This window comes from Nocardioides cavernae (assembly GCF_016907475.1).
GTDB classification, from domain to species: Bacteria; Actinomycetota; Actinomycetes; order Propionibacteriales; family Nocardioidaceae; genus Nocardioides; species Nocardioides cavernae.
This window is the reverse complement of sequence record NZ_JAFBCA010000001.1, coordinates 4541433-4598835: the sequence shown is the minus strand read 5'-3', so window position 1 is coordinate 4598835 and position 57403 is coordinate 4541433. Positions and strand designations below refer to the sequence as shown.

Here is a 57403-nt window from a genome sequence, read left to right as displayed (position 1 = left end):
GTCGGCGACCGCGTCGTGACCACCGTGCTGGACCTGCTGCTCGCCCAGTACGGCGTCGAGCGGGCGGGCCTGCCCGGCACCTGGCCGCGCGCGAGCGAGTCCGACGCTCGCGGCTACGACGACCCGGCCGTGCCGGCGACGCCCGCGTGGCAGGAGCAGCACACCGGGGTGCCCGCCGCCCAGGTCGTCCGGCTGGCGCGGGAGTGGGCGCAGAACGCGATCGACACCGAGGGCCGCGGCATGATCCTGCTCGGGGCGGGCGTCAACCACTGGTTCCACTCCGACCAGATCTACCGCGCCATCCTGCTGCTCACGACGATCACCGGCACGCAGGGCCGCAACGGTGGGGGCTGGGCTCACTACGTCGGGCAGGAGAAGATCCGCCCGATCATGGGCTTCCAGCACATGGCCTTCGCGCTGGACTGGCACCGCCCGCCGCGCCACATGAACCAGACCGCCTACTGGTACGTGAACACCTCGCAGTACCGCTACGACACCTTCAGCGCCGACGACCTCGACTCCGGCACCGGCGTCTTCACCGGGAGGACGGTGATGGACCTGCTGGCGCAGTCGGTGCGGCTCGGGTGGTCACCGTCGTACCCGACCTTCGACCGCAGCAGCCTGCAGCTGGCCGACGACGCGGAGGCGGCCGGCCAGGAGGCGCCGGCGTACGTCGCCGCGGAGCTGAAGGCGGGCCGGCTGCGGTTCGCCGTCGAGGATCCGGAGCACGAGGACAACCACCCGAGGGTGCTGTCGCTGTGGCGATCGAACCTGCTCGGCTCGTCGGCGAAGGGCAACGAGTACTTCCTGCGCCACCTGCTCGGCACCGACTCGGCCGCCACGGCCGTGGAGGCGCCGCCGGACAAGCGGCCACGCGACGTCGTGTGGGCGGAGAAGGCGGCCGAGGGCCGGCTCGACCTGCTGATGACGATCGACTTCCGGATGACGTCGTCGACGATCTTCAGCGACGTCGTGCTGCCCGCCGCGACCTGGTACGAGAAGCACGACCTCTCGACCACCGACATGCACCCGTTCGTCCACTCCTTCAACCCGGCGATCGCGCCGCCGTGGCAGACCAAGTCCGACTGGGACGCCTGGAAGGTGATCGCGAAGAGGTTCAGCGAGCTCGCGGTCGACCACCTCGGCACCCGCAAGGACGTCATCGCCAAGCCGTTGTGGCACGACACCCCGGAGGCGATGGCGACCGAGCACGGGGTGGTCAAGGACTGGAAGCTCGGCGAGGTCGACCCGGTGCCCGGCAGGACGATGCCGGTCATCGCGGTCGCCGAGCGCGACTACACCGCGGTCTTCGAGAAGATGACCTCGATCGGCCCGCTCCTGGAGAAGGTCGGGATGCTCACCAAGGGCGTCGCGTACGACGTCAAGCGTGAGGTCGACATCCTCCGCACGCGCAACGGCGTGGTCCACGGGGGTGCGGGGGACGGCCAGCCCAAGGTCGAGACCGACGTGCAGATGGCCGACGCGATCCTCCACCTCGCCGGAGTCTCCAACGGCCACCTGGCCACGCAGGGCTTCCGCTTCCTCGAGAAGCGCACCGGCACCGAGCTCGCCGACCTCGCCGCCGAGCACGAGGGTAAGCAGATCACCTTCGCCGACACCCAGGTGGCGCCGGTGCCGGTGATCACCTCGCCGGAGTGGTCGGGCTCGGAGTCTGGCGGGCGGCGCTACAGCCCGTTCACCATCAACATCGAGCGCAAGAAGCCGTTCCACACCCTGACCGGTCGCCAGCAGTTCTACGTCGACCACGACTGGTTCCTGGGGATGGGCGAGATGCTGCCCGTCTACCGACCGCCGCTCAACATGACCGAGCTCTTCGGGGAGGCGCCGATCGGGGAGCAGAACGAGCTCGGCGTCTCGGTCCGCTACCTCACCCCGCACAACAAGTGGTCGATCCACTCGGAGTACCAGGACAACCTGTTCATGCTCTCGCTGTCCCGCGGTGGGCAGTCCGTCTGGATGTCCGACCGCGACGCGGTGAAGGTCGGGATCAAGGACAACGACTGGATCGAGATGGTCAACCGCAACGGCGTCGTCGCGGCCCGGGCCATCGTGAGCCACCGGATGCCCGAGGGCACGGTCTACATGCACCACGCGCAGGACCGGCTCATCGACGTACCCCTCACCGAGCGGGACCGCAAGCGGGGCGGCATCCACAACAGCCTGACCCGCATCCTGCTCAAGCCGAACCACATCGTCGGCGGCTACGCGCAGCTGGCGTACTTCTTCAACTACATCGGACCGATCGGCAACAACCGTGACGAAGTGACGATGATCCGCAAGCGGACCGCACCGGTCGAGTACTGAGCCGGAAGAGGAGACACTGACATGCGCGTGATGGCTCAGATGGCCATGGTGATGAACCTCGACAAGTGCATCGGGTGCCACACCTGCTCGGTGACCTGCAAGCAGGCCTGGACCAACCGGACCGGCACGGAGTACGTCTGGTTCAACAACGTCGAGACCCGGCCGGGCCTTGGCTATCCCCGGACGTACGAGGACCAGGACGAGTGGCAGGGCGGCTGGGTCCGCAAGCCCAACGGGCGCCTGGCGCTGCGGGCCGGTGGGCGGGTCAAGAAGCTGCTCAGCATCTTCTCGAACCCCAAGCTGCCGTCGATCGACGACTACTACGAGCCGTGGACCTACGACTACGAGACGCTGACGAGCTCGCCGCAGACCGACACCTTCCCGGTCGCCCGGCCCAAGAGCCTGATCTCGGGCAAGGACATGAACGTCGAGTGGTCGGCCAACTGGGACGACGACCTCGGCGGGTCCCAGGAGCACGCCGCCCGCGACGTGATGCTCAAGGGCATCGAGGACAAGGTGAGGCTCGAGTTCGAGCAGACCTTCATGTTCTACCTGCCCCGCATCTGCGAGCACTGCCTGAACCCGTCGTGCGCCGCGTCGTGCCCCAGCGGCGCGATCTACAAGCGCGAGGAGGACGGCATCGTCCTGGTCGACCAGGACCGCTGCCGCGGCTGGCGGATGTGCGTCTCGGGATGCCCCTACAAGAAGGTCTACTTCAACCACAAGACCGGCAAGGCCGAGAAGTGCACGTTCTGCTACCCCCGCGTCGAGGTCGGCATCCCGACCGTCTGCTCGGAGACGTGCGTGGGTCGGCTGCGCTACATCGGCCTCGTGCTCTACGACGCCGACAAGGTGCTCGAGGCGGCGAGCATCGAGGACGAGCACGCGTTGTACGACGCCCAGCGCGCCTGCTTCCTCGACCCCCACGACCCCGATGTGCAGCGGGCCGCGGAGCAGGCCGGGATCCCCGGCGACTGGATCGAGGCGGCCAGGAAGTCCCCGGTGTGGGCGCTGATCAACACCTACGAGGTGGCCCTGCCGCTGCACCCGGAGTACCGCACGATGCCGATGGTCTGGTACATCCCGCCGCTGTCGCCGGTGGTCGACGTGGTCCGCGACACCGGCGAGGACGCCGAGGACCGGGGCAACCTGTTCGCTGCCATCGACACGCTGCGGATCCCGGTGGAGTACCTCGCCAACCTCTTCACGGCCGGTGACACCGCACCTGTCGACCGCGTCCTGAGGAAGCTCGCCGCGATGCGGTCCTACATGCGTGACATCAACCTCGGCCGCGACCCCGACGAGTCGATCCCCGCAGCGGTCGGGATGACGGGGGAGCAGATGTACGACATGTTCCGGCTGCTCGCGATCGCGAAGTACGCCGAGCGCTACGTCATCCCGGCGGCCCACGCCGAGCAGGCCCACGCGCTGGAGGAGCTCGCCACGGACTGCCCGGTGAGCGACTACGGGGGTGGGCAGCAGGACCTGTTCGGCGAGGGCTCGGGCTACCCGACGCCGGTCGCAGTGGAGAACTTCCGGATGCTGCAGGACCGCCAGACCTCCGACTCGCTGGCCGCTCCGGACGACAAGGCCTCGCGGGTCAACCTCCTCAACTGGGACGGCAAGGGGACGCCCGACGGGCTCTTCCCGCCGCGCGACGACGGAGCGGGCTCGTGAGGCTCCGCCGCCGACCGGCCCGGCCCGACACCGAGGCCGTGCGCACGTGGGCGGTCTGCTCGGCGCTCCTCGACTACCCCACCGAGCAGCTGCTCGCCTCCCTCGGCGACCTCGCGGCCCTGGTGCCCGGCCACCCGCACCTGACGCCGCTCCTCGACCACGTGCGGCGCACGCCGCTGGCGCAGCTCCAGCAGGACTACGTCGCCACCTTCGACCACACCAGGAAGTGCGCGCTCTACCTGACCTACTTCGCCTACGGCGACACCCGCCGGCGAGGAGCCGCGCTCGTGCACTTCAAGGACGCCTACCGGCGGGGCGGGGTCGAGTGGGACGACGACCTCGGCGAGCTTCCTGACCACCTCTGCGCGGTGCTGCAGTTCGGCGCGACGGTCGACCCCGACATCGCCCGGTCGCTGCTCCTCGAGCACCGCGCCGGTGTGGAGATGCTGCGCCTCGCGCTCACCGGCTGGCGCAACGACGACGGCACCACCGGGTCGCCGTGGGCCGCCGCGCTGGTGGCCCTGTGCGACACGCTCCCCGAGCTCGCCGGGACCGAGGCCGACGCCGTACGTCGTCTCGTCGAGCAGGGGCCGCCGGCCGAGCAGGTCGGCCTCGCGGGCTACGCCGCCGACCCCGCCCTCGCGTCCGGTCCCGCCCTCATCTCGTCCGCCACCATCCCCGTAGGAGCTCCACGGTGAACGTCTTCCTCTGGGTCATCGTCCCCTACCTGTGCCTCGCGGTGTTCGTCGTCGGGCACGTGTGGCGCTACCGCTACGACAAGTTCGGCTGGACCACGCGGTCGTCGCAGCTCTACGAGGACCGGCTGCTGCGGCTCGGCTCGCCGCTGTTCCACTTCGGCATGCTCGGCGTGGTCGGCGGGCACGTGATCGGGTTGCTCGTCCCGCGCTCGTGGACCGAGGCGGTCGGGATCGACGACCACCTCTACCACTACGTCGCCGTCATCGGCGGCCTGATCGCGGGCGTGATGGCGCTGGTGGGCATGGCGATCCTCGTCTACCGCCGGCGCACGGTGGGCCCCGTCTTCTCGGCCACCACGCCGATGGACAAGGTGATGTACGTCTTCCTCGGCGCTGCGATCGTGCTGGGCATGTGGAACACCATCGCCGGCTCCATCCTCAGCGTCGGCGGGGAGTACAACTACCGGGAGGGCGTCTCGGTCTGGTACCGCTCGTTCCTGGCCTTCCAGCCCGACGCCGACCTGATGGCCGAGGCCCCGATGGGCTTCAAGCTGCACGCGCTGGTCGCCTTCGGCCTCTTCGCGCTGTGGCCCTTCACCCGGCTGGTCCACGTCTTCTCAGCGCCGATCGGCTACCTCACGCGGCCCTACATCGTCTACCGCTCCCGTGACGACCGGCCGCTGGGCAACGCGGCCCCGCGGCGCGGCTGGGACCGGGTGGGCTGAGACGTGCGCCCGAGCCGACCACCGACGACCGGAGGAACCATGCAGAAGACATCCCTCACCGACCTGGCCCGCGAGCAGCTCGAGGCGGCACGCGCGGCGAGCAGCGGCCGCGCCTCGGTCACCGTCTTCGGCGGCCACGAGCACGACCTGCGCCAGACCCTCATCGCCCTGGCCGGCGGGCGGTCGCTGGGCGAGCACGAGTCGCCCGGCGACGCGAGCCTCCAGGTCCTCGTCGGCACGGTCCGACTGACGGCAGGCGACGAGGTGTGGGAGGGGCGCGAGGGCGACTACCTCGTGATCCCGCCGCACCGCCACGACCTGCACGCCGACACCGACGCGGTCGTGCTGCTCACGGTCGCGACCCGCTCCTGAGTGCCCCTACGGTTGGGGCATGACCGTCGGACTGCTGCTCGCCGCCGGCGAGGGACGACGGTTCGGCGGGCCCAAGGCGCTGGCGCGCGACGACGACGGCACGTCGTGGCTGCTGCGCGCGGTGCAGGCGTTGCGGCCGTGTGAGGAGATCGTCGTCGTGCTGGGGGCCGAAGCCCGGCGGGCGTCCGCGCTGCTGCCGATGTCGGTCTCGCGGATCCGCGCCGACGACTGGGCCGAGGGGATGGGTGCCTCCCTGCGCGCGGGCCTCGAGGCGCTCGCCCGCACCGACCACGACTCCGTGCTCGTCTCGCTGGTCGACCTGCCCGACGTCGACGCCGCCGTCGTGGGCCGCGTGCTCGACGCCTCGCGAGGACGCGGCGACCTCGCGCGGGCGGCGTACGACGGCGTGCCGGGGCACCCCGTGCTCCTCGGCCGCGACCACTGGGCGGGCGTCGTGGCCTCCGCGACGGGTGACCGCGGGGCGCGGGACTACCTCGCGACGCACGACGTCGACCTGGTCGAGTGCGGCGACCTGGCGACCGGCGTCGACGTCGACCACCGCTGACCCAACGTCCCACCAACGTGGGGGTCGTAGCCTGACCGCATGCTGCACGGGATGGACTCCGCCGCCGACGTCGCCGCCCGGCTGGGCGCGACCGGCTACCTCTCCGACGACGAGCTGGCGACCGTCGTGTTCCTCGCCGCGCGGATGCAGCGTCCGCTGCTGCTCGAGGGGGAGCCCGGCACCGGCAAGACGGCCCTGGCCGAGGCGCTCGCCCAGAGCCTGGAGGTGCCGCTCGTCCGGCTGCAGTGCTACGAGGGCATCGACGCCAGCCAGGCCCTCTACGACTGGGACTTCCCGCGCCAGATCCTGCACCTGCGGGCGCTGGAGGCCGGCGGCGAGGTCGACCCCGACGAGGCCGAGAAGAGCCTGTACGACGAGCGCTTCCTGCTCGCGCGACCCGTCCTCGCCGCGCTGCGGCAGGCGCCGGCCGTGCTGCTCGTCGACGAGGTCGACCGCGCCGACGACGAGTTCGAGGCGTTCCTGCTGGAGGTCCTGTCGACCTGGCAGGTGACCATCCCCGAGTTCGGCACGGTCACCGCCCCGGAGCCGCCGCTGGTGGTGCTGACGTCCAACCGCACCCGTGAGCTGCACGACGCCCTCAAGCGGCGGTGCCTCTACCACTGGATCGACCACCCGGGCCTCGAGCGGGAGGTGGAGATCGTCCGCTCCCGGGCGCCGGAGGTCAGCGACGCGCTGGCCCGCCAGGTCGTCGAGGTCGTGCAGCAGCTCCGGCAGCGCGACGACCTGCTCAAGCCGCCCGGCGTCGCCGAGACCCTCGACTGGGCCCGCGCCCTCACCTACCTCGGCACCGCCGACCTCGACCTGGCGTCGGCGGCCATGACCCTCGGCGCCCTGCTGAAGTACCGCGAGGACGCCGACCGGGTGCGAGCCGCGCTCGACCGGATGCTCTCGCGATGACCACCACCCTCCATGACGCCGACGAGGTGTTCCTCGGCTTCACCCGCGCGCTCCGGGCCGCCGGCGTGCCGGTCACCCAGGACCGGGCCCACGGCTTCCTGGCGGCGGTGGCGACCGTCGGGGCCGACGACCGGCAGGCGACCTACTGGGCCGGCCGGGCCACGCTCTGCGGGTCGCCCGACGACCTCGCCCGCCACGACCAGGTCTTCGCGGCGTGGTTCGACCCCCGCGACGGGTTGCCGCGTGCCCAGCAGCGCGAGGCCTCGCGCGCCTCGACCGCGCACCTGCTCCCCGAGGCCGAGGGGACCGGCGGAGCGGGCGAGACCGAGGAGGAGGACGTGGTCCGCGCGATGGCGTCGGAGGCGGAGGTCCTCCAGCACCGCGACGTCGCCACGCTCGACGCGGCGGAGAAGCGGCGACTCGCGGGGATGTTCCTTCGGCTGTCGCTGCACCCGCCGGTTCGTCGTACGGCGCGGCACCGCCGCTGGCACCGCGGCGAGCTCGACGCGTCGCGCACCCTGCGCAACTCGCTGCGCCACCTCGGCGAGCCCGGCGAGATCGCCTGGCGGCGTCGCGGCACCCGCCCGCGCCGCGTGGTGCTGCTGGTCGACGTCAGCGGCTCCATGACGCCGTACGCCGACGCACTGCTGCGCCTGGCCCACCGCCTGACCCGGTCCGCCCGGGCGTCGGGCGGCACCGTCGAGACCTTCACCGTCGGCACCCGGCTTACCCACGTGACCCGGGCCTTCGGGACCCCGGACGCCGACCGCGCCATCGTCGCCGCCGGCGAGGTGGTGCCGGACTGGTCCGGTGGCACCCGGCTCGGCGAGACGCTCCGGGTGTTCCTCGACCGGTGGGGCCAGCGCGGGATGGCCCGCGGTGCCGTGGTCGTGGTCTTCAGCGACGGCTGGGAGCGTGGGGACGCGGGGCTCCTCGGGGAGCAGATGGCGCGGCTGCAGCGGGTCGCCCACCGGGTCGTGTGGGTGAACCCGCACCGCGGCAAGGCGGGCTACGAGCCGCTGCAGGGCGGAGTCGTGGCGGCCTTGCCCCACTGCGACGACTTCCTCGCCGGGCACTCCCTGGCGACCTTCGCCGACCTCACGGAGGTGATCGCGCGTGCGTGACGTGCTGCCCGAGCTGATGCAGTGGTGGGAGGCCGGCGAGACGATCGGCGTCGGCACGGTCGTGGCGACCTTCCGCTCCGCCCCGCGCCCCGCCGGCGCGTCCATGCTGGTCGGCCCCGACGAGTCGGCGGTGGGCTCGGTGTCGGGAGGCTGCGTCGAGGGCGCCGTCTACGACCTCGCGCAGACCGTGGTCGCGTCGGGCGAGCCGGTGCTGGAGCGCTACGGGGTCTCGGACGACGACGCCTTCGCGGTCGGGCTCACCTGCGGCGGCATCCTCGACGTCTTCGTCGAGCAGGTGTCGCGCGAGACGTTCCCGCAGCTGGGGGAGGTGGCCGCCGACATCGAGGCCGGTCGGCCGGTGGCCCTGGCGACGGTGATCGAGCACCCGGACCCCTCGTGGGTCGGGCGCCGCCTGGTGGTGCGGCCGCACGTTGCCGCGGACGGGAGCCTCGGCTCCCCGCGGGCCGACGCCGCGGTGCACGACGACGCCCTCGGCCTGCTCGCGGCGGGCACCAACGCCACCCTGACCTACGGCCCGGACGGCGAGCGGCGCGGCGAGGGCATGCGTGTCTTCGTGTGGGGCTTCGCCCCCAAGCCGCGGATGCTGGTCTTCGGGGCCATCGACTTCGCGGCAGCCGTCGCCAAGGTCGGCTCCTTCCTCGGCTACCACGTCACGGTGTGCGACGCCCGTCCCGTCTTCGCCACGACCTCACGCTTCCCGGGAGCCGACGAGGTGGTCGTCGACTGGCCGCACCGCTACCTGCAGGCCGAGCTCGCCGCCGGTCGCATCGACCGGCGGACGGTCCTGGCGGTCCTGACCCACGACCCGAAGTTCGACGTGCCGCTCCTCGAGGTCGCGCTGCGCCTCGACGAGGACGTGCGCCCCGGCTACATCGGCGCCATGGGCTCGCGTCGTACGCACGACGAGCGGCTGGCCCGGCTCGTCGAAGCAGGGCTGGGTGAGGCCGAGCTGTCCCTCCTCTCCTCACCGATCGGGCTCGACCTCGGCGCGCGCACCCCGGAGGAGACCGCCGTCTCGATCGCGGCGGAGATCGTGGCCCGCCAGTGGGGCGGTTCGGGGGAGCGGCTGGCCGCGACGCAGGGCCGCATCCACCACGACGACTGACCCGCGGGCGGCGCTCTACCACGACGACGAATTGGCCCGTCGCATGGGCCTCACTTATGGTCTCCGGGATGTTTTTGCTCCCCGTGCCGCCCCGTGTCCTCGCCCGCCCGACCGCCGCCCTCGTCGCGGTGCTCCTGCTGTTCACCGGCCTGGCGGTCGCCGGCTCGCCGGCACAGGCGCGCCAGCAGGAGCGGACACCGGCGGCGTTCGCCTCCGGTGCGAAGTTCGGCGTCGCGACGCTCAACCTCAAGAAGGGGATGCGGGTCGCCGGCATGCGTCACGACATCGCGCAGGTGCTGGACGGCGACGCCTCGGTCATCGGGTTCCAGGAGCGGCTCTTCAGCCGCCCGGCGCTGCGCGCCGCCCTGCCTAAGTCGTGGACCCTGCTGATGCCGAAGGGCCCGACCGGCACCGACGACAACCCGATCGCCTTCGACAAGAAGGTCTGGGAGGTCGAGAAGACCTGGGCGCCCCTCCTGACCGGCACGACCTGGCGGCGCTACTCCGGTCGGATCGCCCACGACCAGTACGGCGTGGCGGCGGTGCTCCGGCACCGGAAGACCGGCCACACGATCCGCGCCGTGAGCTTCCACCTGCCCAACCACCTCCACAACCGCCGCTCGGGTGGCCCCAACTACGCCAACCGTCGCGGCGTGGAGGCCATGTGGCGGATGGCCAGCAGGATCCGCTCGATCAAGGAGGACACGCCCGACGCGCACCAGTTCGTCGCGATGTGCGACTGCAACGTCACGGCGAACCGGGACACGGGCGACCACCTCGTGAAGGGACGGATCACCAAGCCTCTCCGGCTGGAGACCAACTACTCCGCCGACAAGCACCGTCGGGGCTCGGGGATCGACTACGTGATGGGTGAGCGCGACTCCGACTTCCGGATCCACTCCTTCCACTCCTACCGGCACCTGGTCACCGACCACCCCGGCGTCGTCGCCACCTTCGAGCGCGTGCGCTGATCCCTCGGGCGATCCCTCGACCGACCTCCGGGCAGATTCCCTGTTGCGTCCATCACACTCGGGCTAGGTTTGCGGCGACCACCGGGAGCCACCATGACCAGCGAGGACCTGCACGCCCGACGCGTGGACGCCGTCCGCGCCTGGACGCGCTTCGTCGAGGCCGGTGACGCCGACGCGGTCCGGCCGGAGATCCTGCGCAGCTGGGAGCTCTCGGGCGTCGTGTCGCCCGGGGTGACCCACGCGCCGCTCGACGACGAGGGCGACACGGCCGACTTCTGGAAGGCCTCGCCCCTGCAGACCGCGGTGTCCCGGGTGCAGGACGAGCTCCGGCGCACGGCCGAGGACGGCGACCTCGTCGTCGCGGTCACCGACGAGCAGACGCGGATCCTCTGGACCTACGGCGGGCGCGTGATGCGACGCAAGGCCGAGACGGTGAACTTCGTCCCCGGCGGCCGGTGGGACGAGCGCAGCGTCGGCACCAACGCGCTGGCCATCGCCGGCCGCACCGGCGCCCCGTCGATGGTCTTCAGCGCCGAGCACTACGCCGAGGTGGTGCACAACTGGGTCTGCTGGGCGGCCCCGGTCTTCGACCCGGTGACCGGGCGCTCGCTCGGCGTGATCGACCTGTCGACCACCTGGGACCGCTCCCACCCCATCGGCCTCGCCACGGCGCGCGTGATGGCGCGGCTGATCGAGGGCGCCCTCCCCACCGACCGTCGTACGACGCTGGCGGGCGACGTCGCGCCGTCCGAGCCCGGCCTCACGCTGACCCTCCTCGGCACGGCGCAGGTGTGGCTCGACGGCCAGCGGCTGCTCCTCAACCGGCGGCAGACCGAGATCCTCGCCCTGCTCGCGCTCCATCCCTCGGGGCTCTCGGTCGAGCACCTCCACGCGCTGCTCTACGGCGACGCGTCGGTGACCACCTCGACGCTCAAGGCCGAGGTCTCGCACCTGCGGGCGGCCCTGTCCGGGCAGCTCTCGTCGCGTCCCTACCGCCTCACCATGCCCGTGGTCACCGACGTCGAGGAGGTGCAGCGGCTGCTGCGCCGCGGTGACGTGCGCGCCGCCGTGCGCGCCTACGGCGGCGACCTGCTCCCCGGCACCGACTCGCCCGCCCTGGTGCAGATGGGCGACTACCTCGCCGTCAGCGTGCGGGAGGCCCTGCTGGCGCAGCCCGACCCCGACGCCGTGCTGCGCTACAGCGAGCTGGCCCCCTACGACACCGCCGTGGTCGAGGCGTGCCTGGCCGCGCTGCCGGTGCACCACCCGGTCGTGCCACTACTGAAGGGCAGGCTCGCCAGCCTCCGGTGACCCCTCCCATTTCGGGTAGATCGACAAAATGTAGTGGACCGCTCGGGTTGCGGTGCACGATCCTGCGTCGAGGCGCCGCACGGGGGTGCGGCCACGTACGAGGGAGAAAGCATGGCCGCAACACGACGAGCGATGGCGGCAGGAGCCGTCGTCCTGCTCACGGGGAGCCTCCTGGGCAGCCCCACCGCAACTGCCTCCACGGCACCCGAACCGACGACGGTGGCGAAGAAGCTCGTCTCGCCGCTCAGCATGGTCGTCGCCGGAGACGGCACCGCCTACGTCGCCCAGAACTTCGCCGGTCTGCTGACCGCGGTCGCGCCCGGCGCCGAGCCGGAGGTGGTCTTCGCTGCGAAGAAGGGCACCGAGGTCGGTGCGGTCTCCGAGAACGGCGGGGCCGTCCAGTTCGCGACGACGAAGGGCGCCAAGACCGCGCTCTGGTCGATGCGCCCGGGCGCCAAGCCGACGAAGGTGGCCGACCTGTCGGCGTACGAGGCCGACCACAACCCCGACGCCGACGTCTCGTACGGCATCGTGGGCGGGCTCGACGCCGCCTGCGCAGCGCAGATGCCCCCCGAGGTGCCCGCGTCCTACACGGGCATCGTGGAGTCGCACCCCTACGGCTCGACCGTGCACAAGGGCACGACGTACGTCGCCGACGCCGCCGGCAACACGATCCTGTCGGTCAAGCCCAACGGCAAGGTCAAGACTCTCGCGGTCCTGCCCCCGGTGCCCGTGGTGATCACTGCGGAGGCGGCTGCGGCCAACAAGCTCCCGGCCTGCACCGTCGGCAAGACCTTCAACTTCGAGCCGGTCCCGACCGACGTCGAGGTGGGCAAGGGCGGCTGGCTCTACGTCACGCTGCTCCCCGGGGGTCCCGAGGACGGCAGCACCGGTGCGCAGGGTCGCCTGGTCAAGGTGAAGGTCAAGACCGGCAAGGTCCGCGAGGTCGCCTCCGGCTTCGCCGGCGCGACGGGCGTCGCGGTGGCGGACAACGGTGACATCTACGTCGCCCAGCTCTTCGGCGGCCAGGTCTCGCGCATCAAGGCCGGCCGCACGACCGCCAAGCCCTACGCCGAGGTGATGATGCCCGCCGCGGTCGAGTGGGCCGACGGCGACCTCTTCGTCAGCGCGCAGGTGTTGTCGGAGAAGCCGAAGGGCGTCGTGCTGCGCTACTGAGCAACGACCTCCGTGCGTGTGGGGTGCCGCGGTCCGGTGTGGACCGACCAACCGGGTGCCAACCCGGCCGGGCCTAGCGTCGGCCGCGAGTGATCCACCTCACACGCACGGAGGCGTCGCATGACCAAGATCCAACTCACCGTCGACGGAGCGTCGGTCTCCGACGACGTCGAGCCCCGGATGCTGCTGGTGCAGTACCTGCGGGAGAAGCTCGGCAAGACCGGAACCGTGATCGGGTGCGACACCTCCAACTGCGGAGCGTGCACCGTCCACCTCGACGGCACGAGCGTGAAGTCGTGCAACGTGCTCGCGGTGCAGGCCAACGGCCGCACCGTCACCACCATCGAGGGCCTCGCCGACACCGCCGAGGGTGAGCTGCACCCGGTGCAGGCGTCCTTCCGCGAGTGCCACGGCCTCCAGTGCGGCTTCTGCACCCCCGGCATGATCATGCAGGCCGTCGACCTCCTGGGCGAGAACCCCAACCCCACCGAGGAGGAGGTGCGGCTGGGCATGGAGGGCAACCTCTGCCGCTGCACCGGCTACCACAACATCGTCAAGAGCGTGCTCCACGCGGCCGAAGGAGCGAAGGCATGACCGCCACCCAGGACCGGCCCGCGACCGAGATCGGCAAGGACCGCCGCCGCAAGGAGGACCAGCGGCTGATCACGGGTCGCACCCGCTGGACCGACAACATCACCCTCCCCGGGATGCTGCACATGGCGATGGTGCGCAGTCCCTTCGCCCACGCCACGATCACCTCGATCGACACAGAGGCGGCCAAGGCCTCGACCAACGTCGTCGCGGTGCTCAGCGGCAAGGACTTCGGCGACGAGCTGGGTGTCTGCATCAACGCCTGGCCCATCACCCCGGACCAGAAGACCCCCGGGCACTCGCCGATGCCCGCCGACCGCGTCGCCTTTGCCGGCGAGATCGTCGCCGTGGTGGTGGCGCGCACCGCCGCCGAGGCCCGCGACGCCGCGGAGCTCGTGGACGTCGAGTACGACGAGCTGCCGGCCGTGGTCGGCATCAAGAAGGCGCTGACCGACGAGGTCCTCGCCCACCCCGACCTCGGCACCAACAAGTCGGCGCTGTGGGTCTTCGACTCGGCCGAGGCCGGCACCGGCACCGACGTGGAGGCCGCGATCGCGACGGCCCGCACGGACGGCATCGTCATCGAGCGCGAGTACCGCCAGCAGCGGCTCATCCCCGCCTTCATGGAGCCCCGCAGCGTCGTCGTCGACCCGACCGGTGAGCAGATCACCATGTGGTCGGCGACCCAGATCCCGCACATCCTCCGGTTCGCCCTTGCGGCCACCACCGGCGTACCCGAGTCCAAGATCCGGGTCATCGCCCCCGACGTCGGTGGTGGTTTCGGAGGCAAGCTCCAGGTCACACCGGAGGAGTGGATCGCCTGGGCCGTCGCCCGACGGCTCTCCAGGCCGGTGAAGTACACCGAGACCCGCAGCGAGAGCCTGATGGCGGCCCACCACGGCCGCGACCAGGTGCAGACGCTGACCCTCGCCGCCGACAAGGAGGGCAAGGTCACCGCCTTGAAGGTGCACCTCGACGCCGACCTCGGTGCCTACATCGCCCTCGTCGGCGGAGGCGTGCCGGTCCTCGGTGCCTTCATGTTCAACGCCATCTACAAGTTCCCCGCCTACCGCTTCGAGTGCCAGACGGTGCTCACCAACACGACCTTCACCGACGCCTACCGCGGCGCTGGCCGGCCCGAGGCGACGTACGCCATCGAGCGGCTGATGGACGAGCTGGCCGCCGAGGTCGGCGTGGACCCCCTCGAGATCCGCGAGCGCAACTGGATCAAGCACGAGGAGTTCCCGTTCACCACGGTCGCCGGGCTCGAGTACGACTCCGGCAACTACGAGGCCGCCACTGCGCGGGCCAAGGAGTCCTTCGGCTACGACGCGCTGCGCGCGGAGCAGAAGGAGCGGCGCGACCGGGGTGACCGGGTGCAGCTCGGCATCGGCGTCTCCACCTTCACCGAGATGTGCGGCCTGGCACCGAGCCGGGTGCTGGGCAGCCTCGACTACGGCGCCGGCGGGTGGGAGCACGCGAGCGTGCGGATGCTCGCCACCGGCAAGGTCGAGGTCGTGACGGGCACGAGTGCCCACGGCCAGGGCCACGAGACGGCCTTCAGCCAGATCGTCGCCGACCGGCTCGGCGTCCCGTTCGAGGACGTGGAGGTGCTGCACGGCGACACCCAGGTCGCGCACCGCGGTCTCGACACCTACGGCTCGCGCTCGCTCGTGGTCGGCGGGGAGGCGCTGGTCCAGGCCGTCGACAAGGTCATCGAGAAGGCCAGGCACCTCGCCTCGCACCTGCTCGAGGCGAGCCAGGACGACCTCGACTACGCCGACGGCCGGTTCTCCGTCCGCGGCACCGACCAGGGCGTCGGCATCCAGGAGCTCGCCACCGCGACCTTCACGGGGCACAACTACCCCGACGACATGGAGCTCAGCATCGACGCCGAGGCGACCTACGACCCGGTGAACTTCAACTACCCCCACGGCACGCACCTGTGCGCCATGGAGGTCGACACCGAGACCGGCGCGGTGAAGATGCGGAAGTACACCTGCTGCGACGACATCGGCAACATCATCAACCCGTTGATCGTGGCCGGTCAGGTCCACGGCGGGCTGGTGCAGGGCATCGCCCAGGCACTGTGGGAGGAGGCGGTGCACGACGAGGCGGGGACCCTGGTCTCCGGCTCCTTCGTCGACTACCTCCTGCCGACGTCGGCCGACACGATCTCCTTCGACGTCCTCCACACGCATGAGCCGAGCGTCTGCACCACCAACACCCTCGGCACGAAGGGCGTCGGCGAGGCCGGCACCATCGCGTCCACGCCGGCGGTCGTCAACGCGGTCGTCGACGCCGTACGCCACCTCGGGATCAACGACATCCAGATGCCCTGCACCCCCGAGCGCGTGTGGCGCGCCATCGCGGACAGCAGGGCAGGCGGGGCGACAGAGACACCTCCGGACGCGATGCCCCACTTCCAGGAAGGTGCCCTCAACCAGGACAGCACGGACGGAGCAGGCCAGTGATACCGGTGCAGTTCGACTACCTGGCCCCGACGTCGGTCGAGGAGGCGCTCGCCGCGCTCGGCCAGCACGGGGACGACGCGAAGATCCTGGCCGGCGGGCAGAGCCTGCTGCCGGTCCTGCGGATGCGGCTCAACGCCCCCGAGGTCGTCATCGACCTCGGCGGCATCTCCTCGCTGCGGGGCATCCGCGACGACGGCGACGCCCTCGTGATCGGCGCGATGACCACCCACCACGACGTGCGCGACGACAGCCTGGTCAAGGAGCACGCGCTCCTGCTGTCCAAGGCCGCCGCTGAGGTCGCGGACGCGCAGATCCGGCACCGGGGCACGTTCGGCGGCGCGCTGGCGCACGCCGACCCCGCCGGTGACCTCGGTGCGCCGGCACTCGCGCTCGGCGCACAGTTCGTCATCGCCGGTCCCGGTGGCACCCGCACGGTCGACGCCGCGGACTTCTTCGTCGACCTCTTCGAGACCGCCATCGGCGACGACGAGATCCTCACCGAGGTGCGGATCCCGAAGCACACGGGCTGGGGTGCGCACTACGAGAAGTTCGTGCGCGTGGCCCACCAGTGGCCCATCGTCGCCGTCGCCGCGACGGTGAAGGGCTCGATCGACGAGGCGCGCGTGGGCCTGACCAACATGGGGTCCACGCCGTTGCGGGCGACCGCCACCGAGCGGGCCCTCGCCGGCGCGAGCGCGACGGAGGACGGCGTACGCGAGGCATCCCAGCTCGCCGCCGAGGGGACCAACCCGCCGTCAGACCTCAACGGCGCCGCCGACTACCGCCAGCACCTCGCGCGGGTGCTGACGGGCCGGGCCGTGCTCAAGGCGGCGGGTGTGTAGATGGAGCTGAGCCACCGCTTCACCGTCCCGATCGGCGTCGAGGAGACCTGGGCGCACTTCAACGACATCGCCTCGGTCGCCGAGTGCTTCCCGGGCGCCCAGGTGACGGAGGCCGACGAGGAGTCGTTCTCCGGGTCGGTGAAGGTCAAGCTCGGCCCGATCGCGCTGCTGTACAACGGCAGCGGCACGTTCGTGGAGAAGGACGCCGAGGCCCACCGCTTCGTCGTCGACGCGAAGGGCAAGGACAAGCGCGGCAACGGCACGGCGGGCGCGAAGGTCACGGTGTCGATGGCCGAGGCCGGCGGCTCGACCGACGTGTCGGTGGAGACCGACCTGGCCATCACCGGCAAGCCGGCGCAGTTCGGGCGCGGGGTGATGCAGGACGTCTCCGACAAGCTGCTCGGGCAGTTCGTCGCCTGCCTCGAGCAGCGGCTCGCCGGTCCCGTCGAGTCGACCGACTCGTCGCCGGAGGCCGCGTCTCTGATGGGTGGCGAGGCGAGCGATGCGGGGGTGGACGATCCTGCCGCGCCCGCAACACCCGCGCCGCCGGCACCGCCCGCCCCGCCGAAGCCGCCGCCGCGGGAGCCCGAGGCGCTCGACCTCGGCAGTGCGGTGCTCCCGGTGCTCGCGAAGTCGTACTGGAAGCAGGCGCTGGCCGCCCTCGTCGTGCTGGTGCTGCTGCGGCGGCTGCTCAAGCGTTGACGCTCGACCGCGGCCGGCTACGCCGAGTTGAGCACGGCGTACGCGGCGAAGACGGCGCAGCCCGAGATGATCGCCAGGGAGCAGCCAGCGGCGACCGCCGCAGCCGCCGACCAGCGACGCCGGACCAAGCTGAAGAGCATCACGAGCAACGCCGCGCCCAGCACGCTCAGCAGCGCCCACTCCTCGAAGTCGGTGCTCGACCATGCGCCCCCGCGTGACCGGTCGTCGACCAGGAACCATGCCACCAGCGAGACCGACGCCTGGACGACGAAGGCCGTGGGGACGAGTCGACTCGCAGGTGGCCACACCGGGGCGCGGCCCTCGGTCTGGAACGACATGGGCGTCAGTATGCCCGGCTAGAAGACGTTGAGCGGGCGGAACTGGACCGACATCCGCGGTCCGGAGTGGGCGACCTTGGGCACGGCGTGCTCCCAGGTGCGCTGGCACGACCCGCCCATCACGACCAGGTCGCCGTGGCCCATGGTCAGCGCGATCGACGCACCCCCGCCCCGCGGGCGAAGCAGCAGCCGGCGGGGGTCGCCGACGCTCACGATGGCGACCATGGTGTCGGCGGTGCGGCCGCGGCCGATCGTGTCGCCGTGCCACGCGACGGAGTCGCGACCGTCGCGGTAGTAGCAGCATCCGGCGGTCACGAACGGCTCGCCCAGCTCGGGGAGATAGTGCTCGCTGAGCGCCGTGCGCGCCTGTGTGAGCGCGGGATGGGGGAGCGGGTCGGCGGCGAGGTAGGTGTGCACCAACCGCGGCACGTCGACCACGGAGTCGTACATCTCGCGCCGCTCGGCCCGCCAGGGCACGCGATCGACCAGTGCGGAAAACACGGCGTCGGGGTCGCAGAGCCAGTTGCGCTGGACGTCGACCCACGCTCCGTGGGACAGCCGTTGACGCTCCGGCGACAGCACCGTGGAATCCGCGGTGTCGTCGGCGAAGAGGGACGTCTGGAAGTCCACGAGTCCCATGGTACGCGATGTGTCGAACATCCGTTCGAACATCAAGAAATTGTCAAGGCTTTGCCACAGGCTTGGTCAATTTGCAGACTGCCGGTCCAGCCCAGTCCTAGCCTGAGTGCCATGGACCCCGTGGAGCTCGTCGTCCCGCGCCAGCGGGCGCTGAAGCACGTCCAGGTGCGCGAGCACGTGCGGGGCCTCATCGAGACCCAGCCGCCCGGTTCTGCGGCTCCGTCCGAGCGTGAGCTCGTGGCCCGTTTCGGCGTGGCACGGATGACCGTACGCCAGGCGCTCGACGCCCTCGTCGCCGAGGGTCTCCTCGAGCGGATCCCGGGCCGTGGCACCTTCGTCGCCCAGCCGCCCCGGACCTCCGGCCGGCTCACCTCGTTCACCGAGGAGATCCGCCGCCGCGGGATGCTGCCGGAGTCGCAGACGCTCCTCGCCCGCGTGGAGCAGGCCGGCCCCGGCGTCGCGAGGGCGCTCGACATCTCGCCCGGTGACCCCGTGCTCCACTGGCGCCGGCTGCGCCGCGCCGACCAGGCCATCGTGTGCGTGGAGGACGCCTACCTCAACGAGGTGCTGCTGCCGGGCTTCCTCCAGCACGGCACCCCCACCAGTCTCTACGAGGCCCTCGGCGCCAGGGGTCTGCGCCCGACCGAGGTCGAGGACTCCATCAGCGCCGACCGGGCGAGCGCCGACGAGGCCGCGATCCTCGAGGTCGACGAGGGCGACCCGGTGCTGCGCCACGCGCGCCGTGCCGTGTCCGACGGCCGCATCGTCGAGGTCTCGCGCACCTGCTACCGACACGACCGCTTCACGGTCTACCTCCAGCTCAACGACCGCTGAGGCCCGCGAGCTCGCGCTCGAGGTTCGCCCGCGCGGCGTCCTCCCACAGCTCGCGCGCGTGCGAGGTGCTGAAGAGGTGCGCCCGGGCGACCAGGTCGCGCAGCACCGCTGCCCGGCCGGCCCGGAAGTCGTCGTCGCCGACGTGCGCGAAGTCAGCCCGCACCCCGGCCACGTAGGCGTCGTACCGCCAGCGAGGCGCGGCGAGGATGCCCAGGTCGGCGTCGCTGAGCGCGGCCCCTGCCGGGTCGTCCCCGGCCGGGCGGTGCTCGACGGTCATCCGCACCAGCCGCGCCACCTCGTCGGCCCGGGTCGCCGGCAGCGCATCCTCGGCCCAGCGCGCGGAGCGTTCCTCGTCGTCGTCGGCCCCGTCGTAGACGGCGTCGTGGAACCAGGCCGCGAGGGCGACGAGGGTGCGGTCGAACGGGACGCCCGCCGCGGCGAGCACGTCGAGCCGGTCGAGCACCTCCTCGAGGTGGCGCAGGTCGTGGTAGCCCGCCCGGTCCCAGGCCGCCAGCAGGTCGTCGCGCAGCGCGTGGTGGTCGGGCAGCGGCCAGCGGTCGACGAGGCTCACCGCTGGGTCGCCTCGTGCAGCTCGCGCGCCTCGGCGTGGCCGGAGGCCATCGCCCACCGGATCGTGCGGGTGGCTGCGGCTCCGAGCACGCGGTCGGTCACCGGGGGCACGCGCGGGAGCCGCAGCTCGCGGCGCGCGCTGGCCGGCAGCAGGCCGATGGCGGCCGAGGCGAGCGCGAGGTAGCCGGGGCGTGCGGCGGCCGGCAGGTCGGGGTGCAGCAGCAGGAAGCGGATCGCCTCGTGGGCGGCTGGTGTCCCGCGGAGCTCGGGGGCGTACGCCGCCAGGGTCCCGCACAGGTCCTCCTCGGACCGCGGGGCGTCGACCACGCCGAGGTGCCCGGCTGCGACGGCGGTCTGGGCGACGTACTCGTCGCGCTCCGCCCCGGTGAGGGGTCGGTGGCCGTATCGGTCGTGCGCGACGAGGAAGCTGTGGATCTCGGCGGCGTGCACCCAGCCGAGCAGGTGCGGGTCGGAGGCGGCGTACGACGTGCCGTCGGGCATCGTGCCGGTCACCGACTCGTGCGCGCGCTGGACGGCGCGGATCATCTGCAGGGCATCCTGCTCGGCGCCGAAGGTGGTCATCGCGATGTAGGTCGAGACCTGCGCGAGCCGTCCCCACATGTCGCCGCGGTAGCCGGAGTGGTCGGCCACGCCCTGCATCGCGGCCGGGTGCAGGGACTGGAGCATGATCGCGCGGATGCCGCCGACGAACATCGAGGCGTCGCCGTGGACCCGGCCGATGGGGGAGTCGGGGGCGAACCAGCGCGGGCCCGGTGTGCCGTGGACGCGCTGGCGGTTGCGCGGGCCGTCGGGGCCGGCGACCTTGCGGAAGAGCTCGGCGCCGAGGCGGTCACGGAGGGTCACGTGGTCGAGGCTAGCCAAGGGGCCAGAAGCAGCCCGGTCGTGGCGCGCGCTGGCTTTGACTTCGAGTACTCGAAGTTCCTACCGTCGATGACGTGACCAGCCACGCCCTTCCCCGCAGCTACTCCATCAAGGAGGCGGCGGCCCTCACCGGCCTGCCGGCCAGCACGCTGCGCTACTACGAGCAGATCGGGGTCATCGCCCCGATCAGCCGCGGCGCCAGCAGCGGGCACCGCGTCTACGACGACGAGGACCTCGACCAGCTCATGTGGGTCTCCTGCCTCGCCGCCACCGGGATGTCGGTGGGCGCCATGCGCCTCTACATGTCCAACAACCGCGTCGGTGCGGACGCGGCCGCGGACCAGGAGCGGCTGCTGCGCGAGCAGCAGGAGCGCCTCGCGACCGAGGCCAGGGCACTGGTGCTCCGCCAGCGCTACGTGGACCTCAAGATCGCCTACTGGCAGGCGGTCCAGGACGGTGACACGGCGCGCAGCGAGCAGGTCTCCGACCGGGCGCGGGCGCTCGCCGACGAGCTCCGCGCGGTCACGCACGACCCGATCCACTGACCGACCACCCCGGTCAGCACACCCCACAGAAGGACGGACCACCCCCACATGCGCGTGAACGCCTACGCAGCACCCTCGGCCGGCCAGCCGCTGGCCCCCACCACCATCGAGCGCCGCGAGGTCGGCGCCCACGACGTGTTGATCGCGATCGAGTACGCCGGCATCTGCCACTCCGACATCCACACCGTCAACGGCGACTGGGGCCCGCAGCCCTTCCCCGTCGCGCCGGGTCACGAGATCGTCGGAACCGTCCAGCAGGTCGGCGCCGAGGTCACCAGCCACCGCGTCGGCGACCGCGTCGGCGTCGGCTGCATGGTCAACTCCTGCGGCGAGTGCGACAACTGCCGCAACGGCGACGAGCAGTACTGCGTCAAGGGCATGATCGCCACCTACGCCGTCACCGACGTCGACGGCACCACCACCCAGGGTGGCTACTCCACGCACGTCGTCGTGGACGCCGGGTTCGTGCTCTCCGTGCCGGAGGGCCTCGACCCGGCGGCGGCCGCGCCGCTGCTGTGCGCCGGCATCACGACGTACTCCCCGCTGCGTCGCTGGAAGGCCGGCCCGGGCCGCCGCGTCGCCGTCGTCGGGCTCGGCGGCCTCGGCCACATGGCCGTCCAGATCGCCCACGCGATGGGTGCCGAGGTCACGGTGCTCTCGCAGTCGCTGAAGAAGCAGGAGGACGGCCTGCGGCTCGGGGCCGACCACTACTTCGCGACCTCGGACCCCGACACGTTCGAGGCCCTGGCCGGTCGCTTCGACCTCATCGTCAACACCGTGAGCGCCTCCATCGACGTCAACGCCCACCTCGGCCTGCTTGCCGTCGACGGCACCCTCGTCAACGTCGGCGCCCCGCCGGAGCCGCTGCCCGTCAACGCGATGTCGCTCATCGGCGGCCGGCGCTCCTTCGCCGGGTCGATGATCGGCGGCATCGCCGAGACCCAGGAGATGCTCGACTTCTGCGCCGAGCACAACATCGCCGCCGAGGTGGAGGTGATCGGCGCCGACAAGGTCAACGAGGCGTACGAGCGGGTGTTGGCCTCCGACGTGCGCTACCGCTTCGTGATCGACACCAGCACGCTGGCCTGATCCGGTCCGGCGCGTCGGACGACCACAACTCGACCGCAGCGGCGTACCCACGCTGGTGCGTGGCAGAGCCACGCGACTTCTGGTCGTCCGACGCGCCGTCCCAACAAATCGATCGCCACGAACCGGCGCCGGCACGATGCTGGTGCCGTGGAGGTCGAGCGAATGGACGAGGTGCGCTTCGCGGTGCCGGACACGACAGAACCGGCCATCGAGATCTGGGTCAACGGACGTCTCCTGGCCGAGCACGCCGGTGACGTCGAGCGAGTCTTCGACGCCTCGCTCGCGGGTTCCTACGGTGGCCTGGCCCCGTATGCCGTCGGCAGCATCCACCACTACCTCGGCCGGCCTCGCGCGACGTGGTTCGGTGATGGCGACACCGTCCTGCTCGGCTGCGACTGCGGGGAGTGGGGTTGCTGGCCCCTCACCGCGAAGGTCGTCGTCATGCACGCGACCGTCCGGTGGTCGGACTTCCGCACGGGTCATCGTGACTGGGACCTGAGTGGTCTCGGACCTTTCGAGTTCGACCGGGTCGACTACGAACGAGCCCTCAGCGCCCTGGGGCCGTCCCTGCTTGGGTGACTTGTGAACCTAGGCCGGGGTCGCCGGGAGGTCGCCCGCGTCGACGATCCGGTAGGCGTAGCCCTGCTCGGCGAGGAACCGCTGCCGGTTCTGCGCGAAGTCGGCGTCCACGGTGTCGCGCGAGACGATCGTGTAGAAGTGTGCGCTGCGGCCCTCGGTCTTGGGGCGCAGCAGGCGCCCGAGCCGCTGGGCCTCCTCCTGGCGCGAGCCGAACGACCCGCTGACCTGGATGGCCACCTCGGCCGACGGCAGGTCGATGGAGAAGTTGGCGACCTTGCTGACCACGAGCAGGCCGACCTCGCCGGAGCGGAACGCGTTGAACAGCCGCTGCCGCTCCTTGACCGGGGTCTCGCCCTTGATCACGGGGGCGTCGAGCATCTCGGCGATCTCGTCGAGCTGGTCGATGTACTGCCCGATCACCAGGGTCGGCTGGCCGGCGTGCTGCTGCACGAGGCGTCGTACGACGTCGATCTTGGCGTGGGTGCACGAGGCGAGACGGTAGCGGGTGTCGGGGTCGCTGGTCGCGTAGGCCAGCCGCTCGCCGTCGGGCAGGCTCACGCGCACCTCGACGCAGTCGGCGGGCGCGATGTAGCCCTGCGCCTCGATGTCCTTCCACGGGGCGTCGTAGCGCTTGGGTCCGATCAGCGAGAACACCTCGCCCTCCCGGCCGTCCTCGCGCACGAGGGTGGCGGTGAGCCCGAGCCTGCGACGCGCCTGCAGGTCGGCGGTCATCCGAAAGATCGGCGCCGGCAGCAGGTGCACCTCGTCGTAGACGATGAGGCCCCAGTCGCGGGCGTCGAGCAGCTCGAGGTGCGGGTATACGCCCTTCCGCTTGGTCGTCAGCACCTGGTAGGTCGCGATGGTGACCGGACGGATCTCCTTGACGGCGCCGGAGTACTCGCCAATCTCGTCCGCCGTGAGCGAGGTGCGGGCGACCAGCTCGTCCTTCCACTGGCGGGCGCTGACCGTGTTGGTCACGAGGATGAGCGTGGTGGCCCCGACGTGGGCCATCGAGGCGGCGCCGACGATCGTCTTGCCTGCGCCGCAGGGGAGCACCACGACACCGGAGCCGCCGTCCCAGAAGGACTCGGCGGCCTCGCGCTGGTAGGGGCGCAGCGTCCAGCCGTCCTCGGCGAGCTCGATGTCGTGCGCCTCCCCGTCGACGTAGCCCGCGAAGTCCTCGGCGGGCCAGCCGAGCTTGAGCAGCGCCTGCTTGAGGTTGCCGCGCTCGCTGGGGTGGACCGCGACCGTGTCGTCGTCGAGCCGGGCGCCGAGCATGCCGGCGACCTTCTTCGCGCGGAGCACCTCCTCGAGCACCGGGCGGTCGGTGGAGGACAGCACCAGGCCGTGGACGGGGTGCTTCTCGAGGCGCAGGCGACCGTAGCGGCCCATCGTCTCGGCGACGTCGACGAGCAGGGCGTGCGGCACGGCGTAGCGCGACCAGGACAGCAGGGCGTCGACGACCTGCTCGGCGTCGTGCCCAGCGGCTCGCGCGTTCCAGAGCCCGAGGGGAGTGAGTCGGTAGGTGTGGATGTGCTCGGGTGAGCGCTCGAGCTCCGCGAACGGGGCGATCGCCTTGCGGGCCTCGGCAGCCGCCGGGTGGTCGACCTCGAGCAGCAGCGTCTTGTCCGACTGGACGATGAGGGGGCCGTCGTTCATCCGGTGGCCCTCACGAGGAGGCCGCCGCGGCCCGGGTGGTGGTCGGGGGGTCCACCTGCTCGGCGCGACGCCGCGCCCGGAAGGCAGCCACGTTGGCGCGTGAGGAGCACCGGTCCGAGCAGTAGCGGCGCGACTGGTTGGGGGAGGTGTCGACGAAGACGTGGTCGCAGCGAGGCTCCGAGCAGATGCCGAGGCGGGTGGCGCCGAGGTCGCACACCAGGTTGGCCAGCCCCATCAGCGCCTCGCCGACCAGGAGCTCGGCGACCGAGGCGGCGCGGTTGGCCACGTGCATGTGGAGGTTGTCAGGGTCGTGGTCGGAGATCATCGGCGTGACCGGGTGCTCGGCGAGCAGGTCGTTGAGCGAGCTCACCACCAGCGCGACGTCGTCGACGTCGGAGGCCTCGAACACCGGCCGCAGCTCGGCCTGGAAGGCCCGCACGGACTCGACGTCACCCGCGACCACCGAGCGGTGCAGCCACGAGCGGTCGGCGAGGTGCTCACGCAGCGCCTCCTCGTCGACGAGGTCGGCGTTGACGAGCGACGCTGCGCGCTCGGCGTACCGGATGAAGTCCATCGTCCAAGTCTACGGAGGAGCCCACGCGAACGCGCACGCGTGTCGGGGTGGTCAGGGTGTCGGGGTCCCTGCGGGCTTGTCCGGGGGAGCGGAGCGGAGGAGGGGAAGGTCGTGGGGTGATTCAGGCGCGCCGGACACCGGTGATGCGGTGCACGGCGAACTCCCGGACGTCGTCGGCGCGGTGGTCGTACGCCGAGAGCCGGCCGCCGTCGAGGCGGCGCGGGTCGACGACCCGCTCGCCGTTCGCGCCGTGGCCGTCGACGTAGCCGATGACCACGGTGCTGCCCGCCTCGATCGCCTCCCGCAGGGCGGCCAGTGCGCCCGACGGGGTCGTCGTCGCCTCGGCGCTCGCGGGCCGTGAGGACTCGGCGCGGTCGCCGGCACGGATGGCCGTCGCCACCGCCTGGACCTGGGCCGCCTGCCGTGCCTCGACGGCGCCGGCGGGGCGGCGGCCGCGGCGGGCGCGGGCACGCTGCAGGTCGGGGCGGCTGACGCGGACCGTGCCGTCGGCGGCCTCGACGACCGGAGCGGCCCCCAGCTCGCGGAGCCGGGGCAGCAGGACGTCGAGGGGAGAGGTGGCGATCGCGACGGTCGGGGCGAGCAGACGGAGGCCGAGGCTGCGCCCCCGCGGGTCGTGCACCAGCGCGGCGAGCGCGGCCTCGTCGTCGGCGCGCAGGAACGCCTCGGCGTGCCCGACCCGCACGGTGCCGAAGGTGCGGGCGACGTCCTCGACGAGGAACTCCAGGGGCTGGGGGACCGGCGTCTGCGAGACCGACGTGAGGAAGTCACGCACCTCGCCGCTGGACCACCCCGCGTCGAAGCCGCGGCGCAGCGACCCGGAGGTGAAGCGGTAGACCGTCGCACCGCCGCGCGACTCCACGTCCGCGAGCAGGTGCAGGCGCCGGGCCACCTCCGTCTCGAGCGGACCGGGGGCGACGGCCGTGAGGTCGGCCTGCAGGAGGACGTGGTCGACCGGTCGGGGAAGGTCGGCGGCGATCGCCTCCGCGGCCGCCGGGAGGTCGCCGCCCGCCACGTGCCGTCCGCTGGGCGGCAGGCCTCCGGCGCCCGTGACCCCCAGCGCGGCCGCCTCCGCCAGCGCGGCCGTGACCAGGTCGGCGAAGATCGTGGGCCGACGCGGACGCAGCCAGCCGATGCGCTGCACCAGCGAGGCGATACCGGTGCCGATCGCGAGCACCTCGCCCTCGGGCACCTCGGCCAGCACGTGCCGCGCGAGCCGACGGGCCTCCTCGGCGAGCCCACTGGAGAGCTCGGGGGCGAGCGCGTTCCAGGCCTTGCCGGCCGGGTCGCGCGAGCCGACGAGCGAGGGCACCCGGCTGCTGGCGAGCCACCCGCCCACCAGGCGCGTCCACCGCTCGGCGAGCGGCAGGCCCGACCAGAGGTCGAACTCGTCGGTGGGCAGCCACGAGGGCGTCCCGTCTGCGGCGGCCGCCTCGGCGATCAGGCCGGACGCCAGCGCCACCTCAACCACCAGGGCCGCCCCGGGCTCGTCGACGTGCAGCTCGCGCGCCACCGCCTTGAGGTCGCGCACGGCGAGGCCGCCGCTGCGCAGGACGCTGGGCGGCTGCACGCCCCAGTGGTCGAGCAGCAGCTCCACGCGGCGTACGACGTCGAAGGCCGCCCCTGCGGCCGTCCGGGCGACCAGTGCGGCGTCGCGCGCCGACGTCGCCAGCGGTGGCACCTCGTCGACCGGCTCCCGGGTCGTCCGGCCGCCACGGAGCGCCAGACCGACCTCGCCGGGCAGGACGACGGCGGCACCTTCGCGGGGCACGAGCAGGCGCCGGCTGATCAGCTCCTCGGCCGGCGTGCGCGCCTCGGTCGGTGAGACGGTGCGCCGGGCCGACCCCGTCGTGCCCTCACCGCCGTGGTCGTCGACGTGGCGCAGCAGCGCGGTCGCGGCCGGGGACAGCTCGGCGATCCGCGCCGTCAGCGCGTCCGGGCTCGCGGGCTCGGGGCTGGCCGGGCGCAGCCCGCTGACGAGGCCGGGCATGCCCCGCATCGCATCCGCCACGCCGGTGAGCGCCCGGACGCCGCCAGGTGCCTCCCAGGCCAGTGCCAGGTCGAGCAGCCGCTGCAGCGCCGCCGCCGTACGGGTCCGGTCGGCGTGGACGATCGAGATCAGGTCCGCAGAAGTGGTTTGACCTGCAACCAGGAGGGCATCAAGCACGGAAAGCTCGAGGCGGTCCAGTCCGTCGAGGGCCCGGTGGATCGACGAACGCGTCGCGGCCCGCGAGGCGAGCTGCGAGGAATCTTGAGGGGCGGGTGTGGCGAGATCTGGACGGGCCCTGAGCAGCGCCACGAGCCGGTCGTCCGGCCAGCTGCGCAGCTGGTCGGCGAGGGTGCGTGCGGGTGTCGTCCGCCCTGAACTGGACATCCCTCTTACGCTACTCGCCGGGCCGGCACCGCGGCCCCACATCTCGACACGGGGCGAAGAGGGCCGACATGCTTGACGTTGATCTGCACCACGGGGCGTCGACGGACGTCGGACTGGTGCGGAAGGTCAACGAGGACTCCTACCTCGTGGCGCCTCCCGTCTTCGTCGTCGCCGACGGCATGGGCGGCCACTCCGGCGGCGACGTCGCGAGCCAGATGGTGGTCGAGGAGTTCCAGCGGCTCGCCGAGTCCTACGACCCGCGACGCGGGGCCGAGCTCGTCGCTGACGCCTTCACCCGTGCGCAGGCGCGCATCGTCGACTACGGCGACGCCCACCGGGCCATGCATCCCGGCTGGCACGCGGGCACGACCGCCGTGGTGGCGGTCCTCGTCGTCGACGACGGCGTCACCAAGTGGCTGCTGGCCAACCTCGGCGACTCCCGGATCTACCGCATCATCGAGCGCCGGCTGGAGCAGGTGAGCGTCGACCACTCCGTCGTCCAGGAGCTCATCGACGCCGGGCGCATCACCGCAGAGGAAGCGTCTGTCCACCCCGAGCGGCACGTCATCACCCGCGCGCTCGGCAGCCCCGAGGGGATCCGCCCCGACTTCTTCCTCCTGCCCCTCGGCTCGGTCGAGCGCCTGCTGCTGTGCAGCGACGGCGTGACCGGAATGATCGACGACAAGGAGATCGAGGAGATCCTCGAGTCCGTCGCCGACCCCCGCGACGCCGCCGACGCGCTGGTGCGGGCCGCGGTGGCGGCCGGTGGTCGCGACAACGCCACTGCGGTGGTCGTCGATGTGGTGGGATTGGTGAAGGACGCGACCTATGACTCCCGGCGCCAGCAGGAGAGTCTCGAATCGAAGCTGGGGGGACGACTGTGAGCACTGAGGCGAGGTTCGCGCCGGGGGACTGGTACGCCGTCGTCGGCGACGGGGTGACGGTCCTGCTGCCGGTCAGCCAGCGCGGTCGGGTGGCCGCGCTGTGGGACCTCGCCGACTCCGGTGCCGCGGCCGATGCCCTGCTCGACGCCCTGCTCGCAGGCGGGCTGTCCTCGCTCGACCACTTCGCCCTCGTCGCCCACGACGACGACTCGACCCGCCTCATCGTGCGGGGCGCGCCCACTGCGACCGTGTCCTCGACGGGTGGCGAGGAGATCCTCAGCGGGTCCCCCGGCGCCACCTGGGCCGAGCAGGTCCTCACCGGCGTGACCAGTGTCCGGGTGACGCTCACCGGCGAGGGCTCCGCCGACCACCCCCTCACGGCCGGCCTGGCCCGCGTCTCGGTCGTGGAGTTCGGTACGGCGTCCGCGCCCGCGTCCGCCGGCGAGGCCGGCGAGCCCGCACCCGTCGGCGTTCCCGCGGCCGCCCCGGAGCCGGAGCCCGAGCCCCCTCTCGAGGCCACCCCGGAGCCGGAGCCCGAGCCCACCCCGGAGCCCACCCCGGAGCCCACCCCTGAGCCCGAGGCGGCACCCGTGCCGCCCGCCCCGCCGATGCAGTTCGGCGCGCCCGGGGACGACCCGACGCCGACCGGGGAGACCCCCGTCGTCGAGGACAAGTGGCCCGACCGTGACGGCCAGACCCAGGTCGGCACCCCGCACGCCGACTTCGAACGCCCGCCCATCCCCGGCCAGGAGATCGCGCCCGACGTGGTCTCGCAGCCGGTCGCGTCCCTCGTCTTCTCCACCGGCGACGTGGTCGCTGTCGACCGCACCGTGCTGGTGGGTCGCGCGCCCGAGGCGGGACGCTTCGCCTCCCACGACCAGCCCCACGTCGTGACGGTGCCCAGCCCGCACCAGGAGATCTCCTCCACCCATCTCGAGATCCGTCCGGGCGCGGGCGCCGACCACGGGTCAGCCATCGCGACCGACCTCGGCTCCACCAACGGCACCGTCCTCGCCCAGCCGGGTCTCGACGCCGAGGACCTCAAGCCCGGCATCGCCGTCAGCCTGATCCCCGGCGCCGTCCTCGACCTCGGCGACGGCGTGACCATCCAGGTCACCAACCCCTGATCAACAGCCACCGTGACCCCCGTGACCCAGCACCCCCAGGCCATGACCTACCCCGTCGCCCAGCTCGAACGACGCTTCGCGGCCTTCGCCATCGACCGCCTCCTCGCCTGGACCGTCATCGGCGGCGTGGGCGTCGCGACCGCCCTGCTCGTCTCCGACGACGTGTGGACCGTGGTCGGCGCGGTCGCCGGTGCGACGGTGCTCCTCTGGCTGGTGCTGGCCGTCGTGCTCGGCCTCACCGGCACGTCGCCCGGCAAGGCGGTGACCGGCCTGCGCGTGGTGCACCACGGCACCGGCACCCCGATCGGGGTCGGCCCGGCGCTGCTCCGCTCGCTCGTGCTGGGCGTCGCGGGACTGCCCACCTTCGGCATCGGTGTGGCCACCCTGGCCTGGACGGCCGTGGAGGACCGCACCCGGCAGCGACGCGGCTGGCACGACCACCTGACCAACACCGTCGTGGTCGACGTACGCCCTGTCGTGGAGGTCGCCGACACCGCCGCCGACGACGGCCCGCGCCACATCGTCAACCTCACCGCGATGCGGCTCGTCCCGGCGCCGCCCATCGAACAGGTGAGGACACCCGAGCGCTCCGAGCACTCCATGCGCCGCCAGCCGCTGCCCGCCGACCTCGCTCGGCCCGCGGCAACCCCGGCGCCCGCTCAGGCGCCCGTCCAGGCGCCCCGGCCCGCGCCTGCACAGGCGCCGCTGCGGCCCACGCCCGCCCAGCAGCCGCAGCCGGTGCCCGCGCAGCAGTGGTCGCCGCCGGCGGCCCAGCAGCAGGCCCCGCCGTCCCACCGCATGCCCGCGGGCGCGGCACGGTCCGCTCCGGCGCCGGGCACGCCGATGACCCCGCCGCGCTGGCGCGTGCACTTCGACAACGGCGAGAGCTTCGTGATCGCCGGCCTCGCGCTGGTCGGGCGCCGTCCCGAGCCGCGCTCGGGCGAGCAGGTGGCCCACCTGATCCCCCTGGCCTCGGCCGACATGTCGGTCTCCAAGACGCACGCCCAGTTCGGCCCCGCACCCGACGGGACGATCGTGGTGATGGACCGCGGCTCGACCAACGGCACGGTCCTGGTGCGCCAGGGCGTCTCGCGCCAGCTCGCGCCGGGCAAGCCGGCGGCGCTGGTCGACGGCGACAAGGTCGTCTACGGCGACCGCGAGATGCTCATCTCCCGAGAGGGCTGAGTCCCCCCAGCAGCTCCGACGGGGCAGGATGTGCGACGTGCCGACCTTCCTGGACCTGCTCTACGACGAGGCGCCGCTGGCCGCCTTCGACGAGCACCTCGCGCAGTGCGAGGCGGGCCTGGGCGAGGCCGATGCGACCGTGGTGCGCTCGGAGTACGACGTGGCGGTGCGGCTGCGCGACCTGATGGGCCGGATGCGCTCCCGGGAGGCCGAGCTCTCCGCGCTCTACGAGACGGCCTCCGACCTCACCGCCATCCGCGACGTCGACACCATCCTCGCGGCGATCGTGCGCCGAGCGCGCCAGCTGCTGCACTGCGACATGACCTACCTCTCGCTCAACGACGAGAGCGACGGCGCGTCCTACATGAAGGTCACCGACGGAGCGCTGACCCGCGAGTTCCAGACCCTGCGGCTGCCGCTCGGCACCGGCCTGCTGGGCCTGGTCGCCCAGACAGGTGCGGCCTACTTCACCGAGGACTACGCCTCGGACGAGCGGTTCGTGCACCAGGGCTACATCGACGAGGCGGTGGCCGGTGAGCAGATCCGCGCCATCCTCGGCGTGCCCCTGGTCCTCGACGGCGTGGTGATCGGGGCCCTCCTCGCGGTGCACCGGTCCGTGCGCCGCTTCCCGCAGTCGGAGGTCAGCCTGCTCACCTCCTTCGCGGCCCACGCGGTGGTGGCGCTGGAGAACGCCCGCCTGTTCGTCGAGCTCGACGAGGCCAACCGCTCCCTCACCCGGCACACCGAGGCCGTCGACGCCGCGGCGCTGGCCCACGACCGGCTCACCGACCTGCTCATCGGCGGTGGAGGCGTGGCCGAGGTGGCCGAGGTGCTCTCCGGCGTGCTCCACGGCGCGGTGTCGGTGTGGACGCCGACCGGCGAGCTGTTGGCGGGGGACGACGCACCGCAGGCGCGGCCGGACGCGGTGCCCGATGCGGTCGCCGAGGCGGTGACCTCGGGCCGCTCGGTGGCGACCGGATCGGGGCTCGTCGCCGCCGCGCTCGCCCGCACCGAGCACGTCGCCACCCTGGTCCTGCGACGCGACGAGCCCCTCGACCTCGCGGGTCGTCGTACGCTCGAGCGCGGAGCGCTGGTCACCGCGCTGGTCCTGCTCTTCGCCCGCTCCGTCACCGACGCCGAGGAGCGCCTCGGCGGCCAGCTCCTCGCCGACCTCCTCGAGTCCGACCCCGACTCTCGCGAGCGGTTGCGCGACCGCGTACGACGGCACAGCGCCAGCCTCGACGGTCCCGTGGTGGTCGCCGCCGCCACGGTCGACGGCGCCGACCGGCACCGCGCCAGCCGCGCCGCCGTGGCACTTGCGCGGCGCAGCTCCGGCCTGGCCGGCGAGCACCGCGGCGCGGTGGTCGTCGTGGTGCCGAGCGAGGACCCCCGCCGGGTGGGGGCCGACCTGCAGGCGGCCGTGGCCGAGCTCGGGGGAGTGGCGACCGTCGGCGTCGCCGGCACGAGCGACGCGCTCCACGGTGACCGGCTGGTCACGGCCCACGACGAGGCGCGCCGCTGCCTCGACACGCTGGTCCGCCTCGGTCGCCGCGGCGCCGTGAGCGACCCGGCGGGCCTCGGTGTCGCCCGGCTCCTCCTCGGTGACAACGACCCGGCGCACGTCACCGCGTTCATCGAGGCCACGATCGGGCCCGTGCGCGCATGGGACGAGCGTCGGGGGACCGGGCTGGTGGCCACGCTCGAGGCGTGGTTCGCGAGCGGGGGGCACCTCAAGGACACCGCGGCCGCGCTCCACCTGCACCCCAACACCGTGACGCAGCGGCTCGAGCGCGTCGGCGAGCTCCTCGGGGCGGGGTGGCGCGAGCCCGAGCGGGCGCTCGACCTGCAGCTCGCGCTCCGCCTGGCCCGGTTGCAGGACGGCTGATCCACGCCCGAAGGTGTGGTTCGCCCACACGTTCGGACCGCAAGTGTAGCCGCATCCCCCATGTGCGCTCCGTCACTCCGCTCCCTACGGTGAGGGCCATGACCACCGCCACCCCCTTCCCACCGCATGCCCTCACCGGACGCCGGGCCCTGGTGACCGGCGGCGCCAGCGGCATCGGTGCGGCGGTCGCGGCCCGGCTCGCCGAGGCCGGCGCCGAGGTCCACCTGCTCGACCGTGACGACGAGGGCGTCGCCAAGGTCGCCGCGCAGGTGCACGGCACCCCGCACGTCGTCGACCTGACCGACGAGGCGGCCATCGCCGCCCTCGACATCGACGTCGACATCCTCGTCAACAACGCCGGCATCCAGCACGTCGCCCCGGTCGAGGAGTTCGACCCCGAGCGGTTCCGCGCGATCCACGCGCTGATGCTGCATGCGCCGTTCCTGCTCGCGCGCCGGGTCCTGCCCGGCATGTACGCCCGGGGGTGGGGCCGGCTCGTCCACGTCTCGAGCGTCCACGGCCACCGCGCTTCGGCCTACAAGTCGGCGTACGTCAGCGCCAAGCACGGCCTCGAGGGGCTGTCGAAGGTCATCGCGCTCGAGGCGGCCGACAAGGGGGTCACCAGCAACACCGTCTGCCCCGGCTACGTCCGCACGCCCCTGGTCGAGGGCCAGCTCGCCGACCAGGCCCACGCCCACGGCATCGCCGAGGACGAGGTCCTCGACTCCGTCCTGCTCGCCCGCACCCCGCTCAAGCGGCTCGTCGAGCCCGAGGAGGTCGCCGACGCGGTGGCCTTCCTGTGCAGCCCGGCCGCGACCTCGATGACCGGGTCCTCCCTCTCCCTCGACGGCGGCTGGAGCGCCGCGTAGCCCCACCCCGCCACGCCTCCTGATCTCCCCCCATGAAAGGCACGTCATGAGCACCGACACCACCAGCACCGCCGGTCGCGGGGCGTCCGGCACCGAGCCGGAACGCACCAACATCGTCAAGGTCGTCTTCGCCTCGCTGATCGGCACCGCCGTCGAGTGGTACGACTTCTTCCTCTACGGCTCCGCCGCGGCGCTCGTCTTCGGCACGCTGTTCTTCCCCGAGAACGACCCCGCCACCGCGACTCTGCTGGCCTTCGGCACCTACGCGCTCGGATTCGTCGCCCGCCCCCTCGGCGGCATCGTCTTCGGGCACTTCGGTGACAAGGTCGGGCGCAAGAAGATGCTCGTCGCGTCGCTCTTCCTCATGGGTATCGCGACCTTCGCCATCGGCCTGCTGCCGACGCACGCCTCCATCGGCGTCGCCGCGCCGCTCCTGCTGCTGACCTGCCGCCTGCTGCAGGGCTTCGCGGTCGGCGGTGAGTGGGGTGGCGCCGTCCTGATGGCCGCCGAGCACGGCGACGACGCCCAGCGCGGCTTCTGGTCCTCGTGGCCGCAGGCCGGCGTGGCGCTGGGCAACCTGTTCGCCACCGGCGTGCTGTGGGTGCTCGCGGCCGTCCAGTCCGACGCCGCCTTCGAGTCCTGGGGCTGGCGCGTGCCGTTCCTGCTGAGCGCCGTGCTGGTCGCGGTCGGCCTGTGGGTGCGCCTCTCGATCGAGGAGTCCCCGGTCTTCACCGAGGCCAAGGCCGAGCTCGAGACCAAGGAGTCCCCGCACCTGCCGCTGGTCGAGGTCTTCCGCAAGTACCCCAAGGAGGTCCTGGTGGCCATGGGGATGCGCATGGCCGAGAACATCTCCTACTACCTCTTCACGATCATCTCGATCTCGTTCCTCACGATCTACGCCGGCACCGCCGACGACAAGTCGCTGATCCTCAAGGCGCTGCTGATCGGCTCCGTGGTGCACTTCATCACCATCCCGCTGGTCGGCGCGCTCAGCGACCGTGTCGGGCGTCGACCCCTGTACCTCGTCGGCGCCGTCGGCGTGGCGGCATGGTCGTGGGTCTTCTTCGACCTGATCGCCTCCCGCTCCGAGGGCAAGATCATCCTTGCGATCGTCGTCGGCCTCGTCCTGCACGCGCTGATGTACGCCCCGCAGGCCGCGTTCTTCTCGGAGCTCTTCGGCACCTCGGTCCGCTACACCGGTGCCTCCGTCGGCTACCAGCTCGCCTCGATCTTCGCGGGCGCCCTCGCCCCGATCATCGCGATCGAGCTGCTCGGCGACGCGAGCGAAGGGGTCACCAACGTGCCCAAGGTGGCGATCTACATGACGATCGCGTCGGTGATCACCATCATCGCCGTGCTGGTCGCCCAGGAGACCAAGGCGACCTCGCTGCGCCACGACCGGGTGCTCCAGGACTGAGCCTGCCCGCCCGCGCACGGGCCGTCGTCCCTCGTGGACGGCGGCCTGTCGGCGTACGGGCAGGTCAGCGGGTCAGGGCGACCGGCACGCGGGTGACGCCCCCGCGGGCACCGAGCCAGACCAGCATGCCGTCGTCGAGCCGCCCGGGAGCGGTGGGACCGGAGACCGTGATCGTGAAGTCGGCCGACTCGCCGGGGGCGAGGCGTACGGCGAGGGGCTGCACCCGCACACGGTGGGTGGTGAAGCCGCGCGTGGTGACCGAGAAGTACTCCGGGCGGGTGCCGATGTTGGTCACCGTGCGCACCGCCCGGCGCTGCCGCGCCGGCATCAGGAGCGACGTCGTGTTGAGCCGCGCGAGCGAGTGGTGACGCATCGCGCGGCGCCACTGCTCGGGAGCGACCTCGAGCGCGAGGTGGGCGCTGGGAGCGCGGCTCGGGAGGGCACCTGCGCCCTGCTCGAGGACGGAGGAGCCGGGGATCGGGCGGGCCGACGTCGCGAGGAGCGACCGGACGACCGAGGCCGACCGGTCGGGGTGCTCGCCGAGGACGAGCGCGGCGAGCCCGCTCGCGTGGGCGGTGGCCGCCGAGCTGCCGCTGAAGACGCCCCACGTGCGGCCGGTGGACTCCGGCAAGGCGCCGAGCACGGCGTCGCCGTCGGCCACGGCGTCCGGCTTGACCGACGTCCCGCGGGGGTCGCCGGCAGCGCTCCACCGGGCCGTACGTCGCGTCCCGGGGTCACCGGCGACGCGGGAGACCGTCACGCGGGTGCCGGGGTGGCGCGACACCCAGCGGCTGAAGGTGCGACCGGCCGACGCGGACAGGTGGACCGTCGGGACGGAGTGGAGGTCGGCGGTCACCGAGCCGGGGCGCCGGTTGACGAGCACCATGGCGCGGCCACCGGCCTGCGCGACGGACTCGGACTTGTCGATGCGCCCGATAGCGCCCCGCTGGCAGACCACGACCCGGTCGGCGACCAGGCGCGAGTCGAGGGCCCCGAGGCGGCACTGCGCGGCCTCGCGTCGCGACGCCCCGGGGGTCGCCGCGTCCTGGGCCAGCACGGCGCGGCCTCGCACGGTGGCTGGACGCCCGCCGCCGTCCCACGACCGGCCGCCGGGGAGCGCGACCCGGCCCCGCGACATCCGGCCGACGGCGGCGCCGACGGTCGTGACCCACGGGGCCGCGTGCGCGGCGTAGGCCGACCTGCCTGCGTTGCCGGACGCGCCGATGACGACCACGTCGGCCTCGGCGGCGCCGAGGAGCGCGACCTGCAGGGTGTCGATGAGCTCGCCCCCCGCGAGGGCGAGGCTGAGGACGTCGACGCCGTCGGCGACCGCGGCGTCGACCGCGGACACCACGTCGGCGGTCGAGCAGCCGTCGTCGGCGGGGTCGGGTGCTCCCCAGCAGGCCTTGTAGGTGGCGACCCGCGCCTGCGGGGCCACGCCGCCGAAGAAGCCGGCGTCACGGTCGTCGACCCGGACGCTGACGCCGGCGTTGCCGGCCGCGACCGAGGAGACCTGCGTGCCGTGGCCGAGCGCGTCGCGGGGCGACAGCGACTCCGACGACCTGACGCGGTCGGCGCCGAACCCGTCGACGTACCAGCGCGCGCCGACGATCTTGCGGGTGCAGTCGTCGGCCGTCCAGCCGTCGCCCTCGGCGCAGCCGCCGGCGAAGCCCTCGGGGTCGGCGCCGAGGCCCGGCACCTCCGCGAAGGCCGGCGACTCCGGCGCGATGCCCGAGTCGACGACACCGATCACCACGCCGGCTCCACCTCGCAGGCGCGGGTTGCTCGCGGCGCCACGGACGGCTGCGAACGACGTGCGCCCGGCCATCGGGCGGATGGAGTCGGGCTCGACCGAGGCGACGCCGGGCTGGTCGACGAGGGCGGTCAGCTGCGCCTCGGTCAGCCGGACCGCGAAGCCGTTGAGCGCGGTGGTCCAGCGGTAGACGGGCTCGCCCGCACCGACGGCGGTGAGCACGGCGTCCTGCTCGGCCAGCAGCTCGGGTGCCTCCGCGCGGCCGGCCGCGGTGCCGCCGCCGTTCATCGTCACGAGGGCGAGGGCGCCCGGCGCAGCGGTGGGCGGGGCATCGCCGGCGGTCGCGACGGCGGGGACGGACAGGCCGAGGGCGAGCGTGAGCAGGCCGCAGCCGATCAACCGTCTGGTCCGTCGTGTCGGCACGTGTCTCTCCCGCTCAGCAGCTGTGGTCGCCCTCCGTTCCCAGCGGTGGGGCCCCCGAGCCTCCCATGGTCCCAGCAGTGGCGTCACCAAATCAAAGCCCTCCCCCAGGACCCGGCGCCACAACCCGTTGGTCGGGGGTCGGTGGAGCCCCCTATCCTGTGCCCGGCCGGGTGGAACCACGCGGCGCCGAGTGCAGAGCTGAGTGGGGTGGACCGTGCCGAGTGGCAAGGTGAAGTGGTACGACACGGAGAAGGGCTTCGGCTTCCTGTCGCAGGAGGACGGCCCGGACGTCTACGTCCACGCCGACGCGCTGCCCGAGGGCACGACCACGCTCAAGGCCGGCACGAAGGTCGAGTTCGGCATCGCCCAGGGCCGTCGCGGCGACCAGGCGCTGCAGGTGCGCGTCCTCGACGCCCCCGCCTCGGTCGCGCGCAACCAGCGCAACGCCCAGCGCAAGCAGCCGGAGGCGATGGTGACGATCGTCGAGGACCTCATCAAGATGCTCGAGGGCGTCGAGGAGACCTACCGGCGTGGCCGGCACCCCGAGCGTGCCGCCGCGCGCGGCACGGCGAAGGTGCTGCGCGCCCTCGCCGACGAGCTCGACGCCTGATCCACCGCGCCATCCACCGCGACTGACGGCGTCGTCAGGTGCGCGCGGGCCGTGACGCCCGGTCCGAGCGGCTGAACAGCACGAACGCCGCCCAGAGCCCCAGGACCCCGGCCGCGATGCCGAGACCGAGCTGCGGCATCAGCGGCATCACGATGCCCACGAAGCCGCCGATGACCCACGCCAGCTGAAGCGTGGTGTCGGAGCGGGCGAACGCGCTGGCCTGGATGCGGCTGGGGATGTCGCGCTGGATCGTCGAGTCGAGGGACAGCTTGGCGAGCGACTGCGCCAGGCCCGCTGTCAGCCCGAGCAGCACCAGGGTGGCGAGCCCGTAGAACAAGGCCGCCAGGGTCGCGACGACGACGTCGGCCAGCAGCGCGAGCACCACCGTCATCGCGGGGTTCAGGCGTCTGAGCAGCGACCCGATCGTGATGCCGATGGTGTTGCCGAGGCCCGCCGCGCCGATCACGAGCCCGAGCAGCACCTCGGGCCGCCATTCGCCGATCGGGTTGTCGCGCAGCAGGAACGCCATGAACATCGTGAGGAAGCCCGAGAACCACCGCGGTCCACAGTTGGCCCGCAGCGCGAACGCCACCGCCCCGGGGATGCGGGTGCGCGGGCGTCGGCCGGTGCGCACCTCGTCGGTCGAGCCGGTCAGCACCATCTCGCCCTCGCCCTGGCTGGCGTCGACCTTCTGCGGGAGCCGGATCGCCCAGATCGTCGCGAGGACGAAGACCAGGAAGCCGTAGCGCAGCGACCACTCCGGGCCGAAGGTCGAGGCGAGGATGGCGAGCGGCGCGGACAGGCCCGCGCCCACCACGCCCGCGAGGGACACGCGGGCGTTGGCCTTGACCAGCGTCAGGTCGGGCGGCAGCAGCCTGGGGACCGCGGCGGCGCGCGTGACGCCGTACGCCTTGGAGGCGACGAGGCAGCCCAGCGCCGCCGGGAACAGCCAGTCGGACTCGGTGACCACGGCCGTCGCCAGCACCCAGCAGAGGAAGCAGCGGATCGCCATGGTCGCGCCCACGGCCCACCGGCGGCCGTGGCTGAAGCGGTCCAGGAACGGACCGATCAGCGGCGCGACGATCGCGAAGGGCAGCATGGTCAGGCCCAGGAACAGCGCGACCTGGCCGCGCGCCTCCCCGGTCGGGACCTGGAAGAACAGGGTCCCGGCGAGCGAGATGGCGACGGCGGCGTCACCGGCGGCGTTGAAGGCGTGGAGCTCGATCAGTCGCGAGAGTCCCGAGTCGCCGGCGCCCTCCGCGCGGGTGGCCCGCCGCGTCTGCGCGACCGCGAACTGCCCGGCGGTCCCCGCGCCGCGACCGGCCGCCCGGGCTCCTCGGGCAGCCCCGGCGAACGAGCGTCGTACGGCGCCCGCGCGGGGTGCGCCGGCTCCCGTCCCGGGTGCATCGGCGCCCGAGCGGGGTGCGTCGGTGGCGGTGTCGGAGCGCTCCGACTGCGGACCCGGGGCGGGTTCGGGGCGGTCGGACGTCACTGCACCATCTTGACGTACGGCTCCCGGCTCCGCGCCCGACACCCGCAGGTCTGGTCCCGTCCGGCGTCCCCGACGGGACAGGACCACCAGCCATTTGCCATGATGCGCAGGTGATAGCTCTCCCCGCTCGTGCCGGCAAGCCCGACTCGGTCCTCGCCAAGGCCGTGGAGCTGGCGCGCAGCGTCGTCCTCGAGGTCGCCGAGCCGACCGACCTCGGCGACCACCTCGGCGCCCGCGCCGAGGGCGAGCGCGTCGTCACCCACCACTTCTCCTGCACCCGCCCGGGCTACCCGGGCTGGTACTGGTCGGTCACCCTGACCCGCGCCAAGCGCGGCAAGGACCTGACCGTCAACGAGGTCGTCCTGCTGCCCGGCGACGAGGCCATCGTTGCGCCTGACTGGGTGCCCTACAAGGAACGCCTCCAGCCCGGCGACCTCTCGCCCGGCGACCTCCTGCCCGTCGAGGACGAGGACGCCAGGTTGGTCCCGACCTACTTGGTCGGCGACGACCCGATCGACACGCCGCTCGACGGTGACGCCCGGGCGCAGGTGCGCCGCGTGGCCGAGGACCTCGGGCTGGGCCGCGTCCGCACCCTGAGCCGCGAGGGACTCGACATGGCGGCCGAGCGCTGGCACGCCGGACCCGGCGGTCCGGAGGCGCCACTGGCGAAGAGCGCGCCGGACACCTGCTGGTCCTGCGGCTTCCTGGTCCGTCTCAACGGGTCGCTGTCGATGAGCTTCGGCGTCTGCGCCAACGGCAACGCCAACGACGACGGCCGCGTGGTCACCGTCGATCACGGCTGTGGCGCGCACTCCGAGGTCAAGCTCGCGCGCAAGCAGCAGCCACTCCCGCTCCCGGACCACGTGCACGACACCGTGGTCGACGACGAGCTCGAGCCCCTCTGAGGCGCACGGTCCCGACCCGGGCGCCGGGTCAGCGGCCCAGGACCCACACGGCGTAGTCGTCGACCGGCTCGTGCAGCTCGTAGCTGCCGAACCGGTGCACCACCCGCAGCCCGGCCGCCTCCACGTCGGCGACGAACTCCTCGGCGGGATAGGTGCGGCTGCCGGCCTTGACCGCCTGCAGGTGGAAGCCCACGAGGGCGCGCCCGCTCGGGGCGAGCAGGTCGCGCACCCGCTGCAGGACGCTCCGCTCGGTGCCCTCGGCGAGGAAGATCATCACGTTGCCGACGAGCACCGCGAGCTCGAACGTGCCCAACTCTGCCGGGTCGAGGGCGAGCGCGTCGTGGGGGAGGACGGCGAGGTCGGCGTACGTCGCCCTCGACTGGTCGCGGAGCGCCGGGTCGGGCTCGGTCGCGACGACGTCGTGGCCCCGAGCCGCCAGCTCGGCCGCGACGCGGCCCATGCCGGAGCCGATGTCGATGATGCGGGCGCCGCGGGGGACCAGGGCGTCGGCCAGCCGGGCCTCCCCGGCGACGTCGGCGCCCTGAGTGACGAGGTCGGCGAAGTGGCGTCCGTAGCCGCGGTTGTCCTCGCCCGCGAGCTCCCAGCGCGTCGGCGTACGACTCATGCGAGGACGCTCATCGGACCGCCTGCTGCGAGGCCCGCTCCTTGCGGCGGCGACGGCAGTACTCCAGACCGCAGAGGCCGAGCCCGAAACCGGCGAGGCAGGTCCAGAGCCACCAGGTGCGGCCGCTGTCCTCGAGGGCGCCCCAGAAGGGCAGCAGGCCCAGGAAACCCAGCAGCCACAGCGCGGTGCCGACCTCGGTCGTGCGGACGCCGTCGACGTCGAGCGGCTCGACCTGCGCCACGATGTAGGTGCGCCGACCGATCTCGTGCTGCGTCGGCTGCTCGTCGCCCAGGTCCACGCGCTCACGCTACACGCGGGCACATCCGCGAAACACGGACGTAGCACGGTTCTGCCACACTGCCGTTTCGTGACCGAACAGACCCAGACCGCACCGCAGCGACCGCAGGCCGGCGGCCTCGACGGATTCTTCAAGATCAGCCAGCGAGGCTCGACCGTCGGCCGTGAGGTCCGCGGCGGCCTCGTGACCTTCCTGACGATGGCCTACATCATCGTGCTGAACCCGCTCATCCTGGGCTTCGTGCCCGACTCGACGGGCGCCTTCCTGGGTGGCGGGGCCGAGCCGGGCAGCGGCATCCCGGCCATCGCGGCCGGAACGGCGCTGGTCGCCGGCGTGCTGACCATCGCCATGGGCGGGTTCGCCAACTTCCCGCTCGCCCTGGCCACGGGGCTGGGCCTGAACGCGTTCGTCGCCAACACGATCGCCCGCCAGTCCACCTGGGAGGCGGCGATGGGGCTCGTGGTGCTCGAGGGCATCGTGATCCTGCTGCTCGTGCTCACCGGCTTCCGCAAGGCCGTCTTCCACGCCGTCCCGCAGCAGCTCAAGGTCGCGATCTCGGTCGGGATCGGCCTGTTCATCGCCCTCATCGGCTTCGTCGACGCCCGCGTCGTGACCCGCATCCCCGACGCCTTCCAGACCACCGTCCCGGTCCAGCTCGGCGCCGACGGCCACCTCGGCGGCTGGCCGGTGCTGGTGTTCTGCCTGGGCCTGGCGCTCATGATCGCCCTCTGGGTGCGCAAGGTGCGCGGCGCGATCCTCATCTCGATCCTGGTCACCACCGTGGTCGCCGTGGTGGTGGAGGCGATCGCCGAGCTGGGTGCCGCGTCGGGCGACAACCCCACGGGCTGGTCGCTCAGCGTGCCCACCCTCAGCGGCGACATCGTCGGGCTGCCGTCCTTCGACACCCTCGGAGAGGTCGACCTGTTCGGCGCCTTCGGCAGCGCCGGCACCGGTGTGCTGGCCGCGCTGCTCCTCGTCTTCTCGCTGCTGCTGGCCGACTTCTTCGACACGATGGGGACGATGACGGCCATCGGCGCCGAGGCCGGCCTCAACGACGAGGAGGGCACGCCGCCCAACGCCCAGCGGATCCTGGTCGTCGACTCGGTCGCCGCGATCGCCGGTGGCGCCGCGGGCGTGTCGTCCAACACGTCCTACATCGAGAGCGCCTCGGGTGTCGGCGAGGGCGCCCGCACGGGCCTGGCCTCCATCGTCACCGGTGCGCTGTTCCTTCTCGCCACCTTCTTCACGCCCCTCGTCGCGGCCATCCCGTCGGAGGCTGCCGTCCCGGCGCTGGTGCTGGTGGGCTTCCTGATGATGCAGCAGGTCACCGAGATCGACTGGCGCGACCTCGAGGTGGCCATCCCGGCGTTCCTCACCGTCGTCCTGATGCCCTTCACCTACTCGATCTCGGTCGGCATCGGCGCCGGCTTCGTGGCGTACGTCTTCATCAAGGTCGTGGTCGGCAAGGCCCGGGAGGTCCACCCGATCATGTGGGTCGTCGCGGCCCTCTTCGTCGTCTACTTCGCCTACACGCCGATCAGCGGCTGGCTCTCCTGACCGTCTGAGGCCCCCCGCGGGCCCTCGCCATCCTGTTGACGAAGTCCCCGCACGTGCGGGGACTTCGTCACATGTAGGCGGTTGCAACCCCCTCCACGTGACGGACTTCCCCACCAAGCCCGGGAGCTCGACGGCCCGGCCGCCCACGTGGACCACGTCGTCCGCAGCGGAATAGTTAGCACAAGTAATGAGTTATGCTAACGATATGCCGACCGCTGACCTCCGCACCGATGCCGGGCTCGCCTCAGAGCTCCGGGCCGGTGTCATGCGCCTGCGCCGCCGACTCGTCAACGAGCGCCACCCCGACAACGACCTGAGCATCCCGCAGATGGTCGTGCTCGGACTCCTCGTGCGGATCGGCGAGCAGACCGTCGGAGAGCTGGCCCGCGCCGAGCGCGTCCAGCCGCCGTCGATGACCCGCACGGTCAACTGCCTGGAGAGCGACGGCTACGTCGAGCGCCGTCCCCACGAGACCGACGGACGCCAGGTCGTCGTCTCCATCACCGACGCCGGTCGTGCCGCCGTGCTGGCCGACCGCCAGCGCCGCGACGCCTGGCTGTCCCAGCGCCTCGCCGGACTCACGTCGGCCGAGCGCGCCACCCTCCGCGACGCGGCGCCGATCCTGGCCCGGCTCGCCGTCGCCGACTGACCACCTGACCGAATGACCGACTGAGGAGTCACCACGAGTCCCACGTTCCGCTCCCTCTCCAACGCGAACTACCGCCTGTACGCCGCCGGCGGTGTCGTGTCCAACACCGGCACCTGGATGCAGCGCGTCGCCCAGGACTGGCTGGTGCTCGAGCTCGCCGTCGGGTCCGGCGCCACCGCGCTGGGCATCACGACCGGGCTCCAGTTCCTGCCGTTCCTGCTGCTGACGCCGTTCGCCGGCCTCGTCGCCGACCGGATGCCCAAGCAGCGACTGCTGCAGCTCACCAACCTCGGCATGGCGCTCCCCGCCGCCGTCCTCGGCATCCTCGCGGTCACCGGCGTCGCCGAGGTCTGGCACGTCTACGTCCTCGCCTTCCTGCTCGGCTCGGCGTCGGCGTTCGACGCGCCGGCGCGGCAGTCGTTCGTCTCCGAGCTCGTCGAGCCGGGCGACCTGACCAACGCCGTCGGCCTCAACTCCGCCAGCTTCAACGCCGCCCGGCTCGTCGGCCCCGGCCTCGCCGGCCTGCTCATCGCCGCCTTCGGCGGGGGATCGGTCGCGACCGGCTGGGTCATCCTGCTCAACGCGGTGTCGTACGCCGCCCCGATCTGGTCGCTGCGCCACCTCGACGCCAGCCGGATCGACGCCGCGGCGCCCGCCGACCGCGGGCCAGGCGCGATCCGCGAGGGCGTGGCCTACGTCCGGGCGCGCCCGGACCTGCTGCTCGTGCTGGGACTGGTGTTCTTCGCCGGCACCTTCGGCCTCAACTTCCAGATCACGTCCGCGCTGATGGCCACCGAGGTGTTCGGCAAGGGGCCCGAGGAGTTCGGCCTCCTCGGCACCTTCCTGGCTGTCGGCTCGCTGACCGGTGCCCTGCTCGCCGCGCGGCGCACCCAGGTCCGCCACCGCCTCGTCGTGGGCGCCGCACTGGCGTTCGGCCTGTCGGTGATGCTCGCCGGGCTGATGCCCTCCTACCTCACGTTCGCGCTGCTCGCGCCGGTCACCGGCCTCACCGCGCTGACCTTCATCACCAGCGCCAACACCTACATGCAGCTGCACACCGACGCCGGGGTCCGCGGCCGGGTGATGGCCCTCTACCTGATGATCTTCATGGGCGGCACGCCGGTCGGCGCGCCCATCATCGGTTGGATCGGCGAGGAGTACGGCGCACGCTGGACGCTGCTGGGCGGCGGGCTGCTCACGATCGCCGGTGTGGCCCTCTCCGCGGGCCTCTACCTCAGGGCCGACCGGGCACGGCGCGAGCGCGACCGCCGCGTGCCCGAAACGGCCGTCCAGGCGGCGACAGCGGCATTTTGATTCTGCCGTGGCGCACGAGTAGCCTCAATCCTCGTGTCTGGCACGTCCAGACCCATGCCCATGCTCCGGAATCCGCGGCCTCTCATGCCGCGCGCCCCGGCTGGCCACGGAATTCGCAACAGGCACGCGCAACAACGCATGACACCCGAGCCCGGCACCTCGCCGGGCCGTGACAGCAGACAGAGAGAGGGAACCACCAGGTGCCCACCATCAACCAGCTGGTCCGCAAGGGCCGCCAGGACAAGGTGTCGAAGAACAAGACGCCTGCCCTGAAGGGATCCCCGCAGCGCCGAGGCGTCTGCACCCGCGTCTACACGACCACCCCGAAGAAGCCGAACTCCGCCCTCCGCAAGGTCGCCCGCGTGCGCCTGAGCAGTGGCGTCGAGGTCACCGCCTACATCCCGGGTGTCGGTCACAACCTGCAGGAGCACTCGATCGTGCTCGTGCGCGGCGGCCGTGTGAAGGACCTTCCCGGTGTCCGCTACAAGATCATCCGCGGCTCGCTCGACACCCAGGGTGTCAAGAACCGCAAGCAGGCCCGCAGCCGCTACGGCGCGAAGAAGGAGAAGTAATGCCTCGCAAGGGTCCCGCTCCCAAGCGCCCCCTCGTCGTCGACCCGGTCTACGGCTCCCAGCTGGTCACCCAGCTCGTGAGCAAGGTCCTGCAGGACGGCAAGAAGGCTGTGGCGCAGCGCATCGTCTACACCGCTCTCGAGGGCTGCCGCGAGAAGACCGGCACCGACCCCGTCGTCACGCTCAAGCGCGCGATGGACAACGTCAAGCCGGCCATCGAGGTCAAGTCCCGCCGCGTCGGCGGCGCGACCTACCAGGTCCCGATCGAGGTCAAGGCCAACCGCTCCACGACGCTGGCCCTGCGCTGGCTCGTGGGCTACGCCGCCGACCGCCGCGAGAAGACCATGTCCGAGCGCCTGATGAACGAGATCCTCGACGCGAGCAACGGCCTCGGTGCCGCTGTGAAGAAGCGCGAGGACACCCACAAGATGGCCGAGTCCAACAAGGCCTTCGCTCACTACCGCTGGTGACGGCGAGGGGCCGTACGACCCGCACCGCGCGTCGTACGGCCCCTCACCCCACGAGCTCCCACCAACTTCCGAGGGACTGAGACACAACAGTGGCTGTCGACATCACCACCGACCTCAACAAGGTCCGCAACATCGGCATCATGGCGCACATCGACGCCGGCAAGACCACCACCACCGAGCGCATCCTCTTCTACACCGGCATCACCTACAAGATCGGTGAGGTCCACGAGGGTGGCGCCACGATGGACTGGATGGAGCAGGAGCAGGAGCGCGGCATCACCATCACGTCCGCCGCGACGACCTGCTGGTGGAAGGACCACCAGATCAACATCATCGACACGCCCGGCCACGTGGACTTCACCGCCGAGGTCGAGCGCTCGCTGCGCGTCCTCGACGGCGCCGTGGCGGTGTTCGACGGTGTCGCCGGTGTCGAGCCGCAGACCATGACGGTGTGGCGCCAGGCCAACAAGTACTCCGTCCCCCGCATGTGCTTCGTCAACAAGCTCGACCGCACCGGAGCGGACTTCTTCCGCTGCGTCGACATGATGGTCGAGCGCCTCAACTCCACCCCGCTGGTGCTCCAGCTCCCCATCGGTGCCGAGTCCGACTTCCTCGGTGTCGTCGACCTGGTCGGCATGCGTGCCCTCACCTGGCGCGGCGAGACCACCATGGGCGAGGACTACGAGGTCGAGGAGATCCCGGCCGAGCTCGCCGAGCAGGCCGCGGAGTACCGCGAGAAGTTCATCGAGACGCTCGCCGAGGCCGACGACGACATCATGGAGAAGTACCTCGAGGAGGGTGACGAGAACTTCACCGTCGCCGAGCTCGAGGCCGCGATCCGTCGCGCCACCCTCGCCGACAAGCTGAACCCGGTCCTGTGCGGCACCGCGTTCAAGAACAAGGGCGTCCAGCCCCTGCTCGACGCGGTCGTCAAGTTCCTGCCGTCGCCGCTCGACATCGACGGCATCCAGGGCCACTCGGTCAAGGACGAGAACGAGGTCATCGTTCGCCAGCCGTCCGACAGCGAGCCGTTCTCCGGCCTCGCCTACAAGATCGCCTCCGACCCGCACCTGGGCAAGCTGATCTACGTCCGCGTCTACTCCGGCAAGCTCGAGGCCGGCTCCACCGTGGTCAACTCGGTCAACGGCCGCAAGGAGCGGATCGGCAAGGTCTACCAGATGCACGCCAACAAGCGTGAGGAGATCGCGTCGGTCGGCGCCGGCCAGATCGTGGCCGTGATGGGTCTGAAGGACACCAAGACCGGTCACACGCTCAGCGACCCGAACAACCAGGTCGTGCTCGAGTCGATGACGTTCCCGGCCCCGGTGATCGAGGTCGCGATCGAGCCCAAGACGAAGAGCGACCAGGAGAAGCTGGGCACCGCGATCCAGCGCCTCTCCGACGAGGACCCGACCTTCACGGTCAAGGCCGACGAAGAGACCGGCCAGACGATCATCGCCGGCATGGGCGAGCTGCACCTCGAGATCCTGGTCGACCGCATGAAGCGCGAGTTCCGCGTCGAGGCGACCGTCGGCAAGCCGCAGGTGGCCTACCGCGAGACCGTCCGCAACACGGTCGAGAAGCACTCCTACACCCACAAGAAGCAGACCGGTGGTTCGGGTCAGTTCGCCAAGGTTGTCGTCAACCTCGGTCCGAACATCGACCCGGAGACCGGCACCGGCGCGGGCTACGAGTTTGTCAACAACGTGTCCGGTGGTCGCGTGCCGAAGGAGTACATCCCCTCGGTCGACCAGGGTGGCCAGGAGGCCATGGAGTTCGGCGTGCTCGCCGGCTACCCCATGGTGGACGTGAAGTTCTCCCTCGAGGACGGCGCCTACCACGACGTCGACTCGTCCGAGCTCGCGTTCAAGATCGCCGGCAACCAGGCCTTCAAGGAGGCCGCACGCAAGGCCAAGCCGGTCCTGCTCGAGCCGATGTTCGCCGTAGAGGTCACCACGCCCGACACGTTCCTGGGCACCGTGATCGGCGACATCAACTCGCGTCGTGGCCAGATCCAGGCTCAGGAGGAGCGTCACGGCGACATGGTCGTCAACGCCCTTGTGCCCCTGTCCGAGATGTTCGGGTACGTTGGCGACCTGAGGTCCAAGACCTCCGGTCAGGCGTCGTACTCGATGGAGTTCGACTCGTACGCCGAGGTTCCCACGAACATCGCCGACGAGATCATCAAGAAGGTCCGCGGCGAGTAATCTCGCCCGGATCCTCGGCACCAGCACCACCCCACACCCACGAGTCAAGTAACAACAATCAGGAGGAGCCCCAGTGGCTAAGGCGAAGTTCGAGCGGACCAAGCCGCACGTCAACATCGGCACCATCGGTCACATCGACCACGGCAAGACGACGCTGACCGCGGCGATCACCAAGGTGCTGCACGACAAGTACCCGAACCTCAACGAGGCTTCGGCGTTCGACCAGATCGACAAGGCTCCCGAGGAGCGCCAGCGCGGCATCACGATCTCGATCGCGCACGTCGAGTACCAGACCGAGGCGCGCCACTACGCGCACGTCGACTGCCCCGGTCACGCCGACTACATCAAGAACATGATCACCGGCGCGGCCCAGATGGACGGCGCGATCCTCGTGGTCGCCGCCACCGACGGCCCGATGCCGCAGACGCGTGAGCACGTGCTGCTCGCCCGCCAGGTCGGCGTGCCGGCCCTGGTCGTGGCGCTCAACAAGTGCGACATGGTCGACGACGAGGAGCTCATCGAGCTCGTCGAGATGGAGGTGCGCGAGCTCCTCTCCGAGTACGAGTTCCCGGGCGACGACATCCCCGTGGTTCGCGTTGCTGCCTTCCCGGCCCTGCAGGGTGACGAGAAGTGGGGCGAGTCGATCGTCGAGCTCATGACGGCGGTGGACGAGTCCATCCCGACGCCCGAGCGCGAGACCGACAAGCCCTTCCTGATGCCCGTCGAGGACGTCTTCACGATCACCGGTCGTGGCACCGTCATCACCGGTCGCATCGAGCGCGGCATCGTCAAGGTCAACGAGGAGGTCGAGATCATCGGCATCCGCGAGACCGCCCAGAAGTCGACCGTCACCGGTGTCGAGATGTTCCGCAAGCTCCTCGACGAGGGCCAGGCGGGCGAGAACGTCGGTCTGCTCCTCCGTGGCACCAAGCGCGAGGACATCGAGCGCGGCATGGTCGTCATCAAGCCGGGCACCACGACGCCTCACACGAACTTCGAGGCCTCGGTCTACATCCTCAGCAAGGACGAGGGCGGCCGTCACACGCCGTTCTTCAACAACTACCGTCCCCAGTTCTACTTCCGTACGACTGACGTGACCGGTGTTGTGACCCTGCCCGAGGGCACCGAGATGGTCATGCCGGGTGACAACACCGAGATGTCGGTGGAGCTCATCCAGCCCATCGCGATGGACGAGGGCCTGCGCTTTGCCATCCGCGAGGGTGGCCGCACGGTCGGCGCCGGCCGCGTCGTCAAGATCACCAAGTGATCGCCGCCGGTCACTGACCGGCACCGCAACATCCGAGACCCCGTCTCCCGCAAGGGAGGCGGGGTCTCGTGCGTCGGGGTCGGACCTGCCCGGCAGGATGGGAGCCATGGGGTTCACCAGGGCCGAGCTCGAGTCCTTCCGGGACGTGGAGGTCCCCGACCTCCTCCCGGCCGCCGGCCAGCCGTTGCGGCTGCTCTTCGTCGGCATCAACCCGGGCCTGTGGACCGCCGCCACGCAGTCCCACTTCGCCCGCCCCGGCAACCGGTTCTACCCCGCGTTGTTGCGCGCCGGGATCCTCACGTCCGCGATCGACCCGGCAGCGGGCATGAGCGACGAGGACCGCGACGTGCTCCGGCGGCAGGGGATCGGCATCACCAACGTGGTGGCGCGCGCGACGGCACGGGCCGACGAGCTCACGGCAACCGAGCTGCGGGAGGGCGGGGAGCGGCTCCGCGCACTCGTGGCCGATCGCCGCCCGGGCGTCGTGGCGGTTGCCGGCGTCACCGCCTACCGCACGGCGTTCGGCGAGCCCCGGGCCACGGTCGGCGAGCAGCCCGGACGCTGGGGCGCCTCGCGCGTGTTCGTGGTGCCCAACCCGTCGGGGCTCAACGCCCACGAGACCATCGCCACGCTGGCCCGGGCCTACGCCGAGGCGGCGCGGGCAGCCGGGGTGCTCGGGAGCACGCCGGAGCCGTGACCCGACCCCGCGGTGCCGGGAGCGCCCGTCAGGCGGCGTACGGCGGCGGGAGCAGGCCGTGCTGGACGAGCAGCCACTCGACCCGCTCGCGCTCGTGGTCGAGCTCCTCGCCGGGCGGGAGGACCGCCAGCAGGTGAGGGCACCTCGTCATGTCGGCGGCCTCGCCGAGGACCCGGTCGTAGGCCAGCCGGCAGCCCTCGTACTTCGCGAAGCGCATCCCGCCGCGGTGGAAGGTCGAGTGGAGCCGGCGCAGGTCTGCGCCCACCCGCTCGACCGGTCGGTGGAGCGGGACCACGTCGGCCCCGTGCCGCCGCGCGCGCCGCGCGCGCCGTGCAGCGGCTCGGGCGCTGCGCCACTCGGCGAGGTCGCCCCGGAGGGCGGCGCAGGCCAGTCGGAGCAGCACCAGGGCCAGCAGCAGCGCGCCGACGGTGATGAGCCAGCTCCTCATCCGTCCACGGTACGCCGGGCGCGCTCCGGGCGTCAGCCCATGTCGACCCCGTCGAAGTCCTCGGGGACGTAGTCCCGCTTCTCGACCAGCACCATCCAGTTGCCGGAGTTGTCGCGCATCAGGGCCTCGACGCCGTAGGGCCGATCCTCCGGCTCCTGCAGGAACTCCACGCCCTTGGCCTTGAGGTCCCGGTAGGTCGCGTGGCAGTCGTCGACGTTCATCCCGATGCCGGGCAGGCCGCCCTCGTCCTGAGCGCGCTTCATCGCCTCGATGAGGTAGTCGGGGAGGGGGCCGCTGGGAGTGGTCAGGTGGAGGTGGACCTCGGGCTGCTTCGAGTGGAAGACGGTGCACCAGCGGAAGTCGGGTCCGAGCTGCAGGTCGTCGCCGACCTCGAAGCCGAGGACGTCGGTGTAGAAGGCGAGGGACTCGTCGATGTCCTTCACCCAGACGGACAGGAGGGAGATGTTGGTGATCATGCGACGAGCCTAGGAAGGACCGGCGCCGTCCTGCTTCTCCTGCGTTGCGGTCGTGTCCGCACCGCGCCTCTCGACGAGCCCGGCCATGAAGACGTAGCACCCGGGGATGCGCGGGTTCCCGGCCGCGGCGTAGCGCCGCTGGAAGTCGCTGGGGCTCTCACCGACGATCTCGCGGAAGCGGGAGCTGAACGAGCCGAGGCTGCTGTAACCGACGGCGTGGCACACCTCGGTCACGGTCAGGTTGGCCGCACGCAGCAGGTCCTGGGCCCGTTCGACGCGGCGCTCGGCGAGGTACGCCGCCGGCGTCCGGCCGTAGGTCATCGCGAAGGACCGGATGAAGTGGTAGCGGCTCATCCCGGCGAGCTGCGCGAGGTGGTCGAGGTCGAACGGCTCGGCGAAGTGCCGATCGAGGTGGTCGCGCGTGCGGCGCAGGTGCACCAGCACGTCGCCGGGGACACGTCGCGGCCCGGTCGTGCGCCCGGTCATCCGAGCAGCGCCTCCACGGCGCCGCGGAACGCCGACGTGTGCGCATCGACGTCCGACCTGTCGTGGAACGGCGAGAAGAGCGACATGTTGTGGAACGGCGCCAGCAGCACGCCGCGGTTGACGGTCCAGAGGTGGAAGAACGCGTCGAGCTCCTCGTCGACGGCGGCCGCGGCCTCCGCGCCGGTGCGCGGCGGCGGGCAGAACCAGTACTCGGCCCGGCAACCGAGCCGTTGGACGTGCCACGGCAGGTCGTGCTGGGCGATGACGTCCCGGATGCCGTCGGTGAACTGCTCGGCCAGCGGGATCGAGACGTCGAAGTCCTCCTGCCGGAGGGCGGTGGAGAGGGTGGCCCGCACGGCGGCCATGGCGAGCGCCGACCCCGACAGGGTGCCGCCGACGCCGGCGACGTCGATGTCGTGCCCGAGCATCGGACCCTCGAGCCGCGAGGCGACCTCCTCGGTCATGCCGTAGGCCGCGACCGGGATGCCACCTCCGATGGGCTTGCCGATGACCACGAGGTCGGGGTCGAGGTCCCAGGCCGCCGTCGCGCCGCCCGGTCCGGCGCAGATCGTGTGCGTCTCGTCGTTGACGAGCAGCACGCCGTGGCGCCGGGTCACCTCCCGGACGCCGGCGAGGTAGCCCTCGTCGGGCAGCACGATGCCGATGTTGGTGAGCGCCGGCTCCATCAGCAGGCACGCGACGTCGCCCTCCGCGAGCCGCGCGTCGAGGGCGTCGAGGTAGTTGAACGGCACGACCGCGGTGGTGGTGGCGACGTCGACCTGCGGTCCGAGCGCGCCGGGCCGCGCGACGACCCGGTCGCCCGCACGGCCGTGCTCGAGGACGCCGAGCGTCTCGTCGACCGTGCCGTGGTAGCACCAGTCCATCACCGCGATCCGCGGGCGGCCGGTGAGGTGGCGCGCGAAGCGGAGCACGAAGCGGTTGGCGTCGGTGGCCGTCATCGCCATCTGCCACCGGGGCAGTCCGAAGCGGCGGCTGAGCTCGCCGGCGACCCATGCGGCGTCCGTGGAGGGCAGCATCGTGGTGATGCCGCGCTCGGTGCGTTCACGCACCGCCTCGGCCACCGCCGGCAGGCAGTGGCCCGTCATCGAGCCGGTGTCGCCGAGGCACAGGTCGACGTGGTCGATGCCGTCGACGTCGGTGAAGCGGCCTCCCGCCGCCGACTCGACGAACAGCGGGAAGGAGCCCGGCCAGCGGGTCATCCACGGCATCGGTACGCCCGCCAGGAGGTGCTCGCCCGCCTCCTGCGCCAGCCGCGCCGAGGTGGGGTGCAGGTCGACGAAGCGCTGCTCCTCCTCCGCGTGCAGGGCGGCCAGCCGGGACCGGTCGACCGTCGTCACGGACACCTCACAGGGCGCTGCCGACGTACTTGGTCTCGAGGTACTCCTCGATGCCCTCGAAACCGCCCTCGCGGCCGAAGCCCGAGTGCTTCACGCCACCGAAGGGGGCGGCGGGGTTGGACACGATGCCGGTGTTGATCCCGACCATGCCGAAGTCCAGCGCCTCGCTGACGCGGAGCACACGGGCGTGGTCGCGGGTGAAGACGTAGGCCACCAGGCCGTACTCGGTGTCGTTCGCCCGCCGGACCGCCTCGTCCTCGTCGCCGAAGGTGGAGACCGGCGCGACGGGGCCGAAGATCTCCTCGCGGAACACCCGTGCCGAGGCGGGTACGTCGACCAGGACCGTGGGCGGGTAGAAGTGCCCGGCACCGTAGGGGACCGCGCCGCCGACGAGCGTCCGCGCACCGCCGGAGACGGCGTCCTCGACGAGCTCGTGGACGCCGGCGCGGGCCTTCTCGGTGATGAGCGGACCCACGTCCACCCCGTCCTCCGTGCCGTCCCCGACCGTCAGGGCTCCCATGCGCTCGGCGAACCGGCGGGAGAACTCCTCGGCGACCGACTCGTGCACCAGGAACCGGTTGGCCGAGGTGCACGCCTCGCCGATGTTGCGCATCTTGGCCAGCATCGCGCCGTCGACGGCGGCGTCGAGGTCGGCGTCCTCGAACACCACGAACGGGGCGTTGCCGCCGAGCTCCATCGACACCCGGAGCAGCTGGTCGGAGGCCTGGGCCACCAGCTTCTTGCCGACCACCGTGGACCCGGTGAAGGTGAGCTTGCGCAGGCGCGGGTCCTTGATGATCGGCTCGCAGACGCCCCCGGAGTCGGTCGTGGTGACGACGTTGAGCACGCCGGCCGGCAGGCCGACCTCCTCGAGCAGGGCGGCCAGGGCGAGCATCGTGAGCGGCGTCTCGTGGGCCGGCTTGACCACCATCGTGCAGCCGGCGGCGATCGCCGGACCGATCTTGCGGGTCCCCATCGCGAGCGGGAAGTTCCAGGGCGTGATCATCAGCGTCGGGCCGACGGGGCCCTTCATGGTGATGAGCCGGGTGTTGCCGGCCGGTGCGGTGGAGTAGCGGCCGTGGATGCGGACGGCCTCCTCGGAGAACCAGCGGAAGAACTCGGCCCCGTAGGCCACCTCGCCCTTCGCCTCCGCCAGCGTCTTGCCCATCTCCAGCGTCATCAGCCGGGCGAAGTCGTCGGCCCTCTCGGTGAGCAGCTCGAAGGCGCTCCGCAGGATCTCGCCCCGCTTGCGCGGCTCGGTCGTACGCCACTCGCGCTGGGCGTCGGCGGCAGCCGCGAGGGCGCGCTCACCGTCCTGCGGCGTCGCGTCCGCGATGCTGGTCAGCACCTGGTCGTTCGCCGGGTTGGACACCTGGAAGGTCGCGCCTCCGGTGGCGTCGACCCAGGTCCCTCCGACGAGGAGCTGCTTGGGCAGGTTGTCGATCACGCTCTCGGTCGCCATCACTCCACCTTGCCACCGGCGGACGAGCCGGCGGCCGCGTCGAAGGCCGCCTCGAAGATGTCGAGCCCCTCGCTCATCAGGTCGTCGCCGATCGCGAGCGGCGGCAGGAACCGGAACACGTTGCCGAAGGTGCCGCACGTCAGCGTCACCAGCCCCTGCGCCGAGCAGGCGCGGTGCACGGCACCCGCGAGGGCGGCGTCCGGCGTACGTCCCGGGCCGTCGCTGACGAGCTCGACCGCCAGCATGGCGCCGCGTCCGCGGACGTCGCCCACCCGGTCGGGGTGGCGCTCGGCGAGGGCGCGGAGCCGCGGCAGGAAGGCGGCCTCGATCTCCCGTGCGCGGGCGGGCAGGTCCTCGGCCTCCATGGTCTCGATCGCGGCGAGCGCAGCGGCGCAGGCGACGGGGTTGCCGCCGTAGGTGCCGCCGAGGCCGCCGACGTGGACGGAGTCCATCACGTCCGCGCGACCCGTGACGGCTGCCAGGGGCAGGCCGCCGGCCATGCCCTTGGCGGTGGTCACCAGGTCCGGGACGACCCCCTCGTGGTCGCAGGCGAACCAGTCGCCGGTGCGCGCGAAGCCGGTCTGGATCTCGTCGGCGATCAGCAGGATGCCCTGCTCGCGGCACCAGTCCGCCACCCGCGCGAGCCACCCCGGCGGCGGCACGATGAACCCGCCCTCGCCCTGGATCGGCTCGATGAGCACCGCGGCGCAGCTGTCCTCGCCCACCTGGGTGTGCACGGTCGCGACGAACGCGTCGAAGGCCTCCTCCGCGCACGCCTCCGCGCCACCCGGCCAGCGGTAGGGGTAGGCCATCGGTGCCCGGTAGACCTCGCCGGCGAACGGGCCGAAGCGGTGCTTGTAGGGCATCGTCTTGGCCGTCAGCGCCATCGTGAGGTTCGTCCGGCCGTGGTAGGCGTGGTCGAAGACCACGATCGCGTCGCGGCCGGTGTGGTGGCGCGCGACCTTGACGGCGTTCTCCACCGCCTCCGCCCCGGAGTTGAAGAGCGCCGACCGCTTCTCGTGGTCGCCCGGGGTCAGCTCGGCCAGCTTCTCGCAGACCGCGACGTACTCCTCGTAGGGCGTGACCATGAAGCACGTGTGGGTGAAGTCGGCGACCTGTCGCTGCACCGCCTCGACCACGCGCGGGGCGGCGTTGCCGACCGTAGTGACGGCGATGCCCGAGCCGAAGTCGATCAGCTGGTTGCCGTCGACGTCGCGCAGGATGCCGCCGCCGGCCTGCTCGACGTAGATCGGCAGCGTGGTGCCGATGCCGGCGGAGACGGCTGCGACCTTGCGGGCCTGGAGCGCCTGCGAGCGAGGCCCGGGGATGTCGGTGGCCAGGATGCGTTCCTGGGACAGGGTCATGTTCAGCCTCTTTTCGGGGTCCCTGCGGCGTTGTTCGGAGGAGCGGAGCGGGGGAGAAGAACGTCGTGGGGTGTTCTGTCCTCCATTCCCCAGGGGGATCCGTATCCCTCGGGCTTGGGTGCAGCGAGCAGGTCGAGGAAGGGCTTCGGCGGCAGGGCCTCTGGCCCGAGCACGCCGCTGCCCGACCAGGTGCCGTCGGCCAGGAGTTCCAGCGCGACGACGGGATTGATCGCGGTCTGCCAGACCACGCACTGGGCGCCGTAGTCGCGCATCGAGTCGGCGTTGTCGACCACGTGGTAGAGGTACGTCGACCGTGGCGCGCCGTCCTTGCCGGTGCCGGTGACGAAGAGCCCGGCGCAGGTCTTGCCCTCCATCCGCGGGCCGATCGTGGCGGGGTCCGGCAGGCACGCGGCGACGACGTCGCGGGGCGAGACCTGCACGCCCTTGACCGACACCGGCTCGGTCGAGTCGAGGCCGAGCGTGTGCAGGGTGCGGAGGATGCCGATCATCTCCTCGCCCAGGCCGTACTTGAAGGTGACCCGGTCGGCCTCGACCCAGCGAGGCATGAGGAGCACCTCCTCGTGCTCGACGTGCACGCACTCGACGGGCCCGATGCCCTCGGGGAAGTCGAACACCTCGGGCTCGGAGAAGGGCGGCAGGGTGAAGAAGCCGGCCTCCAGGTCGCCACCGCCCCGCTCCCGCTCCCACACCACGGGCGGGTTGAGGCACTCCTCGATGATGGTCCACATCGAGAAGCCAGGGGCGAACACCTCGTTGCCGTCGTCGTCGCGGATGACGAGGTTGGCGCCGTCGCGGGTGCCGAGCTCGTCGATGTGGTCGAAGAGCTCGTCGGCGGCGTAGCGGGCGAACACGTCGGACAGGCCCGGCTCCACGCCGATGCCGAGGAGGGCGAGCCGTCCCGCCGCCTCCCACTCCGCGGCCCGGACGAACTGCTCGTCGCCCAGCTTGACGCCGACCTTCTCGTAGGGGGCGTCGGGGTGGCGTGCGGACAGGCTCATCGCCATGTCGAGGTAGTCGGCGCCCGCGGCGAGCGCACCGGTGAAGATGGGCATCACGAAGCGCGGGTCCACGGCGTTGAAGACGTGGGTGGCCCGGACCTCGCGTGCGAGTGCGGTCACCGCGTCGGCGTCGGAGGCGTCGACCTGCGCGGCGCTGAAGCGCTCCTCCCCCGTACGCCGCCCGCGCGCCGCCTCGACGGTGCGCTCGGCCCGCTCGACGTCGTAGTCGGCCACCACCCAGGCCTCGAAGAAGTCGCGCTCCACCGCGATCCGGGCCGCGGCGTCACCGACGCCACCGGCGCCGACCATCAGCACGCGCATGGGTCCAGGCACTCGATCTCTCCTAGCGGGAGGGGAAGGGGGTCAGGTCTTGTACTTCGAGGCCCGCAGCGAGCTCACGACCTGCGCGCCCACGACGAGCAGGACGGCGATCACGAACATCGAGAAGCCGATGACGTTGGCCTCGGCGGGGATGCCGCGCCGCGAGGCGACGTAGACGAACTTGGGGAACGTCGACTCGTTGCCGGAGACGAAGTTGGTGATGATGAAGTCGTCGAAGGACAGCGAGAAGGCGAGCATCGCCGCGCCGGCGATGCCGGGCAGGATCAGCGGGAAGGTCACCTTCCAGAAGGTCTGCATCGGGCTCGCGTAGAGGTCCTGGGCGGCCTCCTCGATCCGTGGGTCGAGGGACTGGATGCGAGCCCTGACCGTGACGACCACGAAGCTCACGCAGAACATGATGTGCGAGAAGACGATGGTGCCGAAGCCGAGGTTGATCCCGATGTTGGCGAAGCCCTGCACGAAGATCGTCAGCAGCGCGGCGCCCATGACGATCTCCGGCGTGGCCATCGGCACGAAGATCAGCACGTTGCTGGCCGCCTTGCCC

The 57403-nt window shown here is 71.9% G+C and carries 54 protein-coding genes and 1 pseudogene (2 of these 55 only partly in view); 36 read left to right on the top strand and 19 right to left on the bottom strand.

Features of this window, described 5'->3' with window-relative positions:
- The 16 genes from JOD65_RS21690 to JOD65_RS21615 form a co-directional block, all read left to right on the top strand.
- A protein-coding gene (locus JOD65_RS21690; protein WP_204811331.1) for a nitrate reductase subunit alpha crosses the window boundary here: on the top strand, nt 1-2325 show its 3' portion. Its footprint begins 1377 nt before the window's first position; 2325 of the gene's 3702 nt are visible here — the last part of the coding sequence; the start codon falls outside the window, past its left edge; the stop codon is at nt 2323-2325.
- Nucleotides 2326-2346: 21 nt separating this feature from the next.
- Nucleotides 2347-4002 carry a nitrate reductase subunit beta gene (narH, locus tag JOD65_RS21685; protein WP_191194570.1) on the top strand — a complete coding sequence of 552 codons (1656 nt, stop codon included), beginning with the start codon at nt 2347-2349 and terminating at the stop codon, nt 4000-4002.
- The gene (gene narJ / locus JOD65_RS24155) at nt 3999-4700 is read left to right on the top strand and encodes a nitrate reductase molybdenum cofactor assembly chaperone (protein ID WP_191194571.1); all 702 of its coding nucleotides are present in this window, start codon (nt 3999-4001) and stop codon (nt 4698-4700) included. Before narH ends, narJ begins: the two co-directional genes overlap by 4 nt.
- On the top strand, nt 4697-5425 hold the full coding sequence (gene narI, locus JOD65_RS21675) for a respiratory nitrate reductase subunit gamma (protein ID WP_191194572.1): 729 nt from the start codon (nt 4697-4699) through the stop codon (nt 5423-5425). Before narJ ends, narI begins: the two co-directional genes overlap by 4 nt.
- Before the next feature lie 39 nt (nt 5426-5464).
- Nucleotides 5465-5797: a cupin domain-containing protein gene (locus JOD65_RS21670; RefSeq protein ID WP_191194573.1), complete on the top strand. Its 333-nt coding sequence runs from the start codon at nt 5465-5467 to the stop codon at nt 5795-5797.
- A gap of 19 nt (nt 5798-5816) precedes the next feature.
- Nucleotides 5817-6362: a nucleotidyltransferase family protein gene (locus JOD65_RS21665; RefSeq protein ID WP_191194574.1), complete on the top strand. Its 546-nt coding sequence runs from the start codon at nt 5817-5819 to the stop codon at nt 6360-6362.
- Nucleotides 6363-6401: 39 nt separating this feature from the next.
- Nucleotides 6402-7280 (top strand): AAA family ATPase, encoded by an 879-nt coding sequence (locus tag JOD65_RS21660; protein WP_372440139.1) that lies wholly within the window; start codon nt 6402-6404, stop codon nt 7278-7280.
- Nucleotides 7277-8404, top strand: coding sequence for a vWA domain-containing protein (locus JOD65_RS21655; RefSeq protein WP_191194575.1), 1128 nt, complete (start codon nt 7277-7279; stop codon nt 8402-8404). The genes JOD65_RS21660 and JOD65_RS21655 overlap by 4 nt, the downstream gene beginning before the upstream one ends.
- Nucleotides 8397-9530 carry an XdhC family protein gene (locus tag JOD65_RS21650; RefSeq protein WP_191194576.1) on the top strand — a complete coding sequence of 378 codons (1134 nt, stop codon included), beginning with the start codon at nt 8397-8399 and terminating at the stop codon, nt 9528-9530. Before JOD65_RS21655 ends, JOD65_RS21650 begins: the two co-directional genes overlap by 8 nt.
- 68 nt (nt 9531-9598) lie before the next feature.
- On the top strand, nt 9599-10501 hold the full coding sequence (locus JOD65_RS21645; protein ID WP_191194577.1) for an exonuclease/endonuclease/phosphatase family protein: 903 nt from the start codon (nt 9599-9601) through the stop codon (nt 10499-10501).
- 93 nt (nt 10502-10594) lie between these two features.
- Nucleotides 10595-11812, top strand: a complete 1218-nt coding sequence (locus JOD65_RS21640) for a sigma-54-dependent transcriptional regulator family protein (protein WP_191194578.1) — start codon at nt 10595-10597, stop codon at nt 11810-11812.
- 111 nt (nt 11813-11923) lie between these two features.
- Nucleotides 11924-12988, top strand: a complete 1065-nt coding sequence (locus JOD65_RS21635) for a ScyD/ScyE family protein (RefSeq protein ID WP_191194579.1) — start codon at nt 11924-11926, stop codon at nt 12986-12988.
- A gap of 120 nt (nt 12989-13108) precedes the next feature.
- Nucleotides 13109-13582, top strand: a complete 474-nt coding sequence (locus JOD65_RS21630) for a (2Fe-2S)-binding protein (RefSeq protein WP_191194580.1) — start codon at nt 13109-13111, stop codon at nt 13580-13582.
- A complete protein-coding gene (locus JOD65_RS21625) occupies nt 13579-16053 on the top strand; it encodes a xanthine dehydrogenase family protein molybdopterin-binding subunit (protein WP_191194581.1) in 2475 nt (824 codons plus the stop codon). The genes JOD65_RS21630 and JOD65_RS21625 overlap by 4 nt, the downstream gene beginning before the upstream one ends.
- A 5-nt stretch (nt 16054-16058) precedes the next feature.
- Nucleotides 16059-16895: an FAD binding domain-containing protein gene (locus tag JOD65_RS21620; RefSeq protein WP_307821328.1), complete on the top strand. Its 837-nt coding sequence runs from the start codon at nt 16059-16061 to the stop codon at nt 16893-16895.
- Nucleotides 16896-17597, top strand: coding sequence for an SRPBCC family protein (locus JOD65_RS21615; protein WP_191194583.1), 702 nt, complete (start codon nt 16896-16898; stop codon nt 17595-17597).
- Between the two features lie 17 nt (nt 17598-17614).
- Here the strand turns inward: JOD65_RS21615 and JOD65_RS21610 are convergent, their stop codons facing one another.
- Complete coding sequence (locus tag JOD65_RS21610; RefSeq protein WP_191194584.1) at nt 17615-17935, bottom strand: hypothetical protein; 321 nt, start codon at nt 17933-17935, stop codon at nt 17615-17617.
- An 18-nt stretch (nt 17936-17953) separates the two neighbouring features.
- Nucleotides 17954-18574 (bottom strand): alpha-ketoglutarate-dependent dioxygenase AlkB, encoded by a 621-nt coding sequence (locus JOD65_RS21605; protein WP_191194585.1) that lies wholly within the window; start codon nt 18572-18574, stop codon nt 17954-17956.
- Between the two features lie 111 nt (nt 18575-18685).
- Here JOD65_RS21605 and JOD65_RS21600 point away from each other — a divergent pair, with 111 nt between their 5' ends.
- Nucleotides 18686-19408, top strand: coding sequence for a GntR family transcriptional regulator (locus tag JOD65_RS21600; protein WP_191194586.1), 723 nt, complete (start codon nt 18686-18688; stop codon nt 19406-19408).
- Here the strand turns inward: JOD65_RS21600 and JOD65_RS21595 are convergent.
- Together JOD65_RS21595 and JOD65_RS21590 are read right to left on the bottom strand one after the other, a co-directional pair.
- Complete coding sequence (locus tag JOD65_RS21595; protein ID WP_307821324.1) at nt 19395-19979, bottom strand: HD domain-containing protein; 585 nt, start codon at nt 19977-19979, stop codon at nt 19395-19397. The genes JOD65_RS21600 and JOD65_RS21595 overlap by 14 nt on opposite strands.
- Nucleotides 19976-20842: an oxygenase MpaB family protein gene (locus JOD65_RS21590; RefSeq protein ID WP_204811329.1), complete on the bottom strand. Its 867-nt coding sequence runs from the start codon at nt 20840-20842 to the stop codon at nt 19976-19978. Before JOD65_RS21590 ends, JOD65_RS21595 begins: the two co-directional genes overlap by 4 nt.
- 92 nt (nt 20843-20934) lie before the next feature.
- Between JOD65_RS21590 and JOD65_RS21585 the strand changes: the two genes are divergently transcribed.
- From JOD65_RS21585 to JOD65_RS21575, 3 genes are all read left to right on the top strand, one after another.
- Nucleotides 20935-21405 (top strand): MerR family transcriptional regulator, encoded by a 471-nt coding sequence (locus JOD65_RS21585; protein ID WP_191194589.1) that lies wholly within the window; start codon nt 20935-20937, stop codon nt 21403-21405.
- A 48-nt stretch (nt 21406-21453) separates the two neighbouring features.
- The gene (locus tag JOD65_RS21580; RefSeq protein ID WP_191194590.1) at nt 21454-22494 is read left to right on the top strand and encodes an NAD(P)-dependent alcohol dehydrogenase; all 1041 of its coding nucleotides are present in this window, start codon (nt 21454-21456) and stop codon (nt 22492-22494) included.
- Between the two features lie 147 nt (nt 22495-22641).
- Entirely contained in the window at nt 22642-23073 is a 432-nt protein-coding gene (locus JOD65_RS21575) for a hypothetical protein (RefSeq protein WP_191194591.1), read from the top strand.
- Nucleotides 23074-23082: 9 nt separating this feature from the next.
- On the opposite strand, the gene JOD65_RS21570 is transcribed toward JOD65_RS21575, so the two are convergent.
- The 3 genes from JOD65_RS21570 to JOD65_RS21560 form a co-directional block, all read right to left on the bottom strand.
- Complete coding sequence (locus JOD65_RS21570) at nt 23083-24732, bottom strand: DNA repair helicase XPB (RefSeq protein ID WP_191194592.1); 1650 nt, start codon at nt 24730-24732, stop codon at nt 23083-23085.
- A gap of 10 nt (nt 24733-24742) precedes the next feature.
- Nucleotides 24743-25306 carry a CGNR zinc finger domain-containing protein gene (locus JOD65_RS21565; protein WP_191194593.1) on the bottom strand — a complete coding sequence of 188 codons (564 nt, stop codon included), beginning with the start codon at nt 25304-25306 and terminating at the stop codon, nt 24743-24745.
- Nucleotides 25307-25427: 121 nt separating this feature from the next.
- Entirely contained in the window at nt 25428-27698 is a 2271-nt protein-coding gene (locus JOD65_RS21560) for a helicase C-terminal domain-containing protein (protein WP_191194594.1), read from the bottom strand.
- A 68-nt stretch (nt 27699-27766) separates the two neighbouring features.
- Here JOD65_RS21560 and JOD65_RS21555 point away from each other — a divergent pair, with 68 nt between their 5' ends.
- From JOD65_RS21555 to JOD65_RS21530, 6 genes are all read left to right on the top strand, one after another.
- Nucleotides 27767-28582: a PP2C family protein-serine/threonine phosphatase gene (locus JOD65_RS21555; protein ID WP_191194595.1), complete on the top strand. Its 816-nt coding sequence runs from the start codon at nt 27767-27769 to the stop codon at nt 28580-28582.
- Nucleotides 28579-29709 carry an FHA domain-containing protein gene (locus tag JOD65_RS21550; RefSeq protein ID WP_191194596.1) on the top strand — a complete coding sequence of 377 codons (1131 nt, stop codon included), beginning with the start codon at nt 28579-28581 and terminating at the stop codon, nt 29707-29709. The genes JOD65_RS21555 and JOD65_RS21550 overlap by 4 nt, the downstream gene beginning before the upstream one ends.
- 21 nt (nt 29710-29730) lie before the next feature.
- On the top strand, nt 29731-30894 hold the full coding sequence (locus JOD65_RS21545) for an RDD family protein (protein WP_191194597.1): 1164 nt from the start codon (nt 29731-29733) through the stop codon (nt 30892-30894).
- Nucleotides 30895-30922: 28 nt separating this feature from the next.
- Nucleotides 30923-32779: a helix-turn-helix domain-containing protein gene (locus JOD65_RS21540; protein WP_191194598.1), complete on the top strand. Its 1857-nt coding sequence runs from the start codon at nt 30923-30925 to the stop codon at nt 32777-32779.
- A gap of 98 nt (nt 32780-32877) precedes the next feature.
- Nucleotides 32878-33648 (top strand): 3-hydroxybutyrate dehydrogenase, encoded by a 771-nt coding sequence (locus tag JOD65_RS21535; RefSeq protein ID WP_191194599.1) that lies wholly within the window; start codon nt 32878-32880, stop codon nt 33646-33648.
- Between the two features lie 46 nt (nt 33649-33694).
- Nucleotides 33695-35065, top strand: coding sequence for an MFS transporter (locus JOD65_RS21530; RefSeq protein ID WP_191194600.1), 1371 nt, complete (start codon nt 33695-33697; stop codon nt 35063-35065).
- 64 nt (nt 35066-35129) lie between these two features.
- Here the strand turns inward: JOD65_RS21530 and JOD65_RS21525 are convergent, their stop codons facing one another.
- Entirely contained in the window at nt 35130-37241 is a 2112-nt protein-coding gene (locus tag JOD65_RS21525; protein ID WP_191194601.1) for a S8 family serine peptidase, read from the bottom strand.
- 214 nt (nt 37242-37455) lie between these two features.
- Between JOD65_RS21525 and JOD65_RS21520 the strand changes: the two genes are divergently transcribed.
- Nucleotides 37456-37851, top strand: coding sequence for a cold-shock protein (locus tag JOD65_RS21520; protein ID WP_191194602.1), 396 nt, complete (start codon nt 37456-37458; stop codon nt 37849-37851).
- 34 nt (nt 37852-37885) lie between these two features.
- Here the strand turns inward: JOD65_RS21520 and JOD65_RS21515 are convergent, their stop codons facing one another.
- Nucleotides 37886-39343, bottom strand: a complete 1458-nt coding sequence (locus JOD65_RS21515) for an MFS transporter (RefSeq protein WP_191194603.1) — start codon at nt 39341-39343, stop codon at nt 37886-37888.
- A gap of 110 nt (nt 39344-39453) precedes the next feature.
- On the opposite strand from JOD65_RS21515, the gene JOD65_RS21510 reads away from it, so the two are divergent.
- Nucleotides 39454-40248: a DUF3027 domain-containing protein gene (locus JOD65_RS21510; protein WP_372440138.1), complete on the top strand. Its 795-nt coding sequence runs from the start codon at nt 39454-39456 to the stop codon at nt 40246-40248.
- Between the two features lie 28 nt (nt 40249-40276).
- On the opposite strand, the gene JOD65_RS21505 is transcribed toward JOD65_RS21510, so the two are convergent.
- Together JOD65_RS21505 and JOD65_RS21500 are read right to left on the bottom strand one after the other, a co-directional pair.
- On the bottom strand, nt 40277-40873 hold the full coding sequence (locus JOD65_RS21505; protein WP_191194604.1) for a class I SAM-dependent methyltransferase: 597 nt from the start codon (nt 40871-40873) through the stop codon (nt 40277-40279).
- 10 nt (nt 40874-40883) lie between these two features.
- A complete protein-coding gene (locus tag JOD65_RS21500) occupies nt 40884-41171 on the bottom strand; it encodes a DUF2530 domain-containing protein (protein ID WP_254182517.1) in 288 nt (95 codons plus the stop codon).
- A gap of 69 nt (nt 41172-41240) precedes the next feature.
- Here JOD65_RS21500 and JOD65_RS21495 point away from each other — a divergent pair, with 69 nt between their 5' ends.
- The 8 genes and pseudogenes from JOD65_RS21495 (at nt 41241) to JOD65_RS21460 (ending at nt 49904) form a co-directional block, all read left to right on the top strand.
- A complete protein-coding gene (locus tag JOD65_RS21495) occupies nt 41241-42728 on the top strand; it encodes an NCS2 family permease (protein ID WP_204811327.1) in 1488 nt (495 codons plus the stop codon).
- 205 nt (nt 42729-42933) lie between these two features.
- Nucleotides 42934-43377 carry a MarR family winged helix-turn-helix transcriptional regulator gene (locus JOD65_RS21490; RefSeq protein ID WP_224747163.1) on the top strand — a complete coding sequence of 148 codons (444 nt, stop codon included), beginning with the start codon at nt 42934-42936 and terminating at the stop codon, nt 43375-43377.
- Between the two features lie 57 nt (nt 43378-43434).
- Nucleotides 43435-44691 (top strand): annotated as a pseudogene (locus tag JOD65_RS21485) (MFS transporter); the annotation flags it as partial.
- A gap of 200 nt (nt 44692-44891) precedes the next feature.
- On the top strand, nt 44892-45263 hold the full coding sequence (rpsL, locus tag JOD65_RS21480; RefSeq protein ID WP_056906817.1) for a 30S ribosomal protein S12: 372 nt from the start codon (nt 44892-44894) through the stop codon (nt 45261-45263).
- A complete protein-coding gene (gene rpsG, locus JOD65_RS21475) occupies nt 45263-45733 on the top strand; it encodes a 30S ribosomal protein S7 (protein ID WP_191194606.1) in 471 nt (156 codons plus the stop codon). The genes rpsL and rpsG overlap by 1 nt, the downstream gene beginning before the upstream one ends.
- 89 nt (nt 45734-45822) lie before the next feature.
- Nucleotides 45823-47940, top strand: coding sequence for an elongation factor G (fusA, locus tag JOD65_RS21470; RefSeq protein WP_191194607.1), 2118 nt, complete (start codon nt 45823-45825; stop codon nt 47938-47940).
- Between the two features lie 73 nt (nt 47941-48013).
- Nucleotides 48014-49207: an elongation factor Tu gene (gene tuf, locus JOD65_RS21465; protein WP_191194608.1), complete on the top strand. Its 1194-nt coding sequence runs from the start codon at nt 48014-48016 to the stop codon at nt 49205-49207.
- Nucleotides 49208-49313: 106 nt separating this feature from the next.
- A complete protein-coding gene (locus JOD65_RS21460; protein ID WP_191194609.1) occupies nt 49314-49904 on the top strand; it encodes a mismatch-specific DNA-glycosylase in 591 nt (196 codons plus the stop codon).
- Between the two features lie 28 nt (nt 49905-49932).
- Here the strand turns inward: JOD65_RS21460 and JOD65_RS21455 are convergent, their stop codons facing one another.
- The 8 genes in view from JOD65_RS21455 to JOD65_RS21420 are tightly spaced (at most 32 nt apart) and all read right to left on the bottom strand, a layout consistent with a single transcriptional unit that may run on beyond the window.
- Nucleotides 49933-50352, bottom strand: a complete 420-nt coding sequence (locus JOD65_RS21455) for a hypothetical protein (RefSeq protein WP_191194610.1) — start codon at nt 50350-50352, stop codon at nt 49933-49935.
- Nucleotides 50353-50384: 32 nt separating this feature from the next.
- Complete coding sequence (locus JOD65_RS21450; protein ID WP_191194611.1) at nt 50385-50828, bottom strand: VOC family protein; 444 nt, start codon at nt 50826-50828, stop codon at nt 50385-50387.
- Nucleotides 50829-50837: 9 nt separating this feature from the next.
- Entirely contained in the window at nt 50838-51314 is a 477-nt protein-coding gene (locus JOD65_RS21445) for a helix-turn-helix domain-containing protein (RefSeq protein ID WP_191194612.1), read from the bottom strand.
- Nucleotides 51311-52672: a transaminase gene (locus JOD65_RS21440; RefSeq protein ID WP_191194613.1), complete on the bottom strand. Its 1362-nt coding sequence runs from the start codon at nt 52670-52672 to the stop codon at nt 51311-51313. Before JOD65_RS21440 ends, JOD65_RS21445 begins: the two co-directional genes overlap by 4 nt.
- A gap of 7 nt (nt 52673-52679) precedes the next feature.
- On the bottom strand, nt 52680-54134 hold the full coding sequence (locus JOD65_RS21435; protein ID WP_191194614.1) for an NAD-dependent succinate-semialdehyde dehydrogenase: 1455 nt from the start codon (nt 54132-54134) through the stop codon (nt 52680-52682).
- The gene (gabT, locus tag JOD65_RS21430; protein ID WP_191194615.1) at nt 54134-55498 is read right to left on the bottom strand and encodes a 4-aminobutyrate--2-oxoglutarate transaminase; all 1365 of its coding nucleotides are present in this window, start codon (nt 55496-55498) and stop codon (nt 54134-54136) included. The genes JOD65_RS21435 and gabT overlap by 1 nt, the downstream gene beginning before the upstream one ends.
- A 2-nt stretch (nt 55499-55500) precedes the next feature.
- The gene (locus JOD65_RS21425; RefSeq protein ID WP_307821320.1) at nt 55501-56850 is read right to left on the bottom strand and encodes a saccharopine dehydrogenase family protein; all 1350 of its coding nucleotides are present in this window, start codon (nt 56848-56850) and stop codon (nt 55501-55503) included.
- A 30-nt stretch (nt 56851-56880) separates the two neighbouring features.
- A protein-coding gene (locus tag JOD65_RS21420) for an ABC transporter permease (RefSeq protein ID WP_191194616.1) crosses the window boundary here: on the bottom strand, nt 56881-57403 show its 3' portion. Its footprint extends 374 nt past the window's final position; only the last 523 of its 897 coding nucleotides appear in the window; the start codon falls outside the window, past its right edge; it ends in the stop codon at nt 56881-56883.

Excerpts from the sequence above, each read along its gene's own strand:
- narH (WP_191194570.1), top strand. The coding sequence starts at position 2,347 with ATGCGCGTGATGGCTCAGATGGCCATGGTGATGAACCTCGACAAGTGC.
- JOD65_RS21670 (WP_191194573.1), top strand. The coding sequence starts at position 5,465 with ATGCAGAAGACATCCCTCACCGACCTGGCCCGCGAGCAGCTCGAGGCG.
- JOD65_RS21665 (WP_191194574.1), top strand. The coding sequence starts at position 5,817 with ATGACCGTCGGACTGCTGCTCGCCGCCGGCGAGGGACGACGGTTCGGC.
- JOD65_RS21660 (WP_372440139.1), top strand. The coding sequence starts at position 6,402 with ATGCTGCACGGGATGGACTCCGCCGCCGACGTCGCCGCCCGGCTGGGC.
- JOD65_RS21655 (WP_191194575.1), top strand. The coding sequence starts at position 7,277 with ATGACCACCACCCTCCATGACGCCGACGAGGTGTTCCTCGGCTTCACC.
- JOD65_RS21645 (WP_191194577.1), top strand. The coding sequence starts at position 9,599 with ATGTTTTTGCTCCCCGTGCCGCCCCGTGTCCTCGCCCGCCCGACCGCC.
- JOD65_RS21640 (WP_191194578.1), top strand. The coding sequence starts at position 10,595 with ATGACCAGCGAGGACCTGCACGCCCGACGCGTGGACGCCGTCCGCGCC.
- JOD65_RS21635 (WP_191194579.1), top strand. The coding sequence starts at position 11,924 with ATGGCCGCAACACGACGAGCGATGGCGGCAGGAGCCGTCGTCCTGCTC.
- JOD65_RS21630 (WP_191194580.1), top strand. The coding sequence starts at position 13,109 with ATGACCAAGATCCAACTCACCGTCGACGGAGCGTCGGTCTCCGACGAC.
- JOD65_RS21625 (WP_191194581.1), top strand. The coding sequence starts at position 13,579 with ATGACCGCCACCCAGGACCGGCCCGCGACCGAGATCGGCAAGGACCGC.
- JOD65_RS21615 (WP_191194583.1), top strand. The coding sequence starts at position 16,896 with ATGGAGCTGAGCCACCGCTTCACCGTCCCGATCGGCGTCGAGGAGACC.
- JOD65_RS21610 (WP_191194584.1), bottom strand. The coding sequence starts at position 17,935 with ATGTCGTTCCAGACCGAGGGCCGCGCCCCGGTGTGGCCACCTGCGAGT.
- JOD65_RS21605 (WP_191194585.1), bottom strand. The coding sequence starts at position 18,574 with ATGGGACTCGTGGACTTCCAGACGTCCCTCTTCGCCGACGACACCGCG.
- JOD65_RS21600 (WP_191194586.1), top strand. The coding sequence starts at position 18,686 with ATGGACCCCGTGGAGCTCGTCGTCCCGCGCCAGCGGGCGCTGAAGCAC.
- JOD65_RS21580 (WP_191194590.1), top strand. The coding sequence starts at position 21,454 with ATGCGCGTGAACGCCTACGCAGCACCCTCGGCCGGCCAGCCGCTGGCC.
- JOD65_RS21570 (WP_191194592.1), bottom strand. The coding sequence starts at position 24,732 with ATGAACGACGGCCCCCTCATCGTCCAGTCGGACAAGACGCTGCTGCTC.
- JOD65_RS21565 (WP_191194593.1), bottom strand. The coding sequence starts at position 25,306 with ATGGACTTCATCCGGTACGCCGAGCGCGCAGCGTCGCTCGTCAACGCC.
- JOD65_RS21560 (WP_191194594.1), bottom strand. The coding sequence starts at position 27,698 with ATGTCCAGTTCAGGGCGGACGACACCCGCACGCACCCTCGCCGACCAG.
- JOD65_RS21555 (WP_191194595.1), top strand. The coding sequence starts at position 27,767 with ATGCTTGACGTTGATCTGCACCACGGGGCGTCGACGGACGTCGGACTG.
- JOD65_RS21540 (WP_191194598.1), top strand. The coding sequence starts at position 30,923 with ATGTGCGACGTGCCGACCTTCCTGGACCTGCTCTACGACGAGGCGCCG.
- JOD65_RS21535 (WP_191194599.1), top strand. The coding sequence starts at position 32,878 with ATGACCACCGCCACCCCCTTCCCACCGCATGCCCTCACCGGACGCCGG.
- JOD65_RS21530 (WP_191194600.1), top strand. The coding sequence starts at position 33,695 with ATGAGCACCGACACCACCAGCACCGCCGGTCGCGGGGCGTCCGGCACC.
- JOD65_RS21505 (WP_191194604.1), bottom strand. The coding sequence starts at position 40,873 with ATGAGTCGTACGCCGACGCGCTGGGAGCTCGCGGGCGAGGACAACCGC.
- JOD65_RS21490 (WP_224747163.1), top strand. The coding sequence starts at position 42,934 with ATGCCGACCGCTGACCTCCGCACCGATGCCGGGCTCGCCTCAGAGCTC.
- rpsG (WP_191194606.1), top strand. The coding sequence starts at position 45,263 with ATGCCTCGCAAGGGTCCCGCTCCCAAGCGCCCCCTCGTCGTCGACCCG.
- JOD65_RS21460 (WP_191194609.1), top strand. The coding sequence starts at position 49,314 with ATGGGGTTCACCAGGGCCGAGCTCGAGTCCTTCCGGGACGTGGAGGTC.
- JOD65_RS21455 (WP_191194610.1), bottom strand. The coding sequence starts at position 50,352 with ATGAGGAGCTGGCTCATCACCGTCGGCGCGCTGCTGCTGGCCCTGGTG.
- JOD65_RS21450 (WP_191194611.1), bottom strand. The coding sequence starts at position 50,828 with ATGATCACCAACATCTCCCTCCTGTCCGTCTGGGTGAAGGACATCGAC.
- JOD65_RS21445 (WP_191194612.1), bottom strand. The coding sequence starts at position 51,314 with ATGACCGGGCGCACGACCGGGCCGCGACGTGTCCCCGGCGACGTGCTG.
- JOD65_RS21435 (WP_191194614.1), bottom strand. The coding sequence starts at position 54,134 with ATGGCGACCGAGAGCGTGATCGACAACCTGCCCAAGCAGCTCCTCGTC.
- gabT (WP_191194615.1), bottom strand. The coding sequence starts at position 55,498 with ATGACCCTGTCCCAGGAACGCATCCTGGCCACCGACATCCCCGGGCCT.